The following is a 42,522-nucleotide window of genomic DNA, read 5'->3' as shown; positions in this document are numbered from 1 at the left end:
TCTGTTCATGCGGGTTTCAGAGAATTTACTATTTAGAATATATAGTTATTGCCCTCTTTAAAATAGGAATATCTATATCTAAAATTAGTATAAACAGACTTATATCCCACCATAAATTATTCCTAGTATTATCACCAATACTGTTATAAGGGTAAAACCATATTTTGAAAACATAAAAAATTTATTTCCTAACTTTCTCTTAGCACCTCTATTTATTTCTTCTAACACCTGTTCTTTGTTGTACATAAAGTAAAACACAATAAATACTAGTAGTGCTGCTAATGGTGATATTACTATAGTAATTACATCTGCAAAGTTACTAAACAAATTCATATTTAAATTTAAAGGTGTTGATAGNNTTGATAATATAAAGGCTACTACAGCTATTAAAATAGTAGAGGTTTTTCTGCCTAATTTTGTTTGTGCCATAAAAGATTCTACTGGCCCTTCTAGCATATTTATTGAAGAGCTTATTGCTGCAAATAGTATGCTTAAAAAAAATAATATCATAAGTATTTGTCCACCAGGTATAGCCTTAAATATAGTTGGTATTGTTATAAATAATAGAGGTGGACCTGCTGCTGGATCTAATCCAAAGGCAAATACTGCTGGCATAATAACAAAGGATGCTAACAATGCCGCAATAGTATCAAGTACAGCAGTACTTACTGCAGACCTTGGAATATCTAAATCTTTCTCTATGTAACTACCATATACAACCATTCCGCATCCATTTAAAGATACTGTGAAAAAAGCTTGACCAAGTGCCATTACCCAAGTGTTTATCTTAAATAGGTATGACCATTGTGGTGTTAATAGGTACTTCACCCCACCTATAGCTCCAGGTAAAGTTAATGATCTGATGGCTAACAATATAAAAATTCCAAAGAGCATAGGCATTATAATTTTATTTATCTTTTCAATTCCCTTAGATATACCCATACATACAATTACTAAAGCTAGTACTATGGCTAAGAAATTCCATGGTATAGTTTCAGCGCTTCCTGCAAAGCTATCAAAGTACTTAGGTATATCAATATTTTTTATATTTCCACTAAGGCTAAGTCCTAAATACTTAATTATCCAACCTACTACCACATTATAAAACATAAACACTCCTGCAAGTCCTATGGCTGGTATAAATCCAAAGAGAGTTCCTCCCTTTAAACCTTTATTCTTGAACCCTTTTTTAATTCCTGTTAGAGCTCCTCCCTCAGCACCTCTTCCAAAGGCAAATTCCGTAATTAACCCTGTTGATCCTAGTATAAGTACAAAAATAAAGTATGGTATTAAAAATACAGCTCCCCCATTTTGCCCTAACCTATAAGGAAACATCCATATGTTCCCAAGTCCTACTGCTGCTCCAATACAAGATATCACAAATCCTGCTCTACTTGTAAAGTTCTCTCTGTTTTTCATGTTCTAATCTCCTTCCTAAAATAAATAAAACCACATAGATTGATTCCATGTGGTTTAAATAAGAAGGCATCAAATATAAAAACCACATAGATATATCTATGTGGTCTAATTACTAAACATCTGAGTATAGCAAAGTTTCCTAACCATCATAGACACAAACCAAATTTGTTAAACTGGCTTGCATCTATAATTGTTTATAAATACAAACCCTATCTATAATAGCTAAGATAATATGCCATATTAACTTTTGTTGATTTAAAGTTAATTTCTCTACTCATTTTAATTCTCCTAAGTGTTATATTTTAATAAATATTATCATGGATATTTAAGCTTGTCAAATATTTTTCATCCTAATATTTTTATTATATAATAATATTAAACTATAATCTTTATATTATTAAAAACTATTGAATTTCTGTATTATATGGCGTATTTCTCCACTTGCATACATTAGATACTAAACCTATAGCTAAAATATTAATTAAAAGTTGGCTTCCACCATAACTAATAAATGGCATGCTTACTGAAACTGTAGGTGCTAATGTCAAGCTAACAGAAATACTTAGTAAAAACTGCACTACAAATAATGCACAAAATCCACTTACTAGTAATTTACCATAGGTTTCTTTAGTACTTTTTCCTATTAAACCTATTCTTATTATGAATGCTAAAATTAAAGAAATTAATATTATTCCAACAATCCATCCAAAGGAATAAACTATATAGGTAAATATAAAGTCTGTATGAATTTCTGGCAACATATTTGGTATAAAATTTGCTCCCTGCCCAAATAATCCGGCCGATTCCCTTAAGTTAACTAGTTGATTATAAATCCATCCCATTCCATCTACATCTAATGAAGGATTAAAAAACACCTGAAATCTTTTTATTATGTAAGATTCACTAACCATACAAGATAAAAAGATAACCCCTGTAACTCCAAAGGAAGTTATAATATGTTTTAATTTCACACCTGATATAATCATCAAAGTAATAACTGATATGGCGTAGATAATAATGCTAACTGAAGCATTTCCAATAATAAAAAATATTATTGGTGCAAAAGCAATAAAAATCCCTTTTAGTATACTTTTAGTCTCATTCCAATTCCAATTATCAAATATTCCAGCTAAAGCAATGATTAGAAAAAAAGGTGCTATATTAAAAGCATTAAAACTAATTGGCCCAATAACTATCCAGCCCATTTGTCCATTTAAATAGCCTGTGTTTATAAAGATTTGGGATATTAACAGAATTATTACTCCACTATAAACATATTTAGAGTACTTTTTTAATCTTCTATAATCAATTTTCAGTAAAACTGCTGCTAATATGATTCCTCCTGATGCATAAACTATAGTTTTACCTAAAAAATTAGCATATGAACTGTGTGACAATGCATTATTCTTCTGAATGAAGCCTAAAGTAAATATGCCAACTAATATAAATAGAGCGGTTATACCTAAAAGCATCCAATCAGGAGATGCTTTATGAACCGTATTCAAATCCCTTCCTATAACTTCGTATGAACCCATTTGCATAATAGCTTTATCTATAGCTTCTTCCTCCGTTATTCCAACATTTCTGTAGTCTTGTATAATCTCTTCTATGTGATCTATAAGTTCATCTTTTATATTTTTATGAACTCTTTTATTTTTAACTAATCCACATACTTCTTCTATATACTTTTCTACCTTCGGATGGTTTACTGTAGACATAAATCTCCCTCCCCTAATACTTCATTAACTGTAGAACTAAACAATTTCCATTCTGCTTGTTTTTCTTTGAGAATTTTATTACCATTTTCCGTTATCTTGTAATATTTTCTCTTACGCTTTCCTTCGCCTTCATCCCAGTAAGCTTCTATAAAATTTTCATTTTCTAAGCTATGCAGAATAGGATATAGGGTTCCCTCTTTGAAAGAGAAAATGCCCTTAGACCTTTCTTCTATCTCCTTAATCATTTCATACCCGTACATATTTTTTCGATTAAGTAAACTTAATATAAGTATTGTCGTGCTTCCTTTCAAAAGTTCTTTATTTATTTTCATAATTCCACTCCTTACCTAGATATACTATACATTGTATATCTAGGTATAATTATATATGTATATATTTATATTGTAAAGTATTTTTCATCCTAATATTTTATGAGTTTTGCTTTTTCCCTAATATATGTTATCATGGTATAAGTATATTTAAGGAGGTTGATGCATATGTGGGCTTTGTAATAAGCTCTGTGTGTAATTAATAGTGCTTAGATTCATTTATATACTGAGCTTAATAAATCAACAAAAAATTATTAAAAATAAGTGAGGGATTTATTATGAAAAGTACAACATTTAAGGTATATGAAAGAAGCTCAAAGGAAAATTTAAAGAAGCTTAGAAATTTTGGAAAAGTACCTTGCGTAATCTATGGTGAATTTTTAGAAGAACCTATCTCTGCTAAGATGAATAAAACTGAACTGTTAAAAATGTTAAAAGGCAGTTTTAGTGGTTCTATCATACCAATTGATTTAGATGGAAAAACTCTAAACTGTGTAGTTAAAGATATTCAAAAGAACAACCTACACGAAATTATACATTTTGATTTACAATATGTAAAACCAAATGAAGTAATTAAACTAACTATTCCTATAAATTATATAGGCCAAGAAAATTTAGAATCTAAAAGACTAGTTTTAGAAACCTTTAGACCATATCTTGATTTTCAAGGAAATGTAGAAAAGATTCCAGAATATATTGAAGTAAATGTAGCTAATATGCAATTTAATGATAAACTACTAGCTAAAGATATTAATATTCCAAGTGAAGTAACACTTCTTACTCCTGAGGACACTATCTTAGCTGTAGTAAATGGCTAATGTAAAATGAAATTTAAATTTAAAAAAGTGCTATTCTTATAAAAGATTAGCACTTTTTTCTTATATTTATTTAAATTACGTCTTAAAAAGATAACTGTTTAAATCCCTTTCCATGAGCTTCATTCACATTCATTATGGATATCACTGCGTTAGCATCAATATCTAGTATAGCTTTCTTGGCCTTCTCCACTTGTTTAGAACTCATTATAGAGTATATAACTTTCTTTTTCTCTCCTGTAAAAGCACCTTCTCCATGAAGAAAGGTAACACCTCTTCCTAAAAGTTCCAAGATAGAATTTTTTATTTCCTCTGGATTATTACTTATCACTATAATTAATTTTCTCTCATTAGTCATAGTAATAGCTTTATCTAGAATATAGGATCTTATAAATAGAGATATTAACGTATAGATAGTTATAGTTAGATCATTTAAAATTAACCCTGTAAAAACAATGGCTCCATTTAATATAAATGTCATAGAAGCTAAATTAACACCATACTTTTTCTTTAAAGCAATAGCTATTATATCCGTTCCACCTTCTGAAGCCTTATTCAAAAATATTATAGCCATACCAAAACCACATAAAACTCCTCCACTTATACATGATATTAATAAATCATTTACTTTAATAAATCTAGTTATATCTTCAGTTAATATTAAAAATATAGACATTGATATCATGCCAATAAAACTTAAAAACCCAAATTCCTTATTAATTACCTTAATTCCAAAACAAAATATAGGTATATTTATAAATAATGTAAAATACCCTGAAGGAATATCTGTTACGTATTGTAAAAGTAATGCTATACCAGCTACTCCCCCACTTAAAAACTTATGTGGAACTATAAACATATTTACACTTAAAGAATAAATTAAACTTCCTAAAAGAATTAATGATACTTGACCTAGTTTATCTTTGATATTACTATCAGAGATAAATTGTTTAGTTACATATATACTACTCATTGTAATCTCCTTGTTTTAGCTAATATTATTAATGACCTTAAGATTGATATTCCCCTGAATTTCATGTATATAAACTTATGTTTTTATACATGAAAAAAGACATCCTATACGGGATGTCTAGTATAACAATTAAAAGATTTACAAAAGTAGTTTCTCTTATGAAAAGCACTAAATATATCTTTCATGTTAGACACCTCCCAGTTTCCCCGTGGGTTTTTTGGTCTATATCCTATGGCAGGTCTCCTGACTTCATATCAACATATATTCTAACCTTCCCATTAACTAAGTTAACAGTGGCTTATCTAGAATACACTCCTTGTTACAGTGACGGGTTCGTGTTGGATTTTCACCAACTTCCCTTTTAATTTAAAGAATAAACTTTAAAACCATAAAATATATTTAATTTTATAGATTCATTATATCATTGTTTATAGTAAATTTAAAGCTTCATCAATGATGTTATCCATGAACTATATTTATTATTAAGCTTTATTTACTTCACCTGCTTTAAATATTGCAATTTTAGTACATAGTGGACCTATTAACTCATATATTACAGTTCCAGCTAATATTATAGTTCTAATTTGGGTACCATAAGCTGGTAATTCATTTTGAACTATAAGTGCTAGTCCAATAGCTACTCCTGCCTGTGGTACTAAAGTTAATCCTAAATATTTTTGAACTATAGGCTCTGATTTAGCTATCTTAGCTCCCAGATAAGCTCCTAAAACTTTACCAACAACTCTAGCTATTATATAACCTACTCCAATTATACCTACAGTCTTCAAAACTGACATATCTAGTTCTAATCCTGATATAGTAAAGAACGCTATAAATATTGGATTAGTAAATTCATCTAATACAGTAAGTAATTTAGTTTTACCATCGGTAATATTACTAATGGTTCCACCCATAACCATACAAGTTAATAATCCAGACAAATGTAATTTGCTAGCTACGCCTATTGCTAATAAAATTACACCTATAGCCATGCTCATAGTTTGTTCTCTACTGTTAGATAACCTATTAATAAATGCTAATACAAATCCTAGTACTATTCCTAAAATAGCAGATCCTATAATCTCTATAAAGGGATTCATTATTGACATCACTGTCAAAGCTCCTGTACCATTTGTTAAAGCTTTTGCAATAGATAAAGCTATTCCAAAGGCTATAACAGCAATGGCATCATCTATAGCCACTACTGGTATAAGAGTATTTACTAATGGTCCCTTAGCTCTATATTGCTTTAGAACCATAATTGTAGCTGCTGGTGCTGTTGCTGAAGCTATTGCGCCTAAAGATAAACTGAAGGCTAATGGTTGCTTAAACACTATTACCATAACTAAAGTTACAACTACTACTGCCATAAGTGCTTCAAATAAAGCTATAATTATAATTCCAGAACCAATTTTCTTTAGATCCTTGAAATTAAGAGAACTCCCTATACTATAAGCAATAAACCCTAGGGCTGCCTCTGAAATTACTGTTAATCCATGGATAGCTTCAGTAGGAACAATCTTTAAAACAAAAGGTCCTATTATTATCCCTGCTACTAAGTATCCTGTTACCTTTGGTAGTTTAATATAACTTACTAGTAATCCTAAAAATATACCTGCAAGTATTACTATCCCTAGTACATATAACCAATTCATATTTAACTTCAGTCCCTCCTATTTTTGTTGAAAACTACCTCCAAATACCTTATTAACTGGAATTGTAAATGCTATTCCATTACCAGGACCATTTAATCCTCCAGTTACTTTGTTGATAATCTCTAGTGCTTGTTCTATTCTTTCTTTCTTTAAAACTGTAAATACTGTTTTATTAGATGCTCTTCCTTTGTTTAATAATAATTGAAGTGAAGAAAACATACTTGCATCTTCACAACTAGATAAAATGTTAGCCATTCCTACAGTATCAATAATTGTAGACCCACTTATACCTATGTTAGTGAATTCAATCATTATTTCCTCTAAATCTCTTGGGTCATTTAATACAAATATTAGAACTTCCATTTATATCCCTCCCCTTCCTTATATATCTATTATATATTTTTTGTTTATTAAAATCAAATTTACATAAATTTTATTTAATTAAACTAAATTTAATAAAATACATAAACTATTTATATTTTACGTTCACACACCAACTTACTACAACATATTATAAATTATATTGTATCAATAAAATGGAGTGTATTAATATGAGAATGGCTAATGATAAATTTAGTATTAACGATATAATTATGAATCATGGTATGCCTGAACCAACGGCTTATGCAATAATTGAAGGTGGACCTTTAGCTCCTGAACTACGTGGCAGAGTACTATTTTGTTCTTTAGATGATGGGATTATTCTTAGAGTATATGTTACTGGTATTCCAATATACAACTCAGAAGGAAAGCCTTCACTTTTCCACGGATTTCATATTCATGAGTTTAAAAATTGTAATATAGGTGATTCGAATGATCCTTTTAAAGCTACTGGTGGACATTGGAATCCAACAAATGAACCTCATCCTTACCACTATGGAGATCTTCCGCCACTAATGTCATCAAATGGTATTGCTTTAATGAGTGTTTATGTAAGCAGATTTTCTATAAAAGATGTTATTGGAAAAGCTATCATAATCCATGAAAATGCTGATGACTTTACTAGTCAACCTGCCGGTAATTCTGGAAAAAGGTTAGCTTGTGGAATAATAATGCCTACTTAGTTTACTTAATACTTAATAATTATTAATACAAATTCTATATATCAAGCTTATAAATTTTATACTAAAGTAAAGAACTATATCAAAACATATCTTGATATAGTTCTTTACTGCTTTATTTTACTACTTTACAATATTTCTTTTTAAAAATTCTTTCTTACTGTTTATAATATCATCTATAGTTATGAAATTTATACTATCTCTATTAAATTCTTCATCGCATATTCTAATACTCTGAGTTCTTATAAGATTATCCAAATATTGTTTTATCATTAATCCATTTTTTATTACTAAATTGGGATTACCATATATGTCTATTATAGTTTTATTAATTTCCTCTTCTGCATCTTTCGATAAGGAATATCCCTTTTTACTTAATATACTTAATGCTATATTACATAATCCTATATAATCATAATCTTCAAAATCAAACCAAGTTGGAAATCTATAGTTAAAGGCTGGATTAGATAATACCAGTTTTTTCATTCCTTCTTTTTCTCCTGAAAGGATTAATATAACCTTATTATTTTTATCTAAGAATTTAATGAAATCTGATACTATTTTATTATATTGCTGTTCCTCTAGTAGAAGGTCTACCCTATTTAGAAATAGCATTTTCCCTGAAAATTTACTAAATATATCTTCAATTTTTATTCCCTTATTAATCATTGACATGAATTCATATTTATCCATTTCTACAATGTTTTTCGCTTTAACTATTCCCATACTATAATACATTTCTGAGAGAATATTAGCTACAGTTTTCTTACCTGTTCCATTTTCCCCTGTAAATATTATGTTCATATATCTATTAATATCTGAGCCTAATCCTATTTTTTTTCTTCTTTCTCTAACCTTTAAAAGCTTATATTGATTTTTTAAAAATTCCTTTGCATCTTCATTACCAACTAATAGCTCTAATCTACTATCTAGATTAAAGATGTTATCATCGTCAATAACATTTATATTTTCTACATCCTTAGCAGTTATAAGATTCATCTCATAAACGCTGATATCCTCTTCTACAATTCTTATGCTTTGATTTCTAATTAGTTTTTCCACATAATTTCTAACCATTCTACCATTTCCTGATTGTGCATCTGAGTTATTGTAGATTTCAACAAAGCTTTTCTTTAAAGCTATATATCCATTCTTAGATAACTTAAACCCCTTTGATTCAACAAGCTTTACCGCCATTTCAAAAAGTTCATTGGGATTATAATCTGCAAAATTAGTCCATAATGGAAATCTTGACCTTAAACCTATGTTTACATCAAAGAATTCTTCCATTTCTTCTTCATATCCAGCTAATATCACTATTACTTCTTTAGAATAATCTTCAATTAACTTTAACAGAGTTTCTATGGCTTCAATTCCTAATGAGTCATTGGCAAGGGTATATGCTTCATCTATAAATAACACTCCACCTAAAGCTTCTTTAAACTTCTCTTCTGTTTTCTTTGGGGTTTCCCCTGGAATTTCTGATACGAAACTTGATCTATCAGTTTCTACTAGTTGACCTACCTTTAATAATCCCATACTATTTAGCATTTCAGCTACTAATCTTGCTATGCTTGTTTTACCTGTACCTGGATTGCCTGTAAATACCATATTTAAATTTTGCTCTATCTTAGTATTTACTCCAACAGATTTCCTTTTTTCTTGAGCAACTATAAGCTTATATTGACTTCTTAATAGTTTTTTAACATCATCAAGTCCTATTATTTCATTTAATTTTTCTTCTAAATCAAACTTTGCATTTGCTCTAAAGTTAAAGTTATCTCTATCTAATAAATCAATTTCCTTATCACTGTTAGTTAGATATTTTTTAGAAGCATCAATTATTGCATTTTCCACTATATTTCTTACAAACCTAGCATTACCTAAATCATTTTTACCTGTAATTTGGTTTCTTGTAAATAAATCTATTAAACCTGCTTTTACATTCTTTGCTATTCTATACCCCTTAGATTTAGCTATATTAACTGCTATTTCATACATTTCTACTGGATTGTAATCTTTAAAGTGTATAGTATTTGAAAATCTAGATTTTAAACCTTGATTTATAGTTAGAAATCTTTCCATATCCTTTTCATAACCAGCTAATATGACTATTAAATTATCTCTATTGTCCTCAATGCCCTTAAGTAATGCATCTACTATTTCCTTACCAACCTTATCTTCTTCACTTTCACATAAGGAATATGCTTCATCTATAAATAGTACTCCTCCTAATGCAGAATTAATTATATCATTTGTTCTCTTGGCTGTATCATTAATGTTCTCTGTAACAAAATCTGCTTTACTCACCTCTACAAATACACCTTTAGATAATATACCTAAGGCGTTTAAATATTCAAAGGTAACCCTAGCTGCATTAGTCTTTCCTGTGCCTGCATTTCCTGTGAATATCATATTCATAGATATCTTTGAAGTTTTTAGTCCAAGTCTTTTTCTTATTTTTTGTACCTTCCAATTATTTTCAACATTTATTATAAAATTCTTCAGTTCTTCTATACCTATTATAGAATCCAATTTATATTTTACTTCTTCAAGGGTAGGTACTAGATAATTTTCTAACTTGTATATTTCATCATCTGATTTGCAATATATCTCATTCTTATCTATATATATTAAAATCTCACTTTCACTATAAAGTCCTTCCTTTTGTATTAGGTTCATAATTGGTTTATAAATTTTATAGGATATATATTCACTGATTCCAAAATTACTATCTTCTATGAAGTTTTCTTGTAGAAAACTACAAATTCCAAAGTTATCTTCCTCTTCATCTTTATTTTCTATTCCAAGAACTATATTTCCTTGCATATGCTTTTGTATACCATCTATTGACCTTAACACTTCTCTTCTAATTACTTTATTTTGTTCCTCTTCTGTAAGGCTTTCAGTATATAATACCTCTTCCCTATTATCTAAAATTCCATCTTCTATTATATTATCATCACTATTATAAATAAATATGAAAAACTTATTATGACAGATGAATTCTCCTATATTGTCTATATCCTTAATCTTTGCTTCAATAAGAAACTTATTTTTCATAATATAGTTATCTTTTAACTTTAAACACGTATTAGGATATATTTCTGATAACACATTTAAAATATTTTCTGAAGCTTTTTCAGTATTTTTAAACATTATTACCTGTGAACTACTATTTAGTTTTTCATATAAGTCACTTAAAAAAGCATTATATCCTAAATTAAAATTGTAAGAAGCTAAATCTATTTCATCTATATGATAATCTTCAGTTATTCCTTCTTCGTTAAGTTTTTCAAATAATAGCCTTACACTAGCTTTTTTAAAAGTTCCTCGTTTACCAGCTAAAAGTAATATGCCCTTCTTATCTTCTTCAATCTTTTCTTTAAAATAATTGCACAATTTATGAATGAATTCTCCTTGCCCTATTATTTCATTATTCATTTTTTTTACTATATTTAAAAAACCATTACTTAAACTTTTGTCTTTCATATATAACTTCACCCTTTCTTTTGTTTATGTAGTTATCTTTGTATTATAATTTCCTTACTGATTATATAACTATTCAATACATATAAATTACTTTATATTCTATCAGATTTTTCCCATTATTCTTCTTAAATATTAAATTCTGATAACCATTACTTATTAATTTTATAAAGTTCTTACTATATGAATATAAGAGCATCATTAAAATTCAACGATAGCTCTTATTTAAGAGCTTATATATTATATAGTTCGTCTAAATCTTTTAGTAATTGAATTTTACCTCTTGATATTAATAAATATCCTTTTTTCTCTAGTACCTTAAGCTTTCTGCTTATTACTTCTCTTGAAGAATCTAATTCAAAAGCAAGTTCCCCATGGGTTGTATAAATTATTTTAGTATTCTTACTAAGTAATAATTTAACCAATCTACTTTCTAAAGATTCATGAATTCTAGCTTCTTTGTTTTCTATAACCCCTCTAAATTTTGCATATAGATCTTTATATATAACGTGCATAAATCTAAAATCACTTAATAAATAGGCCTTCACTATATCTGATGGTAAAATAGCAATTAAAGAATCTTGCATAGCTATACCTTCAATATTTAGTGATTGACAATTTACAAAACAGCTTAATGCTTCATGACATAGCTCACCACGCTCTACATTGTATAAATTAGTTTCATTTCCCTCTTCTGTTACTTTTTGAACCTTTATAATTCCACTTATAACAAATAACATACCTATGCAGTTTCCACTATCTGTTTTTAAATACTCCTCACTTAATAAACTTTTAAAAATTACGTTTTTTCTTATAATTTCATGGCTATCATCTATTTCTTTTAATACAGGATAAGCATCATACAAAGCTTTAAGTCTTTTATTAAATACATCTAAACTATTTAACATATTATCCTCCTAAAAAATTGCTTGTGTGACTATATCACATATTTTCTTTTAATTATACCTTTATAATATGCTTACTACAACATTTATAAAACAGGAGGATTTAAATTTATGGAAAAGAAAATTGTTAAAAGAAAGGCTTATGTGGATACCAGCTACTGTGTAGCCTGTGGCGCTTGTGAAAAAGTCTGTCCCCTTGGAGCCATTGCTATTAACAAGGGTATTTTTTCGAAGGTTGATTATGATAAGTGTGTTGGATGTGGAAAATGTGTTAAAACTTGCCCTGCATCTATTATAGAAATTAAACAACAAGGAGGTAACTAATGAAAAAGAAAGAAAAGCATCTTTATGAATATCTTTGGATACTATCTTCCCTATATTTAGTTTTAGGGTTATTTAATATACTCTTTGCTTGGCTAGGATTAATTTGTTTTATCGTACCTTTATTAATTTCAATAGTCAAAGGAAATAAAGGCTATTGCAATAAATACTGTGGTAGAGGACAACTATTAGATTTATTAGGTAATAAATTGAAATTATCAAGAAATAAGCCTATGCCTAAATTTTTAAAATCTAAATATTTTAGATATGGATTTTTAATTTTCTTTTTAACTATGTTCATTAATATGGTATTTAACACCTATTTAGTTTTCAAAGGCACAAATACCTTAAAAGAAGTTCTTACTATACTTTGGACCTTTAAATTACCTTGGAACTTCACAGATTTATCCTATGTTTCTCCTTGGATAGTTCAATTTGGTTTTGGATTCTACAGCTTAATGTTAACCTCAACCCTCCTAGGTATAATTACCATGGTCCTTTATAAACCACGTTCCTGGTGTGTTTATTGTCCAATGGGTACTATGACTCAAGGAATTTGTATAATTAAAAATATAAAAAAATAGAGGGCTAGCCCTCTATTTTTTCATATCTTTAATTATAAAGAAAATTTAGTTATTAAATACACAAATTAAATATTGATAATAATCTACTACACTACCACTTATAGGTTCAACTGCCTTATCTGTAAGTAAATTTTCCAAGCCTTTTTCATAAGGAGAATCTTTGCCGTTCAACTTAAATAAAGTGAAATTTTTCAAGTTCAACTTTTCTATATCTGCATATAGATTTACTATTTCATTAGGTACTATAGGTATAGATAATACGTTAAGTTTTCCCTTATCCTCTATTAATTTGGCTAATGTGATTGTTTCTTCTCCATTGTAATTTACAGTTTCTTTAAAAGTATGTAATTGACCAAATTGTCCATAGTATTTACCCTTAGGATTTTCATTATATATTCTCATAAAATTATCATAGATTAAATTATCTCTATACAACCTTTGATTTTCCATATATTTCATAGTATTCATCATACTACTTAAATTACTTTTAAACTTGTTGAAGTTATCTCCAAATAAAGCTTTGTACATATCTGTATTGCTATTTACATCCTTATATAAATCAGCCAATATTCTAGCTATTTCCTCATCATCTTCTACATCCCCATTAAGTATACTTTTAAAATTATTTATTTTCTCTATTATTTCTGTATCTGGTTCTGTATTAGGAATTAAGCTAAACATTTCATTTAAAGTATAATTAACTTGAAAATCTATATCAATTCCAAAAGCTTGTATCTTTTTATCCTTAGGTAAGGTTTTATTATAATTATACACTTCTTCCCAAAATTTATAGTAATCGTCACCACCATAGCTAGGGTTTGCATTTGTTACTACTTCTATTGCATCTTTAAGCAACTTCTCATCACCATTTTGTATATACTCATTTAATTTACTCACTATACTATACTGTAATTCACATATTAAGTACCTAACCTCTTCTTTTTCATTTAAATATTTTAGCATCTCAATACTTATTTTTTCATTTCCTAACCTTTCATGCTCTTCACCAGTAAAAAATATATCAAAATCACTGCTATCATCAATTAAATTAAGAGTAGTGCTTATTCCTTCTTCGCTAAAATCTGCAGTTTTATGATTATCTGCTAAATACTCATCTGGTGATTTAACCTTATAAAAATTTAAATAACCCAAATAACATACTATAATAACTATAATTACCCCTAAAATAGTAATACCCTTTTTACTATTCATTTTAATGCCCCCCCCATATAATATTATTAATTTTATTTATATTTCAATAATGTTGTAATTATCATGTGAAGAAATATATTTATCATAAGTTAAGCAAAATTTATTGTAAACTACTTATTGTTAAATATAAACCATATTTACTTAAAATTATTATATATACACATAAAATTCCAAATAAAAATAAATCACCCTAATTTTAGGGTGATTTATTTTTATTATTATCTAGAATCTAAAATCACGTTTTCCTTCATTAAGTTCTTTTAAGTGTTCCTCTACAATACCCTTAACTTTAGGATTAGGAATTTTCATAGCTTCATTTTTTATGACTTCTTCGCCTTTAGCTTTTGTATCTTCAGATGCATAATCTTCTAGATACTCTTTTAAAGTCATTAGGGCGTTAGGTAAACAACAGTTAGAAATTTGACCTGATTTTACTAACTGCATAAATCTGTCTCCAGTTCTGCCTTCACGATAACAAGCAGTACAGAAACTAGGGATATATCCCATACCAAGTAACCAATTTACAATTTCATCTAGAGTTCTTGTATCACTGATATCAAATTGTGCAGAATTTTCTTCTTCTTTTTCCTTCTGAGCATATCCTCCAACACTTGTACATGAAGCTCCACTAATTTGAGAAACTCCAAGATGAAGCACTCTTTCTCTAGATTTTTGAGATTCCCTTGTAGATACAATAATTCCTGTATAAGGTACTGAAATACGTAAGATTGCAACAATCTTTGCAAATATATCATCAGAAATTCCATTAGTAAAGTCTTCTGGATTTACTTCATCAGCAGGACAAATTCTAGGTACACTGATAGTATGTGGTCCTACTCCCATGGCTGCTTCTAAGTGCTCTGCATGCATAAGCAATCCAACAAAATCATACTTATACATGTTTAATCCAAATAATACTCCTATACCAACATCATCTATACCACCCTCCATAGCTCTATCCATAGCTTCAGTGTGATAATTGTAATCATGCTTTGGTCCTGTTGGATGTAATTCTTCATATAATTTTTTATTATAAGTTTCTTGGAATAAAATATATGTTCCTATTCCAGCTTCTTTTAATTTTCTATAATTCTCAACAGTAGTAGCTGCAATATTTACATTAACTCTCCTTATAGCACCATTTTTATGTTTTATGCTATATATGGTCTTTATACTTTCTAATACATATTCTATAGGAGAATTTATAGGATCTTCTCCTGTTTCTAGTGCAAGTCTTTTATGTCCAAGGTCCTGTAATGCAATTACTTCCTTTTTAATCTCTTCTTGTGTAAGTTTCTTTCTAGCTATATGTTTATTTCCATGATGATAAGGACAGTATATACATCCATTAACACAATAATTAGAAAGGTATAATGGAGCAAACATTACTATACGATTACCGTAAAATTTATTCTTTATCTCCATAGCTAATTCTTCTATTTTTTTATTTTCTTCTTCTAAATCACATTCTAATAGTATTGCTGCTTCTTGATGATTTAAACCTTTACATTCTCTAGCTTTCTCTATAATACTATTTATTAATTCTTTATTATTACTATTTTTCTTAGCGTATTCAAGGGTTGATAATATTTCTCCATCTTCAATAAATTCAGTAGCTACCTTAGACTTTACATTATACATACATCTACTCTTCTTTCTTAATAAAATTTTAAGTGCTTTATTTTAATATCTACCTAATTCGTTCTGATTTTATATATTTACTCTATTTCTTTGAATAGATTGTTTTTACAGTAATACCATCAAGCATACCTAATTTACCAGATAATGAACTAATAATATCATTAGTTGCATCTATAATTACGCTGATAACACACACCTCCTTGTCGCGATATGGCACACCCATTCTCCCAACAATATATTGTCCATAGTCATGCAAAATATTATTTAATCTTTCAGTAGCTGTAATATCCTCTACTATAATTCCAATCAATGCGATTCTTGTTTCCAAAGCTTATGCTCCTCTCAAAAAAAATACTCTCTGCATCCCAAAAGAGAGCAGAGATAGTATATCGCTATCCTATGACACCGCCTTATCATTTGGGCTAGCCCTCATGTACTTCAGAACGATTTAAATCTATTACTCTTCCTCCTTGGATACTTCCTTAGAGTAAGACTACATTTTTATTTTAACACCTATTACAAATATTATCAATTATTACTTATACATTGAAAATCACTTTAACTTTGTATACAATTAATTGGGACAAACATATAAAATATGAGAAATAGATTAACTAAAGACTAGAAAGGATATTGATTATGGAAAATTTGATTTTATCAATTAATGTAGTTTTACCCTTGTTTCTTACCATGGCTTTAGGATATGTATTAAAGCGATTGAAAATGTTTGATGACAATACTCTAAAGGTTATGAATAGTATTACCTTTAAGATTTTTTTACCTCTATTGTTATTTTATAATATATATAAAACAGATTTAAAAGGAGCTGTAAACCCGAAACTTATTTGTTTTGCACTTACAAGCGTTACCCTTACCTTCATAGTATTATGCATTCTCATTCCTATTCTTGAAAAAGATAATAAAAAACGTGGTGTTTTGATACAAGGTATATTTCGTAGTAACTTTGTAATATTTGGTCTACCTGTAGCATGTTCCCTATTTACTCAGGATAAAATTGGTGTTATAGCTATACTAATAGCTACTGTTGTACCTGTTTTTAATATGTTAGCAGTAATCTCCCTAGAGATTTTTAGATGTGGGAAGTTAGATATTAAAAATACTTTGAAAGGAATTATCACTAACCCTTTAATTATAACATCAGTAATTGGACTATCATTTCTTTTTTGGGAAATAAAACTTCCAACAGCTATTGAAAAATCTATAAGTGATATATCAAGAATTGCTACCCCTCTTTCCCTTATTTTACTTGGAGGTTCCTTTGCTTTCAATGATGTAAAAACTCATTTAAGACAAACTGTAATAGCTGTAGTCGGCAGACTTGTTATAATTCCTGGTATTCTTATGCCAATAAGTATATGGATAGGTTTTAGAGATATAGAACTTTTAGCTTTAATGCTTATTTTTGCATCTCCTACTGCTATTTCTTCCTTTACTATGGCTCAAAAAATGGATGGTGATAGTGATTTAGCTGCACAAATAGTAGTATTCACTTCGGCTCTCTGTACACTTACAGTATTCCTGTGGATATTTGCATTAAAACAGTTTAGTTTGATTTAGATTATAGCTTAAATATATAGTTGAACTATCTAAAAATAATCAACCAAGGTTTAAATATAACCCTTACATTATGTAATTAAACTTTATTAACAAAAGAACTGCATGAAAATAGAAGTATTGATTTCTATCTTCATGCAGTTCTTTCACTTCTTATTATATTTTAATGATGGTCACATCCATCATGATTACATGTATGATTCATAGCAAACTCTGATAACTCACCACTTTTAAGCTTCTCTAAATTTGTACTTATAGTTCCTTCTGCCGCTCTATATACCTTTATTCCTTGGGAATTTAGCTTAACTATAGCTCCTTGACCAATACCACCTACAACCACAGCATCTACTACTTCTCCTGATAATGCTTTCATTGGTTGACACATACCATGTTGATGACCTAAGTCACCATTTCCTATAGTTTTAACCTCATTAGTTTCTAAATTACATACTACAAACATTGGAGCTGTTCCAAAATGTCCATATGGTACACTCTCCATACCTTCATTAGATTTAACTGGAAAACAAACCTTCATTACTCTTCCTCCTTCAATCTCTCTTTACAGCATTTCTTTACCACCTTACAATTTTTTTCACATTGTAAAGCATGAAAGCTCTCTAACCTTATATTAAACTTATCATCTATTAGGCATACATCATCAGTAATTAATACATTAATAAATTCTGTAGCTTTTTCTAAAACTTTCTTATTTAAATCATAGATTACATGATATCCTCTTTTGTAACCTACAATTAAATCTACTTCCTTAAGAATTTTAATGTGTTGTGATACTGCAGCTTCAGAAATTTGTAAATGCTTAGCTATTGCCTTTGCACAAAAATTCTTTTTAGATAATAATATTAGTATTTTTATTCTTGTTTCATCACCAATAGCTTTAAACACTTTTACACTTTCTATCATATATACTCCTTTTATAATATAATTTAATTAAGTATTAGCTTAATTAAATTATATTACTCTTAAGTAATTATATCAACTACAAATTAAAATAATCTATACATTAATTAGAGTTATTTTCCTTTTGTCCCTCTATATGCTCCAATACCACCTCTAACATTAATCACATTAAAACCTTCTTTATTCAATCTCCTACAAGCAAGTGAACTTCTCGAACCTGTTTCACACATGAGATAATATTCATTTTCTTTTTTAAGATATCTATCTGGATTGTTTAAAAGATTTCCCATTGGAATATTTCTAGCTGTTTTTAAACTTCCATTTCTATATTCATATATTTCTCTAATATCAATTAAATTAATCTTACCTAACAAACTATCTATATTATTAATATTTATTACTTTCCCATTATCTCTTTTTAAAAAGTTAAACATTATAATACCTCCCTATATATAGTAATATAAAATATAATTTTTATCATAAATATATTTTACTATTTTTAATATTATATTTATGTGAGTTAATCACTTATTGTTTATTATTAATGGTCACATGGATTTCTCAATCACTAATTTTAGATTTAACTAATTTTCATATAAAATGTAATAAAAAAATAAGAACTATAAAACTGAAAGTTTATAGCCCTTATTTTTAACAGCCTAATTTTATATAATAGAGTTTCTTCTTCTTCCTATCTCTTTAAATCCAATCTTCTTGCATAAGTTAATAGCCATTTCATTAAAAGAAACTCCTTCTCACATGCCTTCGAATGAGTAAATTCCACTGACCAAATATAAAATTTGGAGTGATGTTGCTAAAGCAACCTTTCGCTTCACTCTCGAAGAAACTCCTTCTCATATTCATTCGAATGAGTAAGTTCCACTGACCAAATATAAAATTTGGAGTGATGTTGCTAAAGCAACCTTTCGCTTCACTCTCGAAGAAACTCCTTCTCACATGCCTTCGAATGAGTAAGTTCCACTGACCAAATATAAAATTTGGAGTGTCACTTATATTTCGTATATTTCTCCGTATTTTTTATTTAAGTACTCTAAGAAATATTTAGGATTTAATTCTTCTCCTGTTACTTTTACAATAAGCTCTGATGGAGTATAAAGAGAACCAAATTGATGTATGTTTTCTCTTAACCAATCTTTTATTACTGTGAAATTACCATTCTTAACTTCTTCGTCATAGGTAGGTATATCTTGTCTCATTTTATTTAAAAATTGAGCTCCATATACATTACCAAGAGCATAACTTGGGAAATATCCAATTAACCCTGCACCCCAATGAGTATCTTGAAGAATTCCTTCTGAATCATTTTTAGGCTCTACACCTAAATAATCCTTGTATTTTTCATTCCAAGCAGCTGGTAACTCCTCTACTGTAATTTCATTATTCATAAAAGCTCTTTCCAATTCATATCTAATTATAATATGAATACTATAAGTTAATTCATCTGCTTCTGTTCTAATTAAAGAAGGCTCTACTTTATTTATCGCTTTATAAAAATCTTCTAAATTAACTCCTTCAAATTGAGGGAATCTCTTTTGAGCCTCTGGATAAAAATAAGCCCAAAATTCCTTACTTCTTCCTAGAATATTTTCATAGTATCTAGATTGTGATTCATGTACCCCCATAGAAGTTCCACCTGAAACACCTGTATATTCTAAATCATCTGATGAGTTTTGCTCATAAATACCATGTCCACCTTCATGAATATTGCTAAAGAAAGCACTTCTAAAATCATGTTCATCATAATTAGTCGTTATTCTAACATCTTTATTTCCAAAGTTAGTTGTAAATGGGTGAACAGTAGTATCTAATCTTCCTGCTTCAAAATCATATCCTAATTTTTCTAAAACAAATTTACCAAATTCATCTTGATCTTTGGTAGGAAATTGCTTTTTAAAGAAGGACTCGTCTATACTTACCTTAGAGGCTTTAATCTTCTCTAAAAGCTCCACTATACCATTTCTAAGCTCTTTAAATACTTTATCTACCCTATCTACAGTCAATCCTCTTTCATAATCATCTAAGCACTTATTATATATATTTCCTTCATATCCTATATATCCAGCAAATTCCTTATTAAACTCTATTATCTTTGCTAGATATGGCTTAAAGCCTTCATAATCATTGTTTGCCTTAGCTTGTTTCCAAAATGCTTCTGATGTTGAACATAACATTTGATACTCTTTATTTTTTTCAGGTGGTATCTTTATAAGCTCATCATAGTTTCTTTTTAAGTTTTCTATAATCTTTTTATCCTTAAAAGATAACTTGTCCATTTTATCTGAGAAGTACTCTATCCATTCCCCTATTCTTGGAGAAGTCATAAGTTTTATGCATTCTGAATATAGATACCCCACTACCTCAATTCTTCCATCTATAGCTTTTGAGGGTATTCCTGTTTGCATATCCCAATGTATTAAGCTCTGCGCATGAATTAAGTAAGTTACATTCTTAATATGCTCCCTTACTTCACTTAATTTTTCTTTAATAATCTCCATTATCCTCACTCCTTATACCTTGTACTACATATATTTCTTTGTACTAATTATATCTTTAATTTCAATATAATTCCATAGATATTTATTAAATTTATATTTACTAATATCACTTATTCAACTTATAAACAAAGTTTAATCTCATTAATTTCCTTCTAAAATTATTTATAATCTAATAATAATTTTGTCACACAGATGTCACAATTTACCCTTATTATAAATATCAACAGGAGATAATAAATATTTCGTAAGTAATTCCCCAAGATTATATAAGAGATAATTAATTTCCTAATATTTAAAGTAAATAAATTAACCCCTGAAATAAGTAATCCACTTTAAATATTACTTTTAAGCAATATTTAAAGTGGAAACCCTTAGTATTAAGTAAAATGTCAAACACTTCATAAATAATCCCCCCTGATTGTAAGTGAAGATAGAGGTTAATATGAAAATAAGAAAATTCTGTGCAAATCGCAGGATTTTCTTATTTACATTGATTTTGTAAATTTTCTTGATTATAATGAATATAATGTAAAGCAATAGTTTTAATTTATAACTCATTACTTTACGTTTCTAATTAATCTTGTTAAGAATAAGATTAATTCATATATAATATGTGAAATTAAAACATATACTAAATTAAACATTGAAAGGAGAATAAATTATGAAAAAAGGTATGAAGGTTTTCCTTCCTATAATAATTATTGTGATTATTATTGCTGTATTTTTAGCTGGAAATTACAATAATCTTGTAACTCTTAAACAAGGAGTTAGCGCAGCGGAATCAAATATTGATACTCAGCTTCAAAGAAGATCAGATTTAATCCCTAACCTAGTTAATACAGTAAAAGGATATGCAACTCAAGAAAAGGAAATATTTACGGAAATAGCTGATGCTAGAGCTAAACTTGCAGGAGCTACAAATATCTCTGATCAAGCAGCTGCAGATACTGAACTATCTAACGCTCTTTCTAGATTGTTAGTAGTGGTTGAAAATTATCCTGATTTAAAATCTAATCAAAATTTCTTAGATTTATCAGTGCAATTAGAAGGAACAGAAAATAGAATTGCCATTGCTAGACAAGATTATAACACTGTAGTAACACAGTATAATACTAAAATCTTAAGATTTCCTGCCAATATAGTAGCTTCATTATTTGGATTTGACGAGAAACCATTTTATAAAGCAAGTGCAGGTGCTGCAGAAGTCCCTTCTGTAGACTTTTCTAAATAAAGATGAAGAGTACAATTAAATTTTTAAAGCACTGTCTTTCTTTACTTGTTGTTATACTACTTCTCTCTTCTTTTAGTGCATTGGCAGAAGATACTTACCCTAGTCCAACTAAATATAAATATTTAAATGACTATGTTGGCATTGTAGATAGTGAAGATACTAATAAAATTATCTCCTTAGGTAAAGAACTTGAAGATAAAACAGGTGCTCAAGCTGTTGTTGTTGTAATAAATACACTAAATAATACTCCAATTGAAGATTATAGCAATAGTCTCTTTAGAACCTGGGGAATAGGTGAAAAAGGCAAAGACAATGGTCTTTTAATTCTTGTAGCCATAGATGATAGGCAATGGAGAGTAGAGGTAGGACGAGGTCTTGAAGGTGCTATACCTGATGCACTTTCAAGTAGAGTTATGACTTCCATTGCAAAACCAAGTTTTAAAGATGGAAATTATAGTGAAGGAATTCTAAATAGTTATAGTGTTTTATGTGATTATGCTAGTGAAGAATATGGTGTCACCTTAGATAAGTCTTTGAATGTAACAATGCCTAGTGAAGAAGATTATGAGGATAATGGTGGTTTTAACATATTTATATTTATAGCTATCATCATCTTTGTATTTATAGATTCCATCTTCAATAGGGGTAGATTACTACGAATGTTATTTTGGACTAGTAGAGGTGGAAGAGGTCCTAGAGGTGGCGGTGGCTTCGGCGGCGGTGGTTCTTCCGGTGGCGGTGGCTTTGGCGGCTTCGGTGGCGGTTCTTCTGGTGGCGGTGGATCATCTGGTAGTTGGTAGTTATAAAAAAAGAGAACAAATTCATTGAAAAATGAATTTGCTCTCTTTTTTATTAAAATTATCATTTAATTTAAGTTACTAAGGTAATAACCTTTGTAAATACTAGCACAGCAAGTAGTACTCCTACTGCTACTCTGTATATAGCAAATACTCTCATAGGCTTTTTCTTTAAGAAAGTAACGAATTTGTCCATAACTATTATTGATACAACAAAAGCAACAATAAACCCAATTATTAATGCAGCCCATAAGGTTGGAGTCATAATAGAATAGTTAAATTCAAATAAATCTTTAGCTGATGATCCTACCATTGCAGGTACTGCTAAGAAAAATGAGAATTCTGCTGCTACTGGAGTTGAGAGCCCAGCAACCCAACCTCCCATTATGGTAGATGCACTTCTTGACATTCCTGGCCATACAGCAAGAACTTGGAATATCCCTACCTTTAATGCTTGCATAGGTGTTATATCATCTATATTTTTAACAGCTTTGTTTTTTCTCTTTCTAAAGAAGTTTTCCACTATAAGCAATAAGAATCCTCCTACTAATAATCCAACAATTACTGATTGAAGATTGAATAAGCTTTTAATTTGCTTATAAAAAATAACTCCTACTATGCCCATTGGAATACATCCAATCAATACATTAATTCCAAATTTAAATCCAGTTTGACCCTTCTTACCCAATGTGAATATGCATTTAAAAAATTCTATTACACTATCCTTAATCTTATTCCAATATAATACTACTACTGCAAGTATAGCCCCTAGTTGAATAACTACCTGAAACATATCAGCAAACTCACCACGGAAGTTAATAGCATTACCAACTAATATCATATGTCCCGTAGATGAAACTGGAATAAACTCTGTTAATCCTTCTACTATTGCAATAATTATTGCTTTTAATATAACTATGAAATCTAAACCCACTAATTTTCACTCCTTGCTACTTGTACCAATTTTGACATACATATAGTTTACCTTACATGTATAAATAGAACAAGAGGATAACCTTACATATATCTTTCAATGATGTAAGGTTATCCTCTCTAATACCTATAACCCTTGTATTTACATAGGTCTTGTAATTTTAAACTTTATGTTAATTAAATGTTATGTATATTAAATTTCAACTTCTTTATCATATTCTTTAAACTTTATCCATCCTCTTTTAGATATGTATTTTAAATAAGTTACTAATCTATATAGTTCTCCATCTACATTTTCTTTATAAGTTTCTGCCATAAGTTTTGCAATATCATAAACGGTTCTATTTCCATCTATATACTTCCATACTGTAGAACATCTCTCATCTAGTTCTAATTTAGTTTCAGGAGTTCTTTTAACCATCCAGGCTAGAAATTTTTTAACTGGATCAGTAACTTTTATATGTATAATAACTTTACCATCTTTTTCTTCCCAATTTTCTTGTTTAATTTCAGGTACATAAAGGGCAAAATTATGCTTTGTATCTTGAGCTTGTTTTTGTATTTCTTCTTGTGTTTTCTTATTCTTCATGCAAAATTCCTCCTAACTTATTTATAACTATTAAATGTAAGATATTCTTTAATTCAAATTATTATACTTTATTATGTACTTTAAGTTATTATAATATTAAAATCGCTTGTCCACAGATAGACTTTACCTGTGGCAAAGCGATTTTAAATTATCATATAATCTACTATTTAATAGTTACAACTATTTAACAGCTTTGTCTTTTTTACAAGAGAACATGTAAATCCATAATCCTAGTAATAAGAACATTACACAAGCAAATAGATTGCTTTGAGTTATTCCTGGTAAGAAATTCTTACCAAATGCTATAGGTACTTGAGCTGCTGCTAGACCAGCTACTACTATACCCATTAATGCATCTCCAGCAACTAATCCTGAAGCAAGAAGAGTTCCTTTTTCAACAACCTCTCCTCTTCTATCTTGATCCTTAGCGAACTTTCTTTCAACGATTTCTCTGATTACTCCACCAACTAAGATAGCAGCATTTAAAGTTATTGGAAGATATATACCAAGAGCAACTGGTAATACTGCTATTCCAGCTAATTCACAGAATAATGCAATTGAAGCACCAATTATTATTAGTGTCCATGGTAATTGAGCTGTCATAATACCTTCAACTATCATTTTCATAAGTGTAGCTTGAGGTGCTGCTACAGCTGCAGAACCTATTCCATAAGCAATGTCTAGCATATTAATTACAAGTGCTGCAAAAACCCCTGCTACTGAAAGTGCAATAAACATTCCTAATTGAACTTTTTTAGGAGTACCACCTATAATAAATGTAGTTTTTAAACTTTGTGCTGCTCCACCAGCTACTGCTATAGCAACACAAACAACTCCTCCTATTAATACAGCTTTAGTCATATACTCTTGACTTACTCCACCAGTTAATTTAATTACAGTAGTTACAAATAACATTGTAGCTATAGTCATACCTGAAACTGGGTTGTTTGATGCTCCAATTATACCAACCATTCTAGCTGAAACAACGGCAAAGAAGAAGCTGAATAAAACTGCCATGATTCCACCTACAAATCCACCGTTAACCATTGGTAATAACCAAGTTAATGCGAATCCAAAAGCAGCTGCTAGAATAACCCAAGTAAGAGGCGCTTCTAAATCAATTCTACTTACTTTGTCATTTTTACCTGCACCTATTCCACCCATAGCTTGTTTAAAACTTGTGATAATAGTAGGAATAGACTTAGCAAGAGAAATAAATCCTCCCATTGCAACAGCTCCAGCACCTATATATTTAATATAGTTAGCCCAGATTTCGTTAGCACTCATTTCAGCTATAACTTTAGTAGCTGGGAATAAAGGTTCCGCTAGTCCAACTCCTAAGAATTTAATTAATGGTATAAGTGCAAACCAAGCTATAACAGAACCACCAAACATAAGTAATGATGCTCTAGTACCAACTATAAATCCAACACCAAGAAGTGATGCTAAAGTGTCAAATCCCATCATTGTACCTTGATAACTTTTAATAACATAAGTAGCTTGCTCTCCCCAAAGTGCAAATCCACCTGAGAAAAGTTTATATCCAGCTCCTACTCCAAGACCAGTCATAACTGTTTTGAAACCTTGTCCACCTTCACTGCCCGTTACAAGAACTTCAGCTGCAGCCATACCTTCTGGATAAACTAAATTTCCGTGTTCTTCCACGATTAAGTATCTTCTAAGTGGTGTAATGAAAAATACGCCCATAACTCCACCAATTATTGTAACAATAACAACAGTTAAAATACTTAATTTTAATCCCCATAAAATTAATGCAGGTAAAATAAATATAATTCCCCCGGCAATAGATTCTCCCATAGCAGCCAGAGATGCTACCATGTTAGCTTCTAGAATGTTATTTCTTCTAAACATTCCTTTTAATACTCCAGTTGCAATAATAGCACCAGGAATACCAGCTGATATTGTCATACCAACTTTCAGACCAAGATATGTGTTAGCCGCTGCAAAAACACATGCTAAAATAATACCTAAAATAATTGAATAACCTGTTGTTTCTGGCATTGCCATTGATGTTGGAATAAAAGGAACATATTCTTCACCTTTGCATCCACCATAAGCACTTTGAGATAATTTTCTTTTCTCTTGGTTCATAAACTTTTTCTCCTCCTTTGTAACTCTTTAACAAGGCACCCTAAAAAAGCCACTAATTACTATGTTTAAAAGTTTAATTTATCTACAAGCTATATCTTTATCTTTAATTAATACTATTGATAAAAATATAAACACATTAACTAGTACTCTTCAGGATGCCTAAATCAAATTGTTTATTTTTATATTAAATATCTAAAGTAAAATTTACCTTAGATATTTATTTAATATTTTCTAATAGTGCTATTATAAAGTTCCATACTCTTTCAACAGATGATATACTCATATGTTCATTTGGAGTGTGTACATCAAATAAGTTTGGTCCAAAACTTATCATATCCACATCTGGCATTTTTTCTTTTAAAAGTCCACACTCAAGTCCTGCGTGGATAGCATCTATTTTGGGTTCTTCACCAGTAACATTTTTATAAGTTTCTATACATAAATCTCTTATTGGTGAGTTTGGTTCATATTGCCATTCTGGATAATCTGAATCATTAACAACCTCGGCACCAATTAATTTTGCTACGACATCTATCCTATCTGTGATAGCATTTTTTAATGTTTTTACAGAGCTTCTCACAGCAGAAATAAATGTAACTTTTTCTTCACTAAATTCTATTACACCTAAGTTAAGGCTACTTTCTACTAACCCTTTAATGTCTTCACTCATAGTTTGAATTCCATTTGGAGCAACTATCAAATAAGAAACAATTTTTTCAGTTACTTCTTTAGTTAATTGTCTATCAACTTCAGCCTTATCAACTATTACAGTTACATCTGGATCTTGTATTCTTAATTCAGTTTTAAAAATTTCTAATGAGTTATTAGCTATTTCTCTAACTTTTTCTACATCTTTAGTAGCTACTGTAATTGTAGCTTCTGCTTCACGTGGAATTGCATTGTTTTTAGCTCCTCCACTTATATGAGAAATATTAAAATCTACCTCTTTTGATACGTCATTTAATAATCTTCCCATAAGTTTATTAGCGTTTCCTCTTTGTTTTATTATTTCCATACCAGAGTGTCCGCCTTTTAATCCTTTAACTTCTAGTTTCAAAGCCTCATTAGAAGCATCTTCCCATTGATTATTTATATTTACATAGTTAGTAACTCCACCAGCACAACTTACAAGGAATATTCCTTCTTCTTCTGAATCAATATTCAATAATATTTTTCCATCAAGCTTTTTAGGATCTACTGCTATTGCTCCATACATACCTGTTTCTTCACCAGTTGTAACAAATAATTCTATAGCAGGGTGTTTTAACTCTTTTGAATCTAAAATAGCTAATCCATAAGCTACTGCTATTCCATTATCTGCTCCTAGCGTTGTTCCATTGGCATAAAGATAGTCTCCATCGATTCTAAGCTCTAATGGATCCATTTCAAAATCATGTACCTTATCCTTATTCTTTTCACAAACCATGTCCATATGACCTTGGATTGTTACTACTGGTGCATTTTCATATCCTTGAGTTGCTGGTTTTTTAATGATTACGTTTAACTCATCATCTTGTATTACTACAAATCCTCTTTCTTTACCAAAGTTAGCCAAATAATCGCTGATAACCTTTTCATTGCCTGAACCATGAGGTATTTTAGTTAATTCTTCAAAATAGCCTAGAACCTTTTCTGGATTTAACCCTTTTAATATAGACATAAAAATCCCTCCATTTTTTGTATTTATTTTATAGTTAATATGTACTTTATATATATTTCAACATTTTATTATATTTTTCGACTTACAATTTTATATTAATTTTATACTTATAAATTTATAAAGTCAACATATATAAAATAATTATTTTTTGAAATATTACCTATAACCATTTAATAATTCATAAAAAACTTTTATATTTTATATAATTAAAAAAAGTATTTATAAAAATAGAATTATTTATTATTTCTTAAAAAATAATTCTATATAATACCTATGTTAATAGAAAGATTTTATACTCTCTTTTTATAACAACTTTTTCTAATCTCATAATTATTATATCTTTTATAAATTAATTTCATACATTTTAACCTAAGAAAAGCAATATACTATTTACATTTTAATAGTATATTGCTTTTTCTTTTATATTCTAATATTTTAATGTGTCGTTGTTCTATAATTGCTTAAATTAATGGCTTTAATGAATTATATTTATAAATAGTGTAATAATTGCGGAATTCACGAAATCTATGAATAAGCATCCTACAATTGGTACTACAAAATATGGGGTGGGTGCAAATCCAAACTTATTTGAGAGCGCATCCATATTAGCTACAGCATTAGGGGTAGCTCCCATTCCAAATCCACAGTTTGCAGATGCAAAAACCGCAGCTTCATAATCTCTACCCATAATTCTAAAGGTTATGAAATAAGCGAATACACCTATAAGAATCGTTTGTGCTATTAGCATAACAACCATAGGAACTGCTAAATCTAGAAGTTCCCATAACTTTAATCCCATAAGAGCCATAGATAAAAAGAAAGATAAGCTAATACCTCCAAGATTTTCAATTTCTTTTTCTACTAACTCAATATTTGTGGCATCACAAATATTTCTTATAATTGCAGCTACAAGCATGGCCCCAATATAAGATGGAAAAGTCAACCCAATTCCTTGAATAAAATTAGATATTATAGATCCTATTCCCATTGCTATAAAAATCCAAGATGCTCCTGACATTAATCTTTTATGACATAGTATATCTTGATTGTCTTCATTAAAATCTCCTAGTGGCATACAGGCATTATCATCATCCTCCTTCATAGGAGTATTAAGCTTATGGCGTATAATTAATGTTCTAGCAACCAATCCTCCAATTATACTTCCCATAACGAGACCAAAAGTCGCAGAAGCAAAAGATACAGTTGTAGCGCCTGCAATTCCCATCTCTTCTAAAATAGGTCCAAATGACCCCGCTGTACCATGTCCTCCTATCATAGGAATAGAGCCTGTACAAATTCCTAATAAGGGTTCTAAATTAAACAAGGTTGCTAAAGCAACTCCAACTGTATTTTGTAGAATTACTAAAAGTACTGATAAAATTAAGAATGTTACTACTTTTATACCACCTTTTTTTAATATTCTAATACTAGCCGTAAATCCAACACTAGTGAAAAACGCAGTCATAAAAATATTTTGTAGAGTTGTATCTAAATTAATTGATATAAGTCCTGTCAGTCTAAATATAAGCATGAGTATTGCAAAAATAAGCCCTCCTATAACTGGTGCTGGTATACAATACTTTTCTAATATGGATATTTTTTCTTTTAAATATTTTCCAAAATAAAAAACTATAGAAGCTAATGCCATTGTTTGAAATATGTCTAATGTCAATTCCATAAATTCATCTTTCCTCTCATCATATGTGTATCTTAGTGCATAAGCAGAGTTCTTAGCTTCTTCGAAGCTTACTAACAGAATTTCTAGTATCAATTTATTTGATACTTAGAATTCGTTGTCCTTTAGGGGAAATCGTTATCCAGGGACGTAGCAGCTCTTAATTGCCACTTTAAAAAAGATGGCAGTATTAGAGCTGGTAGTCATCGGATAAACATCCATTTTTTAAATCATTGAGTTATTTCCATATTATTAAAAACCTTTTTCATATCGTAATGTCCATAATACCAAAAATACTCATTTATAGATGCACTATCATCGGTATTTAGAATGTTATCAATTATAACTTGTTCCTTCCCCTCTCTATTCCCTTTAACTAAATAAAATTTATTTTCTTTATCTTTTCTTATAAATACAAATTCACTGTCATCATTAATATAATTAGGATAAAAATCCCATCCCATAGATGAATTAGTCAATTTAGTAATTTCATTGTTTTCTAAGTTTACTTCATATATATGTTGATTGTTAGAACTTTCCCATTGCTGAAGATTTTCACTATAAGCTGAAGCAGAATATATTATCTTACTACCATCACTAGAATAGTTTGGAGTCATAGCTACTTCTCCATCCTTAGTGATTTTTTTAAAGCTATCATCTTCTAAATTTAATATTCCTAAAGTTTTATCTACGTTCATAAACCTATATGCACCATTTATAATAGCCACTAAATTATCATTTATAGGTGATACAGACATCATATCCTCGTAAGTTAAAACTATAATCTCTTGATTAAGTATCTTTCTACATTTGTTACTTTCATCATTATAAACTCCTATTGGCACTCCATCTGCTGTCATAGATGCAGAATTAGGTCTACACCATACAATTAAATTAACTCCATTAATAGAAATGGTAGCCATCTTTGGATTCAACCCTAAATCATGATTTTGGGAATTTATAGGTATATATGGTACCACTACTTTTTCTTTTTTAGATGCTAAATCTAACTTAACTATACCTAGAGGAAAAGGATAATTATCTGAATTACTTTTTTTTATAATATTCTTTACTGCAAATAAAGAGTTATCTTTTCCTAATAAAATTTGCGTATAGAACTCTTTTCCTCCAGTCAATGCTTCTTTAGTTTTATCTTTAACTCCAAATATATATGCTCCTCCTGTAGACTTGGAATAAATTAAATTTCCATCCTTGTTCCATTGATAGGCAGTAACATTATCATCTACATTAATATTGTTGTCTACTTTTTTATGAAAATCTATTTTTGCTATATACAGGTTATCCTTAGTATCCCGATAGGCTACATATCCATTTTCGCTTATAATTGGCTCTCTATAATTCCCACTATTAATTATTATTTTTTCTGAAGGCTTATTAATATTCACTGCCCAAATACCTTCGTCTTTTACAACTACTGCAACCTCTATTTTATTATTTTGTTTTCTATCAGCTAAATTATAACTTCTCTCTTTAGCAAAAGCTACATCACATAATATATAATTGAAAATAAGTAATACAAAAATACCTTTAAATAAGTTTTTCATAGATAAACTCTCCTTTAAATTTGGTACTCTTATTGTTATTTCTATTATAGAAATATATACATATATTAAAATGTAAAGTTGTAATGATAAAGAGAGCCTTTAAAAATTTAACTAAGCTATATGGAATTCTTATCAAGTTATATTTTCATTTCACCTACATCAATTTTAGAATTTCTATATTTCTTTTTATTAATTGTATATTTCCCATATTGGATGGCTTCCTTAGGACAATAACTTATACATGCTAAACATTGACAGCAGTTGTCTCCCCATTTAGGAACTTTATCAACCTTAATGCATTTAGTATTACATACCTGTTCACAAAGTTTACATCCTATACAATCATCTGTAACATGAAACTTTTTAGCATTTATAGCCAACTTATTAAATATAGGATTAGCTATAGCTGTCATAATCTTAGGCATGGGTCCTGTTTCAACCTTAAATACATCCCTAACATTATCACTTATAAGATTATTTACTTCCCCAAGGGTCTCTAAAGACTTAGACATCTTGCTATTCACAATATCATCTTCATCTACTCTTCCAAAGATAATATAATTACTAGGCATAACAATTGAAAATCCACTATTTAATTTTAACCCCTTAGCACCTAACTTTTTACCTATTATATTCATGTTATTTCCTATATTCTCACCACAGGTTACCACTGCTGTTAAATAATTATTCTTATAGTTATTTAGCTTTAATTTACTAATGAATTTAACTACTGGTGCTGGCGGCGCCCAAGCATAGATTGGGTAAACAAAAATAATCTTTTCTCTTGACTTCAAGTCATACTCATAAAATTCTTTTTCTTGTTTCATCTCTTTAGATATTGAAATTAATTCTTCCCCTTGATTACCAGATAAATTTTTTGCTACATATAAAGAATTTCCTGTTCCTGAAAAATAAAATACCATGGCACAATTCCCCCTATAGATTTTTTTGCTATTGTTTTAATATACCATATAGATATATATTTATGAAATAGTCTTTTTTAAAATATTAAACTAGCATCTTAATATTTTAAATGCTAGTTTAATATAAGTTTATAATTCAATTTTTATCAGATATAGAACTATTTAAAATCTTATTTATCCACATATTCAAAACTACAGTTGTCACTTTCTATATCAAAGACTAACTTATCCTCTATATAAAACTTAAAGTTAGCTGAGCAAGCTGCATTTTCATGGATAGTTCTATTCATATTCCCACTTATGGGTGCTAATAGCTTTTGTGAATTTCCATCATTAACTTTTATCTGCAATTCATACTTGCCTCTTTTTAACATTAATGACTTACAATTATATTTAAGAATCCTAACTCCATTATAGGTAGATAATCTATATTCTCTTCCTTTATAATATACAACACATATACATCCTTTAAAATTTAACCCCATAAAAGGAATATCTGCTATAGCCCCCATTATAGATATTTTTTCATTTTTAAAATCATTACACTGGGTCCATAAGTAAGTTTTAGGAAAAGAGTTACCTCTATCTGTTTCAATGTATCCAACTCCGCCTTGAAAATCCATCTCTTCACCATTAATAATTAAAGTTCCCCTTAATTTATGATATAAACTAATTATACCATGGCTACATTCCATGAAAGGTATAAAACTAAAAGGCCCCATTATATCATATTTTACAGGAGTCAATAAGTCATATTCTATTTTCCCCTCTATAGTTAAACCCTCATCTTTAATGTTGACTTCAATGCCTTTAGATGAAAAAATACTATCTCCAATTTTTATTTTTAACTTATCTTCATAAACTATAAATTTAGAAAAACTATAATTTATATTGTAGGAATTCTTATTAGTTATCACTTGTATAAAGGCTGACCTATTTCCTTTACTATCTATATTTATGCCAGGTATAAAGGATATAGTATCCTCACCCTTTTGATGTTTAAAATACCAACCCTCAAAAAAATTCTTTTTCCTTGTATAACATTTAATTTTATTCATGAGATAATCCCCTAATAGCTGGACTTTCTATCCAATTACCCTTGTAATCAAATCTAGAACCATGACATGGACAATCCCATGATAACTCGTCAGGATTCCATTGAAGTTCACAGCCTAAATGAGGACATTTTGTAGTTACAGTAAATATATTACCATTATTATCTTTATATACCCCAACTTTATCTCCATTATATTCTACAATTCCACCATGACCAGTTTCTACCTTATCTACATGTTCACTTGGAATGTGAATTTTTTGTGCTATAAAATTCTTTGTAGTTTCTATAACATCCTGTGCTAGATTTTTACTTGATGCTGACATATCAAATCTTGTAGGAGAAAATATATCTGCAAAATCATTTTTATTTCCAGATATCATATCAGATAAAATCATAGCTGCCACCATAGAAGATGTCATTCCCCATTTTTTATAACCCGTTGCCACATATACATTAGGTGTTTCAGTGGAATATTGACCTATGTAAGGTATTTCATCTATAGGAATACAATCTTGAGCAGACCAATGATATTTCTCCTTAGCATTAGGATATAACTCCTTTGCTACCTGTCTTAATTCTTCATACTTACTACCAGTTTCATTTTTGCCAGTTCTATGCGAACCTCCACCAAGCAATAATAAATTCTTATAGTTTCTAAAAGAGTATCCCCATTTATCAATACCAATGTACATTCCATTGACATCTTGAGCATTCTCTAAAGCTATAACATAGGATCTTTCTTGATGCATTCTAATGAAATAATACCCAGGTGTATTCATAATTGGATAGTGAGTAGCCACTACTATTACCTTAGCAGCAACCATCCCTTTATTTGTAACAACTAGCTCATCTTTAATTTCTAAAGCTTTAGTATTTTCGTAAATGGTTAAGTCCTCAGTAATAGCTTCTAAAAACTTAAGCGGATTAAATTGACCTTGATTATAAAATTTCAAAGCTGCCTTAATCTGAAAAGGAAGCTCTATATTTTTTAATAGTTTAGCTTTTATTCCTAACTTAGTTGCTGCATCTAATTCTTTTTCCAAAGATTCAATATTATCCAACGTATATAAATAAGCATCCTTCTCCTCATAGTCACACTTAATTCTCTCATTCTCTATTATCTCTTTATATTTTTTTATAGCTAACTCATTGGCACTTGCATATTGTCTTGCCTTATCTTCTCCAAATTCTTTGATTAACTTATCATAAATTAAGGAGTGCTGAGAAGTTATCTTGGCAGTGGTATTTTTTGTATTTCCACTACAAATCTCGTCAGCCTCAATTATAACTACATCTATTCCTTTTTTCTTTAGCATATAGGCAGTTAATATTCCTGTTATACCGGCTCCTATAACTACTACATCTGCCTCTATATTTCCATTTAAAGATTCCCTGTTTTTAAAGTTACAGCTTTCACTCCATACAGATTTCATAAAATCACCTCATAAATAGTATTCCATTTTAGTGATTTTATACACAATTAATTATCAATAAAGGTGCTATATCCACACAAATATAACACTTTGTTGATATACCACCTTATATTATCTTCTTCCTAATACATATTCCAAAGAATCCATATTAAAATTTAATACAAGTTCTTCTGGGAAATCTATCTCCTTAAGTAACTGATAGCAAGATGAAAATTCTCCTATATCATAGTAAATATGAGCATCACTGCCCATGATTATTTTAACTCCATGTTTTTTACATAAGTTTAGAAGAGTTATTTGATTTTCTCTAGCATTTCTTCTAAAACTCTTTGGAGATATGGATGTATTATTCATTTCAAAAACCATATTTTTTTCTTTAGCCGCTAATACTACTTTTTCATAATCCAAAGGAAATCTACTATCATCAGGATGACCTATGATTTTAACATAAGGATTATCCATAACCTTTATTAAAGCATTAGTATTTTCTTCAATGGTTCCTGGTGCTACACAAGGTGGATGCATACTAGCTATGACATAGTCAAGTTCTAGTGCCAGCTCCTCTTGTACATCTATTCTACCTTCATAATCCATTATGTTAGCCTCTATTCCTTTTAGAATTCTAACTCCCATAATTTCATCCTTAATCACCTTTAAATTATTAAAATAATATTCATGAGCTGTACCTGGCATAGATATAGCATGATCTGAAACTCCAAGGACCTTTAGCCCCTTATCTCTAGCTTCCTCAATATTTTCCTTTAAAGTACTATAAGCATGCCCACTAGAAATAGTATGGGTATGTAAATCCATTAAAGCCTTCATTATATCCCTCCATTACTTTACTTCTTTCTGCTAAATTTCAGCCTCAATATGAGTTATACAAATGTCCAATTCATTAATAAAAGTACTTGAAAATCCACTATTAATATCCTCTATTGAAACACTTTTATACTCATCAAAAATACCAGTATCGTCATTATAAAATAAGGTTGTTTCTTCATCATCAAGAAGAGTTGTTTCTTCACTATCTAGAAAATCCACTTTCTCATCCAAATTGCATTCATCCTTATTAGAATCAAGTAGCACGATTTCCCCAACCTCCAAAAAATCAGTCATATCTTTTCTTATTTTTATTTGAATTTCTCTTCTTCCTTCACTGCTCTGATTTTCTAAGTTTATTCTATTTAAATTATTTTTATCTCTATTTTTTATAGATTTTTTTAATCCTAAACCTGTTATATCATAGAGTATCTTTCCAATTTTATATTTCAAAAATATTATTATAATAACACTAAATACTGCTATTGTACATAAAATACCTAAAGAAAATAATATTCCTCCACCTTTAATTGTTTTAATATTCTCAAAAAATATTAAAGTTACAATTAACGATATAATAAACATTACTAAACTAAGTGAGAATAAAGATATCTTTCCTATAAGCTTTCTTTTATATCCTTTAGTCAATTTATCAACATTTTCTAAATCATATAGTAATTCATTACAAGTTTGATATCTTTCTTCTGGATTTTCCTTTAAACATTTCTCTATAATATATTCTAATCCCTCTGGAAGAGAAGTGTCCATTTGTCGTATAGATCTTAATTTAGTATTTTCTTTAAAATTTAACCCAGTAACTAATTGATACAGTGTAACTCCTAAACTATATATATCAGTTCTCCTATCCGTCTGTCTATTACTTAATTGCTCTGGAGCAGCATAAGCTTCTGTACCAAAGTTAGGTGCATTTTTTTTTGTTTCTGATGTCACGGATATTCCAAAATCTATTAATTTTATCTTTCCTTCTGGTGTTAACATGATGTTATGTGGTTTCATGTCACTATATATGATTGGATATGGTTTTCTAGTGTGAAGATATTCCAATATATCAGCTAATTGCTTTCCCCAATTAACTACCTCTTCTACTGAACATTTTCCCTCACGATCAAATTTCTTTTTCAGGGATTCACCTTCAATATAATCCATAACAACATATATATGTCCATTTCCCTCTATGATATCATATATTTTAGGCAAATTAGGATGATCAAAAGATATTAGTAAGTCCGCTTCTGCTTTTAAACATTTCAATAGTATTTCATTATTTATTTTATTTTCCTTTCTAATATCTTTAAGTACAACCTGTTTTCTTAATCTATTATCATGAGCAAGATATATTATACTCATGCCTCCCCTATCAATCTCTCTAAGTATCTCATATCTATGATCCACAATAGTTCCCTTATTTATCATTTTTAACACCTCCTATTCTAAAGCCTTTATGATTATTGTTGTAATATTATCTGCCTCTTTTCTTGATTTAGCTATTTCTACTAGCTCCTTAGCCCTATTGTTTAAATCATCTTTAGTATTTATATTCTCTACTTTTAAAGCATCATAAATTTCTCTCTCTCTGAGTTTTCCATAAAACCCATCTGAACATATTACATATATTTGATTTTCCTTTATTTCACCTATGACCATGTCAACATTAATTTCCTTTTTAGCACCCACACATTGTAGTAAAATATTTCTATTTGGATGGCGTCTACCTTCTTCTTTTGTTATATTTCCTCGCTCAATCTCTCTTTGGACTAGTGTTTGATCCATAGTTAACTGTTCAATGCTATCTTCAATTTTATAAACTCTACTATCTCCAATTTGAAAAATATAATATTTATTATTTATAGTTAGAAACATAGTTAATGTAGTTCCTAATCTTTCATTCATTCTTAATCCATAAGCTAATATCTTCTCATTTAATTTTAATATTTTTTCATTAATAAGGTTATAAATATCCTCTGCATACACTTTATTAAAATTTATATGTGGTAATTCCTCATTAAACCATCTATTCATGTCTCTAATTATAGTAGCACTTGCAAGTTCACCCTTTTCAAATCCACCCATACCATCACAAACTATAAATAAACCAATTCTACCAAAGGGGCTAGTTGCAGTTTTTATAAGTAACGAATCTTCATTAATATCTTTTTTTATACCATTATCAGTACAATATCCTACTAAAAATCTCATATTATCAACCTCTTATTTAAAATTGAAAAGAACATTTCTTTTCAATTGAAATGTTCTTTTCTTTCTTTTTTACCTTCCGAAAGCTGTTGCTATTTCACTATCTGTTTGTTCTAATGTATCAGCAGCACCTTGTAATTGGTCAGCTATTCCTTGTATTATTTCTGGGAATTGTTTTGTTAACATTGGTAACATTTCATTAAATGCATTAACAAAAGCTCCTTGTGCTGCTCCTTCCCATTCATTTGAAACTGCATCTACTTTAGATTTAATTGCATTTACCTCACCAATTATTGAGTTCATCTTGTTTAACAAGAAACTTGATCCCTCTCTTAATTCTTCTGGTGTAATTCTAATTTGTGCCATAATTAATACCTCCTAAGTATTTAAAAATATTTATTTTAACCCAAGCTATTTGCTTGAGGTTATAGCGTTAAAATTTTAATTTTTTACTTTCATCTACAACTGTCCCATATTGAGTTTCCGCTTCCTTTAATAAGTCACACAAAAATCCAATAACTTTAGTATATTGTTCAATTGTTCCTCCCCAATCTTTTTCATAAAGTTCAAAGAACTTATTCCCAGCATCTGATTTCCACCCACCATTTTTTAATATGGTTACTGAAGAACTTAACTTCTTCTTTGTGTTATTCATACTAGTAATTGCTTGTTTGTACTTTTCGATTGCATTTTTAAATGCTTCTATATCTACCTCAAAATCAGCCATAAAATTTCATCTCCTTAAATTATTTCTCCAACATCAAGAAGTGGTCTTATCTTTTTAGCCTTTTCGTAATCCTCTTTTGCCTTTACCATTTCACCTTGTTCTTTATAAATAGTACTTCTTATTAGATATGCCTCTGCATTATCATCTAAATTTAATACATAATCTATTAATTCAATTGCTTTTTTAAAATCTCCTGTATCTTTATAGCATAATACCCTAAATAAATATGCTTCTATATTTCCTGGCTCTTTAATTGTTATTAATCTTAGTATTCTTTTAGCTTCTTTATAAAATTTTTCTGCTTCATCTAATCTATTTAGCATTTTTAGACTAAATGGTTTATAATAAATTCCAGTTCTACCATATTGAGACTCTTGACCATGGCTAGCTAATACCTCTGCATTTTCTAATACCTTTTCATAGTTTCCTGAACTTAAATAAGCATTCATAAGAAAATATCTAGCCTCATAGTCGTATTCTCCAGCTTCTAGTTCCTTCATGCTCTCTAATAATTGAATAGTAGCTTGTACATCTTCCTTTTGAGCGTAAATTTTTGCTTTTTCAAATACTAAATTTCTCTTTTCATATTCATAATCTTCCATTTCCTGTGCATCATCAATCATTTGTAAAGCTTTATCATACTCGCCTTTAATATTAAATAACCTTACTTTATCATATAAGATTGAAACATCCTCTGGAAATAGCTCCTTTGCATGATTAATAATCTTTTCAGCCTCATCATATTTCTCTTGAACACAATATATTTCAAACCTTAAATGATATCCTTCAAAAATATCTGGGAATAATTCATTTAGCTCTTCTAAAGTTTCTAAAGCTTCTTCATAACTATTTGTAGCAATATATATAGCTGCTTTTCTTAGTCTAAAATCAGGTCTAAGAGGATCTTTAGCAATAGCTTTTGTATAATTTCTTATAGCTAGTGTATAATTTCCCATCTCTTCATATACAAGTCCTAAGTTATGATACATCTCTCCATCTTCATATCCATAAGATGCAGCTTTGTTATAATATTCTATGCCTTTAGAAATATCATTTTGCATAAAGCTAATATTACCTAAGTTAAAATATGATAAAGGATTTGTCTTATCTATTAGTAAAGTTTTCTTAAAATATTCCTCTGCCTCATCGTAATTTTCCATAATAGCAAAGGCATTTCCTAAGTTAAAATATGTATCAATTAACATAGGGTCTTCTTTCTCAGCTTTCTTGAAATACTCTATTGCTTCATCATATTTCTCTACTCCTAATAATGCTTGTCCTTGTTGATTATATTCATAAGCAATTGAATACTCAACATCATCTCTTAATTCATCTTCTCTCATAATTACCTCCAAATGCTTCCTATCTTACTTCATTAATCTGTATATCTGAAAAATTTTTAACTTCATTAATAAACTTGTGTGTAACTACTTCTGTCATATATATATCATTAGTATATTGTTTGTTTAACTCTTTAAAATTGTATTCTTCTTTTTTATTATCACTATAAGTTATCTCAACCAATGGATGACTTATTATAGATAAGCACTCTTTATTTCTATCTATCTCAATTAGTTGTATATCACTATATGGTATGATGTACTTTTCTTCTCTTCCCCCTTTTTCATCTTCTCTATCAATACTCTCATACAATATTATAAGTTTATCTTCATAAACTTTAATTTTACCAGGTAAAAGCTTAAATTTCCCCTTCGAGGTATGTAAAGCTGGTATAAGTGCCCCTAAAAAAAGTGCACTTTGCCCACCTGCCCTCAACAAAGACTTCCCCTCTATAAGCATACTAATAGATAATATAATAGTAGCTACTATCCCAAATTTTAAGAAAAATCTTTTTAGCTTTCCTTTTTTAAAAGTAACATATATTTTACTTCTAAAGTTATACACTTTTTCAACTGTTTCTTCCATAAATATACCTTAATTATCCTTTCTTTATTTCAAAATAATATATCCTATCATCTTAAATACTTATTTAATCAAATTTCCAATCTACTATACTATAAATAATTATCTACCTTGTCCCTAATAATTATATGTTTTTATATTTTACTCTTCCTGCTTATTTATAACTTGTACTTTAATTCCAGTATTTTCTTCTAAAATTCTTATGAAATCCTCACTGTTTTCATAATAAAGGTAAAATCTTCTTTTATCGTCTTTATGATTTTCAATATATAGAATCTGATTCTCTTCATAGTTTGAATATACTGTAAGCTTCATATCCCCATATATCTCCAACCGCTCATGGTAAGTATTCACTACCAGCCTTTTAATATCCCTATACTTAATTCTGTCTAGTGTATATTGATTTGTTGATGAATTATTAGGTACAAATCCATATTCTAACCCATCATCGCTAAGTATTAATGTTTCATTTAAATAATAATTAATACTATCTGCACAAGTATTTTTTAATGATCTAAAATATAGAAAAACTGGCATCCCTATGAAGAAAGCAATTGATGAAAATGACATCTCACTTCCCATTAATAAAGTTTTGATCCCAACCTCATCTATACTTTTCCCATCATAAACTTGTTCTGTCATAAACCAACCACGAGCGGGAATAATTATTAACAACAAAATTAAAATAACTACTAGTCCATATCTTACCCATTTTCTTTTATCCCACTTTGGATGTTTTCTTATTTGTTTTCTTTTAATCCTTTTTTTTTCTGAGTAATTTACTTTATATTCTTTTGTCATTTAAATTCCCCTCAATATTTGAACTATTTATCAGATATATTATATTTCATAATTTAATGTTAATTTGGTAGCCTTATGCTTTTGAGGTGTATATTTATTCCAATATTCCATGCTTTTATTATAATTTTTAATTTTTTCTGGCAGCTGCTTAATTCTTTTTAAATTGGATATATTAAGACCATTAATAACTTTTACTCCGTTAAATTTAACTATATCATTTATATAGTTTATTTTTCTTATCCCCTCTGTCATAGGCTTAGGCATCGTATAATTAATTCCAATTCGTCTAAAGCTTCCATCAAACTTTTGGATATTTTCACTTGGTTTAAATATATTTTTAATTAAACCACTTAAATCTTCCTTTACTAATTTATTTCCAAAGTCCTTAATAATTCCTCTACTTATAACTTTTTCTACACTATTCCCTTTAATCCTACTGATAATAGTGTTCTTTGCAAAACTAAAATTAGTTTTTTTATCTCTAATGTTTTTTATAAATGTAAATTTATCATTATATGAATCACCTTTGAAATTTTTACCTAGATTACTCCAAAATGTTTTATCATTTTTTATACTTTTTAGTCCATTTAAAAAACTCTTTGGTGTAGATTTATATACACTTCCATTTCTTTCTAAAAATTTAGTTCTAAGTCCTTCTGGTCCTGAAAATAAATTCTTTATTGAGCTTATACTCTTAGAATTTTTAAAGAAAGTATTGGCAATGCTAGTAATTCCTACTATCTCTGTGAAAAGCTGAGTTCTATCATAAAGGTTTGCTATCCCTAGACTTTTTCTATTTTTTTCCTTTGAATCAAAATTGTTTTTTCTAAGATAATCTGCCCTTGTGTTCATTCTTCCATACCTTGCTGCCATAGCTGGATCGCTGTTGCTATATTTAATTGCAGTTACACTAGTACATATATTAGTTA

Annotated in this window: 38 protein-coding genes, 1 pseudogene and 1 riboswitch; of the genes and pseudogenes, 7 read left to right on the top strand and 32 right to left on the bottom strand. The window is 29.1% G+C overall.

Annotated features, from left to right (window positions below; translation table 11 throughout):
- Positions 1-99: 99 nt before the first annotated feature.
- The 3 genes from B3630_RS13515 to B3630_RS13505 all read right to left on the bottom strand — a co-directional run bounded on the left by B3630_RS13515 (position 100) and on the right by B3630_RS13505 (position 3,469).
- On the bottom strand, positions 100-1,419 hold the full coding sequence (locus B3630_RS13515; protein WP_346899012.1) for a sodium-dependent transporter: 1,320 nt from the start codon (positions 1,417-1,419) through the stop codon (positions 100-102).
- A 404-nt stretch (positions 1,420-1,823) separates the two neighbouring features.
- The gene (locus B3630_RS13510) at positions 1,824-3,137 is read right to left on the bottom strand and encodes an FtsW/RodA/SpoVE family cell cycle protein (RefSeq protein ID WP_346899010.1); all 1,314 of its coding nucleotides are present in this window, start codon (positions 3,135-3,137) and stop codon (positions 1,824-1,826) included.
- Positions 3,125-3,469: a PadR family transcriptional regulator gene (locus B3630_RS13505; RefSeq protein ID WP_346899008.1), complete on the bottom strand. Its 345-nt coding sequence runs from the start codon at positions 3,467-3,469 to the stop codon at positions 3,125-3,127. Before B3630_RS13505 ends, B3630_RS13510 begins: the two co-directional genes overlap by 13 nt.
- A gap of 275 nt (positions 3,470-3,744) precedes the next feature.
- Between B3630_RS13505 and B3630_RS13500 the strand changes: the two genes are divergently transcribed.
- The gene (locus B3630_RS13500) at positions 3,745-4,284 is read left to right on the top strand and encodes a 50S ribosomal protein L25 (protein WP_346899006.1); all 540 of its coding nucleotides are present in this window, start codon (positions 3,745-3,747) and stop codon (positions 4,282-4,284) included.
- Positions 4,285-4,366: 82 nt separating this feature from the next.
- Here B3630_RS13500 and B3630_RS13495 read toward each other — a convergent pair whose 3' ends face one another.
- From B3630_RS13495 to B3630_RS13485, 3 genes are all read right to left on the bottom strand, one after another.
- On the bottom strand, positions 4,367-5,254 hold the full coding sequence (locus B3630_RS13495) for a YitT family protein (RefSeq protein WP_346899004.1): 888 nt from the start codon (positions 5,252-5,254) through the stop codon (positions 4,367-4,369).
- Between the two features lie 216 nt (positions 5,255-5,470).
- Positions 5,471-5,660: riboswitch (cobalamin riboswitch) on the bottom strand.
- Between the two features lie 76 nt (positions 5,661-5,736).
- Positions 5,737-6,909 (bottom strand): cation:proton antiporter, encoded by a 1,173-nt coding sequence (locus B3630_RS13490; protein WP_346899002.1) that lies wholly within the window; start codon positions 6,907-6,909, stop codon positions 5,737-5,739.
- A gap of 18 nt (positions 6,910-6,927) precedes the next feature.
- Positions 6,928-7,272, bottom strand: coding sequence for a hypothetical protein (locus tag B3630_RS13485; RefSeq protein WP_346899000.1), 345 nt, complete (start codon positions 7,270-7,272; stop codon positions 6,928-6,930).
- 188 nt (positions 7,273-7,460) lie between these two features.
- Here B3630_RS13485 and B3630_RS13480 point away from each other — a divergent pair, with 188 nt between their 5' ends.
- Entirely contained in the window at positions 7,461-7,973 is a 513-nt protein-coding gene (locus B3630_RS13480; RefSeq protein WP_346898998.1) for a superoxide dismutase family protein, read from the top strand.
- A 120-nt stretch (positions 7,974-8,093) separates the two neighbouring features.
- Here B3630_RS13480 and B3630_RS13475 read toward each other — a convergent pair whose 3' ends face one another.
- Entirely contained in the window at positions 8,094-11,462 is a 3,369-nt protein-coding gene (locus tag B3630_RS13475; protein ID WP_346898996.1) for an AAA family ATPase, read from the bottom strand.
- A 230-nt stretch (positions 11,463-11,692) separates the two neighbouring features.
- Positions 11,693-12,367 (bottom strand): Crp/Fnr family transcriptional regulator, encoded by a 675-nt coding sequence (locus B3630_RS13470; RefSeq protein ID WP_346898994.1) that lies wholly within the window; start codon positions 12,365-12,367, stop codon positions 11,693-11,695.
- 108 nt (positions 12,368-12,475) lie between these two features.
- Here B3630_RS13470 and B3630_RS13465 point away from each other — a divergent pair, with 108 nt between their 5' ends.
- Together B3630_RS13465 and B3630_RS13460 are read left to right on the top strand one after the other, a co-directional pair.
- Positions 12,476-12,688 (top strand): DUF362 domain-containing protein, encoded by a 213-nt coding sequence (locus tag B3630_RS13465; RefSeq protein ID WP_346898992.1) that lies wholly within the window; start codon positions 12,476-12,478, stop codon positions 12,686-12,688.
- The gene (locus B3630_RS13460) at positions 12,688-13,269 is read left to right on the top strand and encodes a 4Fe-4S binding protein (RefSeq protein ID WP_346898990.1); all 582 of its coding nucleotides are present in this window, start codon (positions 12,688-12,690) and stop codon (positions 13,267-13,269) included. Before B3630_RS13465 ends, B3630_RS13460 begins: the two co-directional genes overlap by 1 nt.
- A 45-nt stretch (positions 13,270-13,314) precedes the next feature.
- Here the strand turns inward: B3630_RS13460 and B3630_RS13455 are convergent, their stop codons facing one another.
- From B3630_RS13455 to B3630_RS13445, 3 genes are all read right to left on the bottom strand, one after another.
- Positions 13,315-14,481 carry a hypothetical protein gene (locus tag B3630_RS13455; RefSeq protein WP_346898988.1) on the bottom strand — a complete coding sequence of 389 codons (1,167 nt, stop codon included), beginning with the start codon at positions 14,479-14,481 and terminating at the stop codon, positions 13,315-13,317.
- Positions 14,482-14,703: 222 nt separating this feature from the next.
- Positions 14,704-16,122, bottom strand: coding sequence for a [FeFe] hydrogenase H-cluster radical SAM maturase HydG (gene hydG, locus B3630_RS13450; RefSeq protein WP_346898986.1), 1,419 nt, complete (start codon positions 16,120-16,122; stop codon positions 14,704-14,706).
- Positions 16,123-16,204: 82 nt separating this feature from the next.
- Entirely contained in the window at positions 16,205-16,450 is a 246-nt protein-coding gene (locus tag B3630_RS13445) for a TM1266 family iron-only hydrogenase system putative regulator (RefSeq protein ID WP_346871399.1), read from the bottom strand.
- 311 nt (positions 16,451-16,761) lie between these two features.
- On the opposite strand from B3630_RS13445, the gene B3630_RS13440 reads away from it, so the two are divergent.
- On the top strand, positions 16,762-17,700 hold the full coding sequence (locus tag B3630_RS13440; RefSeq protein ID WP_346898984.1) for an AEC family transporter: 939 nt from the start codon (positions 16,762-16,764) through the stop codon (positions 17,698-17,700).
- 160 nt (positions 17,701-17,860) lie between these two features.
- Here the strand turns inward: B3630_RS13440 and B3630_RS17470 are convergent.
- The 3 genes and pseudogenes from B3630_RS17470 to B3630_RS13420 form a co-directional block, all read right to left on the bottom strand.
- Positions 17,861-18,618, bottom strand: a pseudogene (locus tag B3630_RS17470) (metalloregulator ArsR/SmtB family transcription factor).
- A gap of 110 nt (positions 18,619-18,728) precedes the next feature.
- Entirely contained in the window at positions 18,729-19,049 is a 321-nt protein-coding gene (locus B3630_RS13425; RefSeq protein WP_346898978.1) for a rhodanese-like domain-containing protein, read from the bottom strand.
- Between the two features lie 576 nt (positions 19,050-19,625).
- Positions 19,626-21,131, bottom strand: a complete 1,506-nt coding sequence (locus tag B3630_RS13420) for a carboxypeptidase M32 (protein ID WP_346898976.1) — start codon at positions 21,129-21,131, stop codon at positions 19,626-19,628.
- Between the two features lie 661 nt (positions 21,132-21,792).
- Here B3630_RS13420 and B3630_RS13415 point away from each other — a divergent pair.
- Together B3630_RS13415 and B3630_RS13410 are read left to right on the top strand one after the other, a co-directional pair.
- The gene (locus B3630_RS13415; RefSeq protein ID WP_346898974.1) at positions 21,793-22,362 is read left to right on the top strand and encodes a LemA family protein; all 570 of its coding nucleotides are present in this window, start codon (positions 21,793-21,795) and stop codon (positions 22,360-22,362) included.
- Between the two features lie 2 nt (positions 22,363-22,364).
- Positions 22,365-23,162 carry a TPM domain-containing protein gene (locus tag B3630_RS13410; RefSeq protein WP_346898972.1) on the top strand — a complete coding sequence of 266 codons (798 nt, stop codon included), beginning with the start codon at positions 22,365-22,367 and terminating at the stop codon, positions 23,160-23,162.
- Between the two features lie 70 nt (positions 23,163-23,232).
- Here B3630_RS13410 and B3630_RS13405 read toward each other — a convergent pair whose 3' ends face one another.
- The 18 genes from B3630_RS13405 to B3630_RS13320 form a co-directional block, all read right to left on the bottom strand.
- Positions 23,233-24,093 (bottom strand): undecaprenyl-diphosphate phosphatase, encoded by an 861-nt coding sequence (locus B3630_RS13405; RefSeq protein WP_346898970.1) that lies wholly within the window; start codon positions 24,091-24,093, stop codon positions 23,233-23,235.
- 192 nt (positions 24,094-24,285) lie between these two features.
- Positions 24,286-24,681, bottom strand: a complete 396-nt coding sequence (locus B3630_RS13400; RefSeq protein WP_346898968.1) for a PqqD family peptide modification chaperone — start codon at positions 24,679-24,681, stop codon at positions 24,286-24,288.
- Between the two features lie 180 nt (positions 24,682-24,861).
- Entirely contained in the window at positions 24,862-26,793 is a 1,932-nt protein-coding gene (locus B3630_RS13395; RefSeq protein WP_346898966.1) for an OPT family oligopeptide transporter, read from the bottom strand.
- 217 nt (positions 26,794-27,010) lie between these two features.
- Positions 27,011-28,453, bottom strand: a complete 1,443-nt coding sequence (locus B3630_RS13390) for an aminoacyl-histidine dipeptidase (RefSeq protein ID WP_346898964.1) — start codon at positions 28,451-28,453, stop codon at positions 27,011-27,013.
- Between the two features lie 475 nt (positions 28,454-28,928).
- Positions 28,929-30,131 (bottom strand): sodium/glutamate symporter, encoded by a 1,203-nt coding sequence (gltS, locus tag B3630_RS13385; RefSeq protein ID WP_346899104.1) that lies wholly within the window; start codon positions 30,129-30,131, stop codon positions 28,929-28,931.
- A 227-nt stretch (positions 30,132-30,358) separates the two neighbouring features.
- On the bottom strand, positions 30,359-31,693 hold the full coding sequence (locus B3630_RS13380; RefSeq protein ID WP_346898962.1) for a hypothetical protein: 1,335 nt from the start codon (positions 31,691-31,693) through the stop codon (positions 30,359-30,361).
- Between the two features lie 137 nt (positions 31,694-31,830).
- Positions 31,831-32,616, bottom strand: a complete 786-nt coding sequence (locus B3630_RS13375; RefSeq protein ID WP_346898960.1) for an EFR1 family ferrodoxin — start codon at positions 32,614-32,616, stop codon at positions 31,831-31,833.
- Between the two features lie 170 nt (positions 32,617-32,786).
- Positions 32,787-33,674: a tocopherol cyclase family protein gene (locus tag B3630_RS13370; protein WP_346898958.1), complete on the bottom strand. Its 888-nt coding sequence runs from the start codon at positions 33,672-33,674 to the stop codon at positions 32,787-32,789.
- Positions 33,667-35,106, bottom strand: coding sequence for an FAD-dependent oxidoreductase (locus B3630_RS13365; RefSeq protein WP_346898956.1), 1,440 nt, complete (start codon positions 35,104-35,106; stop codon positions 33,667-33,669). Before B3630_RS13365 ends, B3630_RS13370 begins: the two co-directional genes overlap by 8 nt.
- Positions 35,107-35,217: 111 nt before the next feature.
- Positions 35,218-35,931: a phosphatase gene (locus B3630_RS13360; protein WP_346898954.1), complete on the bottom strand. Its 714-nt coding sequence runs from the start codon at positions 35,929-35,931 to the stop codon at positions 35,218-35,220.
- Positions 35,932-35,961: 30 nt separating this feature from the next.
- A complete protein-coding gene (locus tag B3630_RS13355) occupies positions 35,962-37,362 on the bottom strand; it encodes a serine/threonine-protein kinase (protein ID WP_346898952.1) in 1,401 nt (466 codons plus the stop codon).
- A 12-nt stretch (positions 37,363-37,374) separates the two neighbouring features.
- On the bottom strand, positions 37,375-38,145 hold the full coding sequence (locus tag B3630_RS13350) for a PP2C family protein-serine/threonine phosphatase (RefSeq protein ID WP_346871191.1): 771 nt from the start codon (positions 38,143-38,145) through the stop codon (positions 37,375-37,377).
- Between the two features lie 69 nt (positions 38,146-38,214).
- Positions 38,215-38,508, bottom strand: coding sequence for a WXG100 family type VII secretion target (locus tag B3630_RS13345; protein ID WP_346898950.1), 294 nt, complete (start codon positions 38,506-38,508; stop codon positions 38,215-38,217).
- A gap of 67 nt (positions 38,509-38,575) precedes the next feature.
- Positions 38,576-38,869: a WXG100 family type VII secretion target gene (locus B3630_RS13340; RefSeq protein ID WP_346898948.1), complete on the bottom strand. Its 294-nt coding sequence runs from the start codon at positions 38,867-38,869 to the stop codon at positions 38,576-38,578.
- Positions 38,870-38,883: 14 nt separating this feature from the next.
- Positions 38,884-40,212 (bottom strand): tetratricopeptide repeat protein, encoded by a 1,329-nt coding sequence (locus tag B3630_RS13335; RefSeq protein ID WP_346898946.1) that lies wholly within the window; start codon positions 40,210-40,212, stop codon positions 38,884-38,886.
- A 19-nt stretch (positions 40,213-40,231) separates the two neighbouring features.
- Positions 40,232-40,795, bottom strand: coding sequence for a hypothetical protein (locus B3630_RS13330; protein ID WP_346898944.1), 564 nt, complete (start codon positions 40,793-40,795; stop codon positions 40,232-40,234).
- A 138-nt stretch (positions 40,796-40,933) separates the two neighbouring features.
- Positions 40,934-41,593, bottom strand: coding sequence for a hypothetical protein (locus tag B3630_RS13325; RefSeq protein ID WP_346898942.1), 660 nt, complete (start codon positions 41,591-41,593; stop codon positions 40,934-40,936).
- Positions 41,594-41,632: 39 nt separating this feature from the next.
- Positions 41,633-42,522, bottom strand: an 890-nt coding sequence (locus tag B3630_RS13320) for a hypothetical protein (protein ID WP_346898940.1), incomplete at its 5' end; no start/stop codon positions are given.

Source organism: Clostridium sp. UBA7503, from assembly GCF_002477055.1.
In the GTDB taxonomy this organism is placed as follows: domain Bacteria; phylum Bacillota; class Clostridia; order Clostridiales; family Clostridiaceae; genus Clostridium_J; species Clostridium_J sulfidigenes.
This window is presented reverse-complemented; position numbering and strand designations above follow the sequence as displayed.

What these genes read in the sequence shown, in the direction of transcription:
- B3630_RS13510 (WP_346899010.1), bottom strand. Translation starts at nt 3,137, where the DNA reads ATGTCTACAGTAAACCATCCGAAGGTAGAAAAGTATATAGAAGAAGTA.
- B3630_RS13505 (WP_346899008.1), bottom strand. Translation starts at nt 3,469, where the DNA reads ATGAAAATAAATAAAGAACTTTTGAAAGGAAGCACGACAATACTTATA.
- B3630_RS13500 (WP_346899006.1), top strand. Translation starts at nt 3,745, where the DNA reads ATGAAAAGTACAACATTTAAGGTATATGAAAGAAGCTCAAAGGAAAAT.
- B3630_RS13495 (WP_346899004.1), bottom strand. Translation starts at nt 5,254, where the DNA reads ATGAGTAGTATATATGTAACTAAACAATTTATCTCTGATAGTAATATC.
- B3630_RS13490 (WP_346899002.1), bottom strand. Translation starts at nt 6,909, where the DNA reads ATGAATTGGTTATATGTACTAGGGATAGTAATACTTGCAGGTATATTT.
- B3630_RS13485 (WP_346899000.1), bottom strand. Translation starts at nt 7,272, where the DNA reads ATGGAAGTTCTAATATTTGTATTAAATGACCCAAGAGATTTAGAGGAA.
- B3630_RS13480 (WP_346898998.1), top strand. Translation starts at nt 7,461, where the DNA reads ATGAGAATGGCTAATGATAAATTTAGTATTAACGATATAATTATGAAT.
- B3630_RS13475 (WP_346898996.1), bottom strand. Translation starts at nt 11,462, where the DNA reads ATGAAAGACAAAAGTTTAAGTAATGGTTTTTTAAATATAGTAAAAAAA.
- B3630_RS13470 (WP_346898994.1), bottom strand. Translation starts at nt 12,367, where the DNA reads ATGTTAAATAGTTTAGATGTATTTAATAAAAGACTTAAAGCTTTGTAT.
- B3630_RS13465 (WP_346898992.1), top strand. Translation starts at nt 12,476, where the DNA reads ATGGAAAAGAAAATTGTTAAAAGAAAGGCTTATGTGGATACCAGCTAC.
- B3630_RS13460 (WP_346898990.1), top strand. Translation starts at nt 12,688, where the DNA reads ATGAAAAAGAAAGAAAAGCATCTTTATGAATATCTTTGGATACTATCT.
- B3630_RS13455 (WP_346898988.1), bottom strand. Translation starts at nt 14,481, where the DNA reads ATGAATAGTAAAAAGGGTATTACTATTTTAGGGGTAATTATAGTTATT.
- hydG (WP_346898986.1), bottom strand. Translation starts at nt 16,122, where the DNA reads ATGTATAATGTAAAGTCTAAGGTAGCTACTGAATTTATTGAAGATGGA.
- B3630_RS13440 (WP_346898984.1), top strand. Translation starts at nt 16,762, where the DNA reads ATGGAAAATTTGATTTTATCAATTAATGTAGTTTTACCCTTGTTTCTT.
- B3630_RS13425 (WP_346898978.1), bottom strand. Translation starts at nt 19,049, where the DNA reads ATGTTTAACTTTTTAAAAAGAGATAATGGGAAAGTAATAAATATTAAT.
- B3630_RS13420 (WP_346898976.1), bottom strand. Translation starts at nt 21,131, where the DNA reads ATGGAGATTATTAAAGAAAAATTAAGTGAAGTAAGGGAGCATATTAAG.
- B3630_RS13415 (WP_346898974.1), top strand. Translation starts at nt 21,793, where the DNA reads ATGAAAAAAGGTATGAAGGTTTTCCTTCCTATAATAATTATTGTGATT.
- B3630_RS13410 (WP_346898972.1), top strand. Translation starts at nt 22,365, where the DNA reads ATGAAGAGTACAATTAAATTTTTAAAGCACTGTCTTTCTTTACTTGTT.
- B3630_RS13400 (WP_346898968.1), bottom strand. Translation starts at nt 24,681, where the DNA reads ATGAAGAATAAGAAAACACAAGAAGAAATACAAAAACAAGCTCAAGAT.
- B3630_RS13395 (WP_346898966.1), bottom strand. Translation starts at nt 26,793, where the DNA reads ATGAACCAAGAGAAAAGAAAATTATCTCAAAGTGCTTATGGTGGATGC.
- B3630_RS13390 (WP_346898964.1), bottom strand. Translation starts at nt 28,453, where the DNA reads ATGTCTATATTAAAAGGGTTAAATCCAGAAAAGGTTCTAGGCTATTTT.
- gltS (WP_346899104.1), bottom strand. Translation starts at nt 30,131, where the DNA reads ATGGAATTGACATTAGACATATTTCAAACAATGGCATTAGCTTCTATA.
- B3630_RS13380 (WP_346898962.1), bottom strand. Translation starts at nt 31,693, where the DNA reads ATGAAAAACTTATTTAAAGGTATTTTTGTATTACTTATTTTCAATTAT.
- B3630_RS13375 (WP_346898960.1), bottom strand. Translation starts at nt 32,616, where the DNA reads ATGGTATTTTATTTTTCAGGAACAGGAAATTCTTTATATGTAGCAAAA.
- B3630_RS13370 (WP_346898958.1), bottom strand. Translation starts at nt 33,674, where the DNA reads ATGAATAAAATTAAATGTTATACAAGGAAAAAGAATTTTTTTGAGGGT.
- B3630_RS13365 (WP_346898956.1), bottom strand. Translation starts at nt 35,106, where the DNA reads ATGAAATCTGTATGGAGTGAAAGCTGTAACTTTAAAAACAGGGAATCT.
- B3630_RS13360 (WP_346898954.1), bottom strand. Translation starts at nt 35,931, where the DNA reads ATGAAGGCTTTAATGGATTTACATACCCATACTATTTCTAGTGGGCAT.
- B3630_RS13355 (WP_346898952.1), bottom strand. Translation starts at nt 37,362, where the DNA reads ATGATAAATAAGGGAACTATTGTGGATCATAGATATGAGATACTTAGA.
- B3630_RS13350 (WP_346871191.1), bottom strand. Translation starts at nt 38,145, where the DNA reads ATGAGATTTTTAGTAGGATATTGTACTGATAATGGTATAAAAAAAGAT.
- B3630_RS13345 (WP_346898950.1), bottom strand. Translation starts at nt 38,508, where the DNA reads ATGGCACAAATTAGAATTACACCAGAAGAATTAAGAGAGGGATCAAGT.
- B3630_RS13340 (WP_346898948.1), bottom strand. Translation starts at nt 38,869, where the DNA reads ATGGCTGATTTTGAGGTAGATATAGAAGCATTTAAAAATGCAATCGAA.
- B3630_RS13335 (WP_346898946.1), bottom strand. Translation starts at nt 40,212, where the DNA reads ATGAGAGAAGATGAATTAAGAGATGATGTTGAGTATTCAATTGCTTAT.
- B3630_RS13330 (WP_346898944.1), bottom strand. Translation starts at nt 40,795, where the DNA reads ATGGAAGAAACAGTTGAAAAAGTGTATAACTTTAGAAGTAAAATATAT.
- B3630_RS13325 (WP_346898942.1), bottom strand. Translation starts at nt 41,593, where the DNA reads ATGACAAAAGAATATAAAGTAAATTACTCAGAAAAAAAAAGGATTAAA.